Source organism: Rahnella sp. PAMC25617 (assembly GCF_050606005.1).
In the GTDB taxonomy this organism is placed as follows: Bacteria; Pseudomonadota; Gammaproteobacteria; order Enterobacterales; family Enterobacteriaceae; genus Rahnella; species Rahnella variigena.
Genome location: NZ_JBOCUM010000003.1, coordinates 230687 through 287674, shown reverse-complemented (window position 1 = coordinate 287674; position 56988 = coordinate 230687). Strand labels below are relative to the sequence as shown.

Here is a 56988-nt window from a genome sequence, read left to right as displayed (position 1 = left end):
TCAAATCCAGCGCTGCCATGGTTTCTTCCAGCGGCGTATCCGGATCTGGGCGGTGATGATAGAAAATATCCACGTACTCCAGCCCCATGCGTTTCAGGCTCTGGTTCAGACTGGCGACCAGATATTTTTTCGAACCCCAGTCACCATAAGGGCCGTCCCACATGGTGTAACCGGCTTTGGAAGAGATGATCAGCTCATCGCGATAAGGCAGTAAATCTTCCTGCAGGATGCGGCCAAAATGCTGTTCCGCAGATCCCGGAGGCGGGCCGTAGTTATTGGCGAGGTCGAAATGGGTGATCCCGTGGTCGAAAGCATGGCGGATCAGTTTCCGGCCATTCTCAAAATGGGCGTTATCGCCGAAGTTGTGCCACAGGCCGAGTGAAACGACAGGCAGTTTTAAACCGCTCTGGCCGCAGCGACGGTATTCCATATTTTCGTAACGGGTTGGACTGGCTTGATACACCATGTGAGTCCTTATAATAAATTCAGGAGTGAACAGAAGGTTAACAATGTCATAAAAAAACGATTTTAGTGTATGCGCTTTCACAAGCATTTCCAGCTATTCAGATCACATCCGGAACAATCCTTAAGCTCATGGTGGTTGATAACCGTGACTATTCTTCCTGCGTATTACCGTAACTGCTGAATAACGCGCCCTGCGTTAATGCAGTGCAGGGCTGTAACTCTGCGTTTCCATTATCTGTTTCGGATAATAAATATCCTATTTTCCGAAATAGAGTAATACTTCAGTTAGTGGGATTAACTGTTTACTCTATTTTTAACAGAGGATCGTCATGGAAAATGAATACACCGTAGGTGACTATCTTTTAGACCGCTTATCATTTAGCGGGATCTCCGAACTGTTTGGCGTGCCGGGTGATTACAACCTGAAATTTCTCGACAGCGTCATTAACCATCAGCAAATCACCTGGGTTGGCTGCACCAATGAATTAAATGCGGCATATGGCGCAGATGGTTATGCGCGTACCAAAGGGATTGCGGCATTGCTGACCACCTTTGGCGTCGGCGAGCTGAGTGCGCTGAACGGCATTGCCGGCAGTTACGCCGAATATGTGCCGGTGGTGCATATCGTCGGCGCACCGGCGCTGACGTCGCAACGTAAAGGCGAGTTGCTGCATCACACGCTGGGTGATGGCGAATTTAGCCACTTTATGCGGATGTCAGAACCGGTCAGCGTGGCGCAGGCTTCCCTGACGCCGGATAATGCGCTGACCGAAATCGACCGCGTCATCGAAGAAGTGATGTACACCTCGCGTCCGGGATATCTTTTGCTGCCAAGCGATGTCGCCGCGCTGCCGGTCAGCACCAGAGCGCATCCGCTGCCGGCAAGACAGCCACCTTTCTCGCCTTCATCTCTTGAAGCTTTTGTTGCCGCGGCGGAAAAGCATCTGCGGGGAGCCAAACGCGTTTCATTACTGGCGGATTTTCTGGCAGACCGTTTTAAAGTGAAAAAGGCGCTGGAACAATGGATGGAAGACGTGCCGCTCGCGCATTCCACATTGCTGATGGGTAAAGGTTTATTCAACGAACAGCAGGCGCACTTTGCCGGGACTTACTCGGGAGCCGCCAGCGCACCATCAACCAGAGAAGCGATTGAAGGTGCGGATGTGGTGATTACCGTCGGCGTGAAATTCACCGACACCATCACCGCTGGTTTTACCCAGCAACTTCCGTCCGGTAAATGCATCGACCTCCAGCCCTTTTTTGCCCGTGTAGGTGATCAGATCTTCCACCAGTTGCCGCTCGAAAAAACGGTCAGTGTGATGCACCGGCTTACCGCCGAACTGGGCTGCGGCTCAGCGTCCTACGCCGTTAAACGTAACACCCTGCCTTTGTCGCACGATAACAGCCTCGGGCAATATGCCTTCTGGCAACAGATTCAGGATTTACTGCAACCGGGCGACGTGCTGGTTGCCGAACAGGGCACCGCCTGTTTCGGTGCTGCGGCGCTGAATCTGCCACAAGATTGCCAGTTCGTTGTCCAGCCATTGTGGGGTTCCATTGGCTTTACGCTGCCTGCGGCGTTTGGTGTGCAGATTGCCGTACCGGATCGCCGCGTGGTGCTGCTGATCGGCGACGGTTCTGCGCAACTGACCCTTCAGGGATTAGGTGCCGCCATCCGTTACGGTCTGCCCCCGATTGTTTTTGTAATTAATAACGACGGCTACACCGTCGAGCGGGCGATCCACGGCGAAACCCAGCGTTATAACGACATCGCGCAGTGGAACTGGACCCAGTTCCCGGCGGCATTTGGCGGCAAAGAGGTGTTCAGCGCGCGGGCAGAGTCGCCGCAGGCGCTGAAAGACGCGATTGAAAAGGCTACCGCGCAGCGTCAGATGGCCTGGATAGAAGTGGTTCTGCCGAAAATGGATATCCCTGAACTGCTAAATTCTGTCACCAAATCGTTGGCAAAGCGTAACTCAGGGCAGTAAATCTGTTTCCGGTAACGGCGGGTCAATGAGCTGGTCGATGAACCAGGACCCCGCCGGACCGGGCTGATTGTTCTTACTCCACACTGCATCCACCGAGATCTGCTTCGGCCAGCCGCGCATCGGCAGGCTGACCAGTTTGTCATGTCCGAACTGCTTCACCAGCCAGTGCGGCAACGTCGCCCAGCCAAATCCCTGTTCCGCCATTTCCAGCAGCATCAGATAACTGGGCGCTGACCAGATTTGCCCCTGCGCCCGGGGCATTTCCCGGCGGCTGTAAGGTTGCAGACAGAGCTGGCGAAAGGTGTTTAATTGCTCCGGTTGCAGGTCAGTCATTTTCGCCAGCGGATGCTCGCGGCTGCAAAAAATCGACATATCCGTTTGCTCCGGCAGGCGCGCCACACCAATATCCGGCGGATAACTCGCCTGCACTTCAACCATGCCGATATGCGCGCGGCCTGACTGCAACAGGTCGATCACGTCCTGGTCTTCGGCTATCTGACACTCAAATTCAATATCCGGATACCGGCGCTCAAAGCGGCGCAGCAGCGCTTCGTGATGGGTCGGCTGATAAGTGTCGGACAGCACAAACGTCAGGCGGGTTTCCACCTGCGTTGATAAGCGTACCGCCAGTTCATCGAGCCGCTCGCTGGCGGCCAGAATGGCCTGAACGTGGCTCAGCACGCGCTGTCCGGCAGGAGTCAGCACCGGATGCCGGCTCTGGCGGTCAAATAATGTGACGCCTAAATCTACTTCCAGATTGGCAATTGCCGTGCTGACCGTGGACTGACTTTTGCGCAGCTTACGCGCTGCCGCTGAAAACGATCCGGCATCGGCGGCTTCGACAAAGGCTATCAGGGCTTCCGGGGAATAACGCATAAGATGATCCTTTGATTTCAATCCATCTATTTTATCGATACTTTCTATCTTTTACCTATCTCATTTAGTGATGATAATGACCGCCTGTGACAGCCGTCACGTAGCATTTAACGTAACAACAATCGGGAATCAGGCAGGTTTTTATGTCTAAGCAAACACGGAATATCTCTCAGAAAACATTCGGCGAACGCATCTTCCATGCGGTAGGTTTTGAAACCCTCGCCGTGCTGATTTCAGCGCCGGCCGCCGCCTGGGCGCTGAATAAACCGGTCTGGGAAATGGGCGCACTGGCAATCATGCTGTCAACGACAGCGATGGTCTGGAACATCGTCTATAACAGCCTGTTTGACAAATTCTGGCCGGTTTCCCGTGTGGTGCGGACATTTAAAATCCGCGTGGCGCACGCGCTGGGCTTCGAAGGCGGATTTATCATAATTGGTCTGCCGATTGCCGCGCTGTGGCTGGGTATCGGACTGCTGGACGCCTTTATGCTGGAAATCGGGTTCTTCCTGTTCTTCCTGCCGTATACCGTGGCGTACAACTGGGTTTACGACACGCTCCGTCAGCGCTGGATGAACCGTCGTCTGGCAGCAGAGGATTGCCCGGCTAAACAGTAATTCTCATTGCTGTAAAGCAGCACAAAAAAGCCCGCCGACATTTTCTTTGTCCGCGGGCTTTTTGTCGGTTATGGTTTTGGCATCCGGAAAATACAGGGCGTCAAGATGAAAACGTTAGGGCTGATTGGCGGTATGAGCTGGGAATCCACCGTGCCGTATTACCGCATGATCAATGAGCATGTGAAACAGCAACTGGGCGGCCTGCATTCGGCCAAACTGTTTCTCTACAGCGTCGATTTTTATGAAATCGAAAAGCTGCAAATGGCCGGTGACTGGCAGCAGGCGGGTGAAATTCTCGGTAACGCCGCGAATTCACTGGCGCGCGCTGGCGCGGACGTTATCGTCGTGTGCACCAACACCATGCATAAAGTCGCGGACGATATCGAACGCATCGGTGGCCTGCCGCTGCTGCATATCGCCGATGCGACGGCCGAAAAAATCAAAGTGCAGGGCCTGCGTAAAATCGGCCTGCTCGGCACGCGTTTCACCATGGAACAGGATTTCTATCGCGGACGTTTGCAGGAAAAGCATCAGATTGACGTGGTGACGCCGGACGAAGCCGACCGGGCGATTGTCCACCGCATCATTTACGAAGAGCTGTGTCTGGGCATGATTAAGGAGGATTCCCGCGAGGAATATCGCCGGATTATTAGTAAATTAGAACAGCAGGGCGTGGAAGGGATCATTCTTGGATGTACCGAAATCACCCTGCTGGTCGGTGCCGAAGACGCGAGCGTACCGGTGTTCGACACCACCGCCATTCATGCGCTGGCGGCGGCGGAATTTGCGTTAAAACAGGATTAATCTTCTTCTGTGATCTGCCGGTTCAGCCGCTGTTTTGCGACCTGCATCAGCGGCTTACCGGCCAGCATCAGCCAGGCTGGCAGCATGACAATGCACAGCAATGGCAACAGTTTCAGCCCCGGCACCACGGCGGCGGCCATAAACAGACTCAGCCAGCCGTCGCGTGTCACCACCAGCACCATCCCCATTACCGCACATGAAACCGTCACCGCTGCGGGCACATCCGGTGCGTACTGATGCAACATCAACCCGAGCGATACCCCGACAAACACCGCCGGGAAAATGCGCCCGCCACGAAAACCACAGGCGGCAGCGACCACTAATGCCGCGAGTTTGGTGAGCGTAATCGCCAGCAGAGGTCCCATCTCAAACAGCTGATTGGAATGTGCCAGCTCTTTCATTTCATCCAGACCTTTGAACAGCGTGATTTCTCCGCCGATCAGCGCCAGCAGACCCAGCACAAAACCGCCAAGGCCGAGGCGTAATATCGGATTCTGAATCGTATTGAACAGCCGGTGCATATGCGGGAACAGCCACACGGCGATCATCCCCAGAGCGATGGCGATCAGCACCACGACGGAGCCACTGAAAATGTCGATCAGGCTGGAAGAATCATAAGAAGGAATGCTGAGCGAGAAATCCGGCTGGAAGAACTGATCGGTGGTCAGCGCACCGGCACCGGCGGCAAGCAAAGGGGCAAACAGGCGATCCCATAACGGCACATCTTTATTGGTACCGAGGGTTTGCGAGAAAATCAGCGCCGCCGCGACCGGCGTGCCAAACAGTGCGCCGACAGTCCCGGCTGCCGCCAGAATGACCCAGTCAGTGGTCGGCACTTTAGGCATCAGACGTCCACCCAGCCACGCCACCAGTGCGATATTAATCACCGTGACCGGATGTTCCGGCCCGAGGCTGACGCCGCCGGCCAGTCCGACCATCAGCGCCAGCGCCAGACCCGGTAATGCGTTTACCGCCACCGGCGCGCCAATCAGCGATTCAGTGGCCGGATCCGGCCCCGCGTGGCCTGGCATATACTTAATAATCGCGCCAACACCGATGCCGGTCAGCGTCAGCATAAACAGTGTCCAGCTGGCCGATTCCGTATTCACTTGTAAAACGGCGGGAATGTGTTGCCACAGCAGGTTTTGCAATGCACCAGCAATCATCATGATAAAGACCAGAATCAGGCTGGAAAGCACCCCGATAATGACGGCGGGCAGGGCGAAAGCCAGCATAATTCTGGCGCGGGGATGAAACATGCAAGAATTTCCTTATTTATCGTTATCGCTTTGTTTGCCCTAATAGCTTAGATGAATCCTGACGAAGTCTGTTTGCGGGCGCTCAACATTATTTTGTGTGACATACCGCATAAATGTGCGCGGGTTCAAAACTGCGTTGCAGCGTATAGCAATTACCGCTATTTTGCCCACACGAAACTGTAAGCTTTGCCCCACGGGCGGGGTTTCGCCAGTCGCTTTAATTGATGAAGACAACTTACATCTGCGTGTCTGGCAGCGTACTCTTTAGCGCAGCATAACGAATTTACTTTTGCGGAGAATAACATGACCAAATACTCCCTGGTGGGCGATGTCGGGGGCACTAACTGCCGTCTGGCGCTTTGTGCGCTGGACAGCGGCGAGATTTCGCAGGCGAAGACCTTTTCCGGGCTGGAATATGACAGCCTCGAAGCCACAGTCCGTGAGTATCTTACTGAGCAAAAACAGGAAATTGAAGATGCCTGCATCGCCATTGCCTGCCCGATCACCGGCGACTGGGTGGCAATGACTAACCACACCTGGGCATTCTCCATTGCAGAAATGAAGAAAAGTTTAGGTCTGCAACATCTGGAAGTGATCAACGATTTCACCGCCGTCTCGATGGCGATCCCGATGTTGAAAGAAGAGGATTTATTGCAGTTCGGCGGTAAAAAAGCGCAGGACGGAAAACCGGCTGTGATCTATGGCGCCGGTACCGGTCTGGGTGTCGCGCATCTGATCCACGCTAACAAGCAGTGGCTTAGCCTGCCGGGCGAGGGCGGTCATGTTGATTTCGCACCGAACAGCGAAGAAGAAGACATTATTCTTGAGCAGTTGCGTACCGAAATGGGCCACGTATCTGCCGAGCGGATCCTTTCCGGTCCGGGGCTGGTGAATCTTTATCGCGCTATCGTAAAATCGGACGACCGCGTGCCGGAAAACTTCAAACCGAAAGACGTGACCGAACTGGCACTGTCTGATGAGAACGTCGACTGCCGCCGCGCGCTGTCGCTGTTCTGTGTGATCATGGGGCGTTTCGGTGGCAATCTGGCGCTGAGCATGGGGACATTTGGCGGTGTATACATCGCTGGCGGCATTGTTCCGCGCTTCCTCGAATTCTTCAAAGCGTCCGGTTTCCGCGCCGCATTTGAAGATAAAGGCCGCTTCAAAGATTACCTGATGGATATTCCGGTATTCCTGATCACCCACGATCAGCCAGGGTTGCTGGGTGCAGGTGCGTACTTACGTCAGTCAATTGGTATGACGATCTAAGTTTTGCTCCTCCCCATCGCAGGGGAGGAGCAAACTCCCATCATTATTGCTTTGCTGACTTTAATTCCCGCGGTAAGTCGAGAAGCCGTAAGGACTGACAAGCAGAGGAATGTGATAGTGAGGCACTGAGCCATCCGCTTTAAAAATAACGGGGATTTCCGGGAAAAATGAAGCGGTATGGTGCTTTTCAAACCATTCGCCAGTTTTGAACGTTACCCGATAATTCCCTTTCTCCATCACATTTTCATTGGGATACAGCGCCGGAATTCTTCCTTGTTCGTTGGTTACTCCGCTGCTCAACTGCACCCATTTGTTACCTTCCTGCTTCTCGAGCGATACGCTTACACCCTGTGATGGCAGCCCGTTTTGCAGGTTCAGAACGTGGACGCTAAGAGGGTTCGCTGCATACGCAGACGTCAGACACAGAGCATTGATAATACCGGCGAGTAATAATTTCTTTTTAAACATATGTTCGTCCTTTTGAACTCAATGTTATTTGTTAATAACGCAGAATATTTTGCAGAGCTATATTTAGGTTTTTCTCATCACAGACATGAGAAAGTACGAAATATCCTCTGTCTTGACGAAACAAAGTCTACTGATTACTGGCTAACCTGAGGATGACGGGTTGATGACATTTTTGTAATAATTCAGAGTCAGACGCCAAAAAATAACGCCCTCCGTCTCAGAACCCGTCAGGTCCCCATCAGAACCGCATTAACTGCCTGAATTCTTTCACCTTGCTGCGACTCACCGGTACTTCGAAATCTAAATCACTTAAGCGCAAAATATAAGTATTGTTGAACCAGGGTACGATCTCGCGGATTTTTGACAGGTTCACGCAATATGAGCGATGGCAGCGGAAAAAATGTTCCTCCGGCAAGCGGTTGCACAATTCGGTGATATTCATCGGCATGGTGAATTCTTCTTTGCGGGTATAGACCTGCGTCACCTTTTCCTGCGCGGCGGCGTAATAAATATCGTTGATATCCGTCACAATAATCCGCTCGTCTTTGATCAGATTAATACTGTGACTCACCCGCTGCGCGTTGCCGGTTACAGGCGGGATCCCTTCCTGTTTCTCTCCGGTCTCTTTACCAGCCAGTTCTTTATCACGGCGAAAATGCGACTCCAGCTTTTGCAGCATAGTGACAATGCGTGACTCATGATAAGGCTTGAGAATGTAATCAAACGCTTCGATTTCAAAGGCTTCTGCAGCGTGTTCTTTATAGGCGGTGATGAAAACGATATAAGGTTTATGGGCAAATTTACTGATATTTTGCGCCAGCAAAACGCCGTCGAGCGAAGGAATGCTGATATCGAGAAAAATCGCATCCACTTCATGCGATTGCAGATATTTAAGCACGTCCAGTCCGTCATCAAATATTGCTTCAACCTGAATGCTGCTGTGCGTATTGATCAGATAACTCAGCTCTTCCTGAGCCGGTACTTCATCTTCGACGATAATTGCTTTCACTGAATTATCTCCCTGGTGCGGTGGCCCGAAAGGCGGGCGGGTAAAATGAAAACGCCCTGCGGATCAGGCAATCTGGCTCTGTATGGCCGCCGTGACTTTCGCAGGAGCGTGAGTAATAACAAAAGAAATATCGGTGCCCGGCTCCAGTCGCCGGATGGTCAGACCCTGCCCGTATAACAACGAAACGCGGTGATGCACATTCAGCAGGCCGATTTTATTACCGGGCATTTCATTGCGCGCTACGCGGTCAATGGTTTCCTGATTAATGCCATGGCCGGTGTCTTTCACGGAAACTTTAATTCCCTCAGCCTGATGCTTAACTGAAATCACCACCACGCCTTTTCCGCTGCATTTCTGAATGCCGTGAACAATTGCGTTTTCTACCAGTGGCTGGATCAGCAGACTGGGGATTTTCACCGAAATATCGTCATCAATGTCATAAATCACCGTCAGTTTGCTGCCAAAACGCGCCTGTTCGATGGCGATGTAATCCTGTACCTGATGCAGCTCTTTGCGCAGGTCGATCAGCTCGTCATTCAGTTCCAGGTTGTAGCGCAGATAACGGGAAAGATTGATGATCAGCTGACGCGCCACGTCAGGGCGGGCGCGGATCGACGATGAAATCGCATTCAGCGCGTTAAACAGGAAATGCGGGTTTATCTTGCTCTGCAATGCGCGCATTTCCGCTTTATTGGCCATTTCGCGCAGTTGTTCAGTACGTGAGACTTCCATCTGCGTGGACATTATTTGCGACAGCCCGATAGCCATCACTTTCAGCGAATACGTAATACGGTGCGGGTCACAATAATAAATTTTCAGCGAGCCGGTCACTTCGCCTTTTTCCCACAGGGGAATAATAATCAGCGAGTGGATCTGCGGCGTGCGATCCATTTCATCATTGTTTCTGACCGTGATCTCGCCGCTTTCCAGTGTGGCTTTGGTCATCTCACTCAGCGATTCATGACCGATATTGTATTCATCCGCGCCTACGCCGACGTATGCCAGTATGTTTTTAGTATCCGTGATAGCCACCGCATCGGCATCGATATCCTCGCGGATAATGCGGCAGATGCTGGCCAGGGATTCGGCGTTGATATTTCGGCCTTCGATATTACGGCCGTCTATATTACGGAAATAGGGCAGCGTTTTATTGGCGATATCCAGCGCCAGCCGCGCCTGTCGTGCGGCAATGACTTCCTTTTCATCTTCGACGCTTTGCACCAGTAACACAATCAGGCCGATGGAACTGGCACCGAGGATCAGCGGTGCGGCGATATTCATGACGATATCCAGCCCGAGCGAAAATGGGCGTGCCATCAGCAGAATCAGCACCATGGTCAGTGTTTCGCACAGCATTCCGGCGATGATCCCGACTTTCCAGTGCAGCGCTTTTTTGACTTTTTTGTTGATGTAACCGGAAAGGAAACCGGCAGTAATACTGGTGATCAGGCACGGAATCGACGTCGGCCCGTGAATGTCGATGAGAAAACGGTGCGTGCCTGAAATCAGGCCGGTGATAATCCCGACCCAGGGGCCGAACAAGATCCCGCCGGACATAATGGCGATGGTGCGTACGTTAATCAGCGAGCCTTCGACGTTGATCCCGGAAAGCGTACCGAAAATCGCAAACAGCGAGAAAATGGCGGTCACCGCCGCCAGCTCCAGCGGCGTGTGGCTCTCGTTTTCTTTATGCAGCAGTTTACGGAACAGCGGGGTACGCGTGAGGAAAAACAGACAAATGAGCATCAGCGCCGCACGGTCAAAGACCGCCAGCAACATATCGAAAATGTGAGGCATAGCAGATTAACTCTTTGCGCGCCGTAAAGATAAGCGTGCCAAATGGATTCAGCCGTTATTATATGTAAAAGGTCAGACTTTCACCATCGGCAGACACAGGAGAGCCAACCGAGATGATTTCGTTATCCACGCCGCGGCTGATTATGCAGCCCATTCAGGCTGACGACTGGGCATTTTTCTTGCGGTTGTACCAGACGCCGGAGGTGATGCGTTTTATCGGCGATATCGAGATGCCCGCTCAGGTTCATACCCGTTTTGAACAGCGGCTGGGCAACTGGGATCGCTATTGCGATTTTTGGTTATGCTTGCTGATCCGCGAAAAAGAGACCGGCGCCGCCGTGGGGCTGACCGGATTCTTCCCGGACTGGCGGCCTTATAAACAGGGCGAAGTGGGATTTATTCTCGCGCCCGAGCATCAGCGTAAAGGCTACGCGGTGGAATCCCTGCGTGAAGTGCTGAACTTTGCTTTTGACCACTGCGGATTTCACCGCCTGCAGGCCAACGTACTGGAAGGCAATGACGGTTCTCGCCGCGTGCTGGAGAAATGCGGTTTTCAGATGGAAGGGCGTTTGCGCGACAGTTACCGGATTGGCGACGAGTGGAAGAACGACTGGCTGCTGGGGCTGCTGGCAACTGATCCGCGTCCGTAAAAAAAACGCTCAGTATCTCGACAGCTGTTTTTCTCTGCGTTATGTTCGTTGAAGGCCGCAACGCGGCCAGCGTCGCTCGGACGGTCCGGGCGCTTACGTATCCCAGAGGAAATTATGGCTGATTCCAGTTCACCACGTCGTTTTTCACGTATTGATCGTCTTCCCCCTTATGTTTTCAACATCACCGCTGAACTGAAAATGGCCGCACGCCATCGCGGCGAAGACATTATTGATTTCAGCATGGGTAACCCTGACGGCCCGACACCGCCGCACATTGTGGAAAAAATGGTGCAGGTTGCGCAGCGCGAAGATACCCACGGTTACTCAACGTCACGCGGTATTCCGCGTCTGCGTCGTGCGATTTCCCGCTGGTACGCCGATCGTTATCAGGTGGAGATCGACCCGGAAAGCGAAGCTATCGTCACCATCGGTTCGAAAGAAGGTCTGGCGCATCTGATGCTGGCGACCCTGGATCATGGCGATACCGTTCTGGTGCCAAACCCAAGTTATCCGATCCACATTTACGGCGCAGTGATCGCCGGTGCTCAGGTGCGATCCGTGCCGCTGGCAGAAGGTGTGGATTTCTTTGCTGAACTGGAAAAAGCCATTCGCGAAACCATTCCTCGTCCGAAAATGATGATCCTCGGCTTTCCGTCCAACCCGACGGCGCAATGCGTAGAGCTGGACTTCTTCGAACGCGTGGTCGCGCTGGCCAAACAATACAACGTGCTGGTTATTCACGATCTGGCTTACGCGGATATCGTGTACGACGGCTGGAAAGCGCCGTCTATCATGCAGGTGCCGGGCGCGAAAGATATTGCGGTAGAGTTCTTCACCCTGTCGAAGAGCTACAACATGGCGGGCTGGCGTATCGGCTTTATGGTCGGCAATCCTGAGCTGGTCAGCGCGCTGGCGCGTATCAAAAGTTATCACGATTACGGGACGTTCACGCCGTTACAGGTTGCTGCGATTGCCGCGCTGGAAGGCGATCAGCAATGTGTGAAAGACATCGCCGAGCAATACCGTCAGCGTCGTAATGTGCTGGTGCGCGGGCTGCATGAAGCGGGCTGGATGGTGGAAAACCCGAAAGCGTCGATGTATGTCTGGGCAAAAATCCCCCCGGCGTATGCGCATTTAGGTTCGCTGGAGTTCGCCAAACGCCTGCTGTCTGACGCGAAAGTCTGCGTGTCTCCGGGCATCGGTTTTGGTGATTACGGTGATACGCACGTCCGTTTCGCGCTGATCGAAAATCAGGATCGTATCCGTCAGGCCATTCGCGGTATCAAAGCGATGTTCCGTGCTGACGGTTTACTGGCCCCGAAAAAAACCAGCAGTGAACCGCCGGTTGGGCCGGATCCTTCTGTCGGCGCATAAGCCGCCTCAGCAAATCAGACCGGGCTTTGGCCCGGTTTTTTTATAGCAGTACTTTAACTTCTTTATCCTTATCGCCCGGCCTTATCCACAAAGTCTGCGTAATTCCTCTCTATACTCACTCTGTCACTTTTGATTTCGCCTTTAATATCCTCCGGCCAGGAAATTGCTCATGAAAAACCGTTATTCGCTGTCGCAAATAAGCCTGCACTGGGCAACCTTACTGATGATTATTCTGACGTATACCGCGATGCTGACCCGCGACTATTTTCCGGAAGATAACCAGCCGCTGGTGCGATTACTGCATTTTAATTTCGGGATTTGCGTCTGGCTGCTGATGTGGGTACGTGTGTTCCTGCGTACACGTTATTCCACGCCCGTCATCACGCCGCCTTTGCCACGCTGGCAGATTGCGGCATCGCACGCGGTACATGGCGTGTTGTATCTGTTATTTCTCTCGCTGCCAGTGCTGGGCGTGCTGACGCTGGAATTTGGCGCACGTGACTGGGTATTGTTTGGCTGGCAGGTGCCGCAGTTCGTGACGCCGGATCCCTCCGTGCGCAGCACGGTGAAACAGATTCATGTGTTTCTGGCGAACTGCGGTTATTACCTGATTGGCTTACATGCGCTGGCGGCGATTTATCATCATTACTTCCGTAAAGATGACACCCTGTTACGCATGACGCCTTAACGGCGGGTTCACCGGCAGAGATCCTGCCGGTGACGGGCGGATAAATCAGTTTTCATCCTGCTGGTAATGCACCACGCGACGCTTCCCTTCGATCTGGATATCCGCCCATTTGCGCGGCGCGGGTTTAACTTCACCGTTGCGCAGTGCCTGGATCAGCGTCTCTTTATCTTTTTCCTGATACAGATAAAGTTCACCGCTTTGCGCCCACTGTCCGGCCTGCTTCGCGTAAACCCGGCAGTTGACTGATGGCGCATCCAGCGTATTACAGAGCAGGATTTCTTTCTGTCTGTCACTGTTAAGATCCAGCGTGTTGACGATACACACGCCCTGAATGCTCAGACAATCGCGCAGTGTGTTGCGATATTGTTCCAGCGCAGGAAGACCTTTCCACCAGCCGTCATCCGGCTGCACTGCGCCTTTCGCCAGCGTGATCATCTTTTTCGCCTCCTCAACACGATAATTTTTAGCCAGTGCATCGGCCTCTTTATCATTGTATGAGCCCCAGCGTGAGGTCATTGCCAGGGTATTTTTCACCGTGGCAAGCAGGCGCGGATCAGCGGTAAATGCAGGATGTTGCAGTAGTTTCGCCAATGCCTCATTGCCACGACGGCCGGTTTCAAAGCGCAGTAATTTGAGATCAAAATCTTTCCCCTGCGTTTTACCACTGTCGAGCCGCTTAATCTGACTGTTCACACTGATACGGTAAGGATCGAGCAGCGGGCTGTTGACCGCGATAACCAGCAATACAACTAACAATGACAGCGGTTTATTGAACTGATTCAGACGTGACAGCCAGTCCGGGCGTTTATCGAAAACGGAAGAACTGTAGCAAAGCGACGCTGTCAGCGTGACCGCAATAATCACCACCGCCCACAGGCGCTGCGGCGTCCAGCCGTATTGCGAGACGCGAAGACCGGTAGAATACAGCGCCAGCGCGGCATACACCGGCAGCAGCAGGATGGCTGCATTGACCAGCCAGCGGACAGCCTGCGGATAAGGTTTCACGCCGCTGTCCGTTTCGCGCACGACGTTCACCAGCACCAGCAGACTCAGCGCCATAATGGTCAGCAGACTGGCGGCGGACCAGGTTTTCGACAACGCCGTCAGACCGGTGAACGGCAGGGCGAACAGGAAGATCAGCGCAACGAACGCCACCAGAGGCAGCAGGCCTTTGAGAATGAAACGGATAATATTGCGGGTGGTGTTCATCAGCGCCGGTTGTGTGCGGCAGGTGATGATGCTTATCCCCAGCAGCAGCCCGAAAACCAGATGCATAAACAGTGGCGTATCGAAAAACAGCGCGTGGAAGTATTCAATGCCAATGACCCGGAACAGGGCAGCGCACAACGCCAGTACACCGACGGTCAGCAGCATCAGCAGGAAAGTGAGCATCGCACACAGCATATTCTGGCTGTAGCAGGCGGCAAGATGGGCGTAACGGTAACGGTTCTGCGCCGGGAACGTCTGCACCTGTAACCAGGGCAGCACAAAAAAGACCATCGTCACCAGCGAAAGGTTAAACGGCACCATCACCGAATCTGCCGGTGTGCCGGTCACATTACTTTTCACCCACGTTGCCAGCCCTGCCAGCAACAAGGTCATCAACGCCATTGCACCCCAGAACCGGCGGTCATTCAGCTGTACCAGCGACAACGACATCAGCACCGGTAATGTGAATGCCATAGTCTGGCCGTAAATATTGTGGGAGAAAGCCGACCGCGTGACCGCCTGGCTGTCTGAGAAAAAGTAATACAGCAAAAGTCCCTGCAGCAGGCAGACAACCATGATAAGCCAGCGGGAGGGAACGGGCAGTGGGGGCAAACTGAGGCCGGCCCGATTGAACTGAGACATCCGTGACTCTCCGAAAGTGTAAGAGGAAGTAAGGGTAAAAACGTACGCCAGTGTAATGGGTTCCGTGTTCCGGTGCAGAAAACTCTTTTCCAGGGCAGGGTGCGCATTTTGTGAGCATCACCACATAACTGGCAAAATCAGCCGCAGTCACTAGGCTTAGGTATTGGATGGAGAATTTCGAGGTGAAAATGTCAGAACACGAACTGAAAGAAAAACGCATTGAAATCGTTAAGAATTTCTACGCCAAGCTGGATCAGGCAGATTCGACTTTGCTGGATCTCTTTGCTGAAGATGTGGTGCTGTTTTTTCCGAAATTTGGCACCGCGCAGGGGAAGTCATCCCTGGGAGAACTGGGTAAACGCTTCGCCCTGGAAATCGACAAGATCCAGCATATTCAGGATGCTTTCCGGTTTCTCACCGATGGCGACACCATTGTGCTGGAAGGGCAGATGCGTGGTGTGATGCAAAACGGCGACCGCTGGCCGACCTCGGAAGCCGGCAGTCATCATTTCTGTACGGTGTTTGCATTTGACGATTTACTGATCAAACGGCTGAGTATTTATCTCGACCCTGACTTCAATCTTGAGGATAAAAAGCGGGTGAATAATTACCGTCAGGCGGTGAAAAGCGAAGAGAATAAAACCTGATGTTTGCTTAAATGCTTAAAAAAGAAGGGAAGGGGTGTCAACCCACCCCTTACCTTCGCCAACTGCCCTGTCAGGATTCGGCAGGGACAACGCTGTTTTTGTAGCGTTGCAGTATCGGTGAATTCGCTTCCGACGCATTCTGCAATTGCCACAGGTTACGGTCGATACCGTCATTGACCAGATAAATAACCCCGGATTCAATGGCCGACATCAGGCACAACATCACCGGCTCGTTGGTGGTATAGCCCAGTTCGCCTTCCAGCAGACGCTGATAGTCGATAAAGCGGAACACCCCGGCCTGCACTTCATACGACAAAATCGTCTTGCTGGTATTCACAGACGACAAAACTTCCCCGGTATTGACGTCGACAGCACGCAGGTTCACGGCTATCTGGTCCAACTGGTACTGCGTACTGGCACCGATACCGAAGTAACGCGCCCCTATGCCGCCCGATTTCACATTGCTTTCATAGCCGATAATCGAGCCTTCAATCAAAATATTTGCCGCCACCAAAGAAGAAAGCGGACGCTGATTATTGATAGCGACACTGCCGTTTTCCTGAGCCGCACGGATAATTTTGCGTTCATTGAGCAGGTTTTGCAGTCCCTGACGTTCCAGCGGAATAAACCATTTAGAGTCTTTTAACGCCGAGACCAGCATGGCCGTGGCGCTTTGCGGCACCGCAGTCGAGAAGTTACTCGCCGGATACGGTTTGAACTGACCGGTTTCATCCTGAATATTATAAACGGAGACAAATACACGTCCCTTCGGGGCCGGGAGATGAGTCAGGTCGGTATAACTCGGTGCCCGTGGCAATAATGTCGGTCTGGCGGTTTCTTTCGGGGGCGCTGTGAGACACCCGCTCAACACAAAAACTGCGATGAGTAATAAATAGCTGCGCATGATGTTGTTCCTGTTTTTATTTGTCGCCGGAATCAGTTGGTAGTGGCAGACAGGCCCTGAACCTGAATGGTGGAAATCTTGCCTGTTTTACGGTCGGTGACATTCATCACCAGTTGCCCGTCGGTATTCTGGATATCCACAATAAAGTCCTGCGTCACCAGCCGCCCCGGTTTGCCCTGATTCACGTTGCCCATCAGACTGCCCAGCAGCTGCGACTGAATCGATGCGGTGAAGTTATCCAGCGCAGAGGTGCCGGTAGTGCCGAAATCGTACGAATCCGGATCCTTATAGGAGTTTTGCGCCTGGGCTTCATTGAGCAGGAACGCGCCATTATTCGGGTTGCCGCCGAAATTCGGGTTAATGAACTGGAAAACCATGTTGCCTCCCCAGGAAACCGGGGACGCCGTCAGTAATGCCAGCAACATGACTGAACGCGAAGCAGAGACTGAAATATTCACGATGCTCTCCTTAAAAGAGGCTGTGCATTAAAATTCGTCATGGGCAAGATCCCCGGTGCCAAGTAACGCTTTGTCCAGCTGGCGTCGTGATAACGCCTCCGTCACGCCAGCCAGTGCGGTGTCGACGTCCTTCTCAAAGTTGTGACGGTTAGGAAACAACAGAGTTTGATAAAGGGTGTCCTGACCTATCTTTATGGTGATCCAACTGCCCCAGCGGGCGCTGGATCTTTCTGAAATCGTGATGGTTTCCGGGTAGTTCTGTTCCCATTTGGCGGTGAAGCTGCGATAAAAATCGTGCCCCACCGACGTCACTGTCCGGTCGGTAATCAGCCCCGGGTCTTTGATATCCGCAGCCTGTACGTGCAGGCAGGTGGCGCAGAGCAGCGCCAGCCAGAGCCAGAAGGTCCTGATGCAAATAGTCATGATGTCAGCGCTTGAGATTGTCATTTGCCCAGGACGCCGCCTGAGTACGGTTTTTTACCGAAATTTTCCTAAATAAATTATAAAGATGCGTCTTGACGGTGTTCTCACTGATAAACAAAAGCTGTGCGATTTCCGTGTTGGACGCACCCACGCGTAACTTATTGAGGATCTCTTTTTCGCGATGAGTCAGGCCGGTATCTTCTGAATGCATGTGCCGGAAGGCACCGGACTGATTGATCAGATAGCTGGCGAAACCCTGAGAGAAGTAACATTCTCCGCGGATCACGCTGCGGATCCCTTCCACCAGATGTTCTTCGTCAGTAGAAAGATAAAAAACAGCGCTTATTCGCGGCCAGGTTTCTATTTCCCGAAAATGGTAATTATCGGGCGTATTTAATAATAATAACTTCACACTCTCGTGATAACGGTTAATGGCGGATTGCCAGATCTCAATAGTCCGCCGGTCAGCTTCCATCATGTCGAAAAGAATAAGCGTCTGATGAAGATACTGATCCTCAAGTGTTTTATGAATGCTGTGTAACCGGGTATTGACACAAAGTTGCTGTTTTAATTGCTGCAATAAAGCACTGGCTTGTAATGATGGTTTAGTCACTAATAAAAGAATATTATTATTGATTGCTGCTTCATTACTCATAATGAAACCCTGCCCTGATTTTTATAGCCACAGCCTGCCGCGTCTTTGTATAAACAGACCGGTAATAGACTGAGATATTATGTGCTAAATCTATAGCTTTATATTTGCTGTGCATATCTGAAAGTAGCAAATAAACGCAGCGTGAGGCGCACAATATTTTAAGTCGCTCTATGTGCGGTACAGACTCAATTTAGCTTTTGGATGACCTTACGCAAGGCTTATTTATGTTTCAAAATGTAACGTAAAATGTATAAAATTTTCTTAATGTATTGCCATTAGCATGAGTCGCGCATGTTAAATAAACCTTAAGTAATGGATTTACATTATCTTAACGTTCGGCCTTGTTATGACAGCACATTTAAATAAATGCCGGTCTGAATAATTCACGGGATACAGCAATCTGGCGCATGATTCCTCTTTAATAACTCAAATAACTGCTTCCTGTATAATCGATTTCACTTAGGTTAGGCCGTTTTAAGACCTGAATATGCCTGCGTAAACCGCCCGGCGGGCACCCTAAATACCGTAAAAGCCGGAATGATAAGGGGTGGAAATGTGGCGGCGATCTCTTTTAAGGCCATTTTTAAACCGCAAGGGGATTAGGAATAGTTGCATTTGTGTGATTATTTGCGCCGGAGTTTCCTGGCACTTTAGGATTAATGCCATGGGGTCGATTAGCGTCACTGACGTATTACTGAAACATTCTGGTCAATCCGCATGAGAAGTGACGTCTCATACTTTTTAATGAAGTTAAAAATTAAAATACGACGTGCGGGTGAGTTTCTTATTTCCGCCAAACATCATAATCAATTCGTCAACAGCAATAACCTGGTGAGCTAATGCACAGTCGCCGGAGATATACAGGTGACGAAATGAAAAAGACTTTACTGACCCTGGCGTTACTTTCAGTCTCCTGGGTCGTTCACGCTCAGCAGTTTGATATGGCTTATTCGGAAATGAGTAGTGACAGTCCGGAACACGTCTTCGCTGGCGCGAGGAATTCATCAGGGAATTCATCAACGATTTACCAGAACGGTAATAGTAATCTGGCTGCAAATAATCAGACGGGGTACGGCAATTCCAGCGTCATCCGTCAGTCAGGGTCAGAAAATACTGCGGTGGTAAATCAGCGAGGTAATGGAAATAACGCCGATATATCCCAAAGCGGCAGCGATAACTTTGCTTATATTTCGCAAAGCGGCGGCGGGGATGCATCCATTACGCAACAGAATTTTGGCAATACGGCTTACATTCTGCAAAAAGGCCGGAGTGTGACGGAAATTCGCCAGAATGGTACGAACCAGAGCAGCGGTGTCGTACAAAACTCGTCAGGAATGGCGATTAGAGTGACACAGCATTAATACAAAATCATACCCAAAATAGTTTGAGGTGCAGGAAGGCGGCAAGGTCGGGAATCACCGGGAGCTTAGATAACTAAGCGACGGGTGTGAGCGAGTGCAGCCAACGCATCTGCAACTCGAAATATGAAGGGTAAAACATGACATCCGATATTAAACCAATGGGGTAGCATCATGAAACTTTGGAAAATTGTGGCAGTCTCCGCTTTAGTCGTCAGTGGCAGTGCGTTTGCAACCGGTTCAAATCATGGCGGCGGCGGCGGTGGTTCTACACCTCCGACAACGACACCTCCTTCAACGGTTCCGACATTCACTGCGACTCAGTGGAATTCTGAAATTCAGATTTACCAACAGGGTACCTCAAACCTGGCGAATGCCACTCAGACTGGCGCTCAAAAATCGCTGACAGCGGTTAATCAGGATGGCTACAGAAACAGCTCCAGCACCAATCAGACCGGTGATGGCAGCCTGATCAGCGTAGTGCAAAAGGGTGATTACAACGGTGCCAACGTGGCGCAGAGCGCAAACGGCAGTAAAGTGCTTGTCTCCCAGAATGGTTCAGGCAACTACGCTCAGGCGTCACAAAGCGCCAATGGCTCTCTTACCAGCATTACTCAGGTCGGTACAGCTAACCTGGCGTATGCGTCACAAAACTGATAACGCTTCCTCCCCTGCGAAGGGGAGGATCACAGCAAAACAGGGCACTAGCCCTGTTTTTTTTCGAATGAACTCTGAGGATAAACGCCATGCATTTGCTCCTGATTGCCGCCGTGATGTCCAACCAGCTGTGGTTCGACACCCACAACGACGCGCAGACCTATGTCATTACCCCGATGGTCAGTCTCACTAAAGCCTGCGCCTGTCAGGTGGCGGTTTCTGTTTCACAGGAAGGCGTGTCCGGCAGCAGCACCAGCCGCCAGAGCAGCAATGTCAATCTGACCGCTAACCAGCCACAACCGCTGGGCCGTATGCGTTTCTCCGTTCAGCCGGGCAGTAAAACCCAAATTATGATCACGGTGACGGACGGCGGATCGCTGCGTCTGGAAAAACAGATCACCTTGCCGAACGACGCCTGATTTTAAAGACGATCACACTGCCAGATTGTCGTAGCCTTTGCGGCGGTAATTGAGCGCAGAGATGCCCCAGAACACCAGGAAAATCGCCACGGCGGCGTATCCGACGCTGCCCATATTGTCATTAAGGCGTTCTACAATGGTCCATAATCCGCCGTGTAAATCGAATTTGTCGGCCAGCAGTCCGAGTGCTTCCAGTCCGCCGATAAACAGGGCGATCACCACGCTGGTGGCGGTGATGGTCATGTTGTAATAGAGCTTGCGTACCGGTTTATCAAACGCCCAGCCGTAGGCACCGACCATCACAAAGTTATCCAGTGAATCGACCAGCGCCATGCCGCTGGCAAACAGCGCCGGAAACACCAGAATGCTCCATACCGACATGCCGGAAGACGCACCTGCGGCAGAAATACCCAGCAGGCCGATTTCAGTCGCGGTATCAAAACCCAGCCCGAACAAAAATCCCACCAGATACATCTGCCAGCTTTTATTCACCAGATTAAAGGCGAAGCTGAAGATCCGGCTCATCACACCGCCTTGTACCGCGTGCAGTTCTTCTTTGGCGGTAAAGCTTTTTCCCTGTTTCACTTTCTGAAAACGACGGTAAACGTCCCGCAGGATCAACGCATTCAGCAGCGCCATCAGCAGTAAAAACAGCGCCGAAACCAGCGTGCCGATAGTGCTGCCGTAATCATGCAGCCAGCCGATTTTATTGCCGAAGACCAGCGAGGTGGCGGCAATCGCCACGCAGGCCAGTACCACAATGCTGGAATGTCCAAGGGAGAAAAATGCCCCGACGGCGACCGGCCGCTGCCCCTGTTGCATCAGCTTGCGGGTCACGTTATCGATAGCCGCAATATGATCGGCATCGACCGCGTGACGCAGTCCGTAGCTGTAAGCCAGTAATGACGCGGCGATCAGCGCCGCGTTGTGACGAAACACCGCCAGTGCCCATCCCCAGGCGAGTAAATTCACGGCCACCAGTCCGGCCAGCAGCCAGAACGCGCGGCGGTTCGAAGAGAAAAATTGACGGTTAATCATGGAGATCCTTATTTTTAAAACCAGAAGAAATCTGAGCAGAAGTATGTTGCAGACGGGCACAGGCAATGAGGGCCTGGCCCAGCGCCAGACCGCCATCACCGGCGGGAATGTGTTGTGGCATCAGCACATTCAGGGGCGCTAAGTAGCGATGTAAAAGCTGGCGCAGTAAACGGTTATGCAGCACGCCGCCGCCGGTTGCGACGGTGCGAATGCCGGTTCTGACCGCGTGATAACGGGCGAGGGTGGCGAAGCCCTGGGCGAGTGCGTCATGAAAAGCAAAGGCCCGTGCGGCGGGCGATGCCTGCCAGTCCAGCCATTGGTGCCAGAACGTCGCCAGATCCAGCAACGTGCCGTTTTCGGTATGCCGCAGCGGCATTGTGACGGGGTGTGAAATGCCGTATGACTGATGCGCCAGTGCTTCCAGCCGGCTGGCGGCTTCACCTTCCCAGCTCAGCTTCGGCGGCGCACAGCCCAGCGCGGTGGCGACGGCATCAAATAGACGTCCGCAGGAAGACGCCAGCGGAGAATTGATCCCGGCAGCAATGGCTTTTGACAGCGGCTGCCACGGTTGTGAAAGCAGTGATTGCGCTTGCGGACGCGTCTGCCAGTCCGGCACGAACGCCTGCCAGTGCGCCAGTAAATTACGCCACGGCTCGCGTGCGGCAAGGTCGCCGCCGGGCAGGGCGACGGCAGGCAATCCGCCCAAATGGTCGCAATGCAGATAACCGGCCAGCAAACATTCGCCGCCCCGCAGACTGTTTTTTTCGCCATAACCGAGGCCGTCCAGCGCCAGACCAATCACCTTTGTGCCATCCAGCGGCCAGTGATGTTCCGCCAGACAGGCGGCGATATGCGCGTGATGATGAAAGACATCTACTGTCCGCACTGCGTGGCGCTCAGCCTGCTGGTGACTGACATAACCCGGATGCGCATCGCGGGCGACAGCCACCGGGGTGCAGTCATAAAGTTGCTGAAAATGTGCAATCGCCTGCTGCTGTTGCTCCGCGATATCACTGTGCGTCAGCGAGCCCAAATGCGCGCTGAGAATGGCCTGATGACCACGCACCAGACAAAACGTATTTTTCAGATCGCCGCCCAGTGCCAGCAGCGGTGGCTGCAGACCAAAACCCGGCGGCAACGGCAGCGCATCCGGCACGTAACCGCGCGCACGGCGCAACACCTCGGTTCCCTGCGCCGTCAGCCGCACCAGCGAATCATCGGCCCGCTGAACGATATCGCGGTTATGCAGCAACCACAGATCGGCAATACCTTTCAGTTGTTCAAGTGCCTCAGAATTCGTCAGCGCCGGAGCGCATCCGGCGGCATTACCGGAGGTCATCACCAGCGGTGTCTGATATTCCTGCATCAGCAAATGATGTAATGGCGTAAACGGCAACATCAGGCCGACTTCATTAAGCTCCGGCGCAATGGCAGCACACAGCGGTGACATCGCGCTTTTCGTCGCCAGCACAACCGGTGCTGCGGGGGATTCAAGCAGTTCACGCAGTGCAAACTGGGGACTGTCGTCGCTGCATCGCGCCAGCCAGCTGACATCCGGCAGCATCACTGCCAGCGGTTTTGACGGCCGGTGTTTCCGCTCACGCAGCCGCATCACAGCGTCCTGCTGCGTGGCATCGCAGGCCAGATGAAAGCCGCCCAGCCCTTTGATGGCGACGATGTTTCCCGCCCGTAATGCGGTAACGGCGTGTGCCAGCGCGGCCTGATCCAGCGCCTGTATTTTTCCATCCTGAAATGTGGCGCTCACCTGCGGGCCGCAGTGCGGACAGGCCACCGGCTGAGCGTGAAAACGCCGGTCGGCAGGATTGTCATATTCCTGCTGGCAAGCCGGACACAGTGCGAACTGCGCCATGCTGGTGGAAGGGCGATCGTAGGGCATCGAGCGGATCAGCGTAAATCGCGGACCGCAATGGGTGCAGTTGGTAAAGGCATAGCCGAAACGACGATCGCCCGCGCGCGTGATGTCTTTGAGGCATTCCGGGCAGGTCGCCGCATCGGGCGCCACCTGAGTGTCCATCTGGCTCTGGCGACTTGGCTTGATGGTGAAATCTTCCGGCGGTGATTGCCATTCAAAAGGATCGAAACTGATGCTGTCGATACGTGCCAGCGGCGGGCAGTCGCGTTGTAACTGGCCGATAAAAGTTTCGATGTTAACCGGCGCAAGCAGCCTGATTTCGACACCGGCGCTGTCATTGCACACTTCGCCGCAAAGCTGCAGACGATCGGCCAGTTGCCAGACAAAAGGCCGGAAACCGACGCCCTGGACTTTGCCGCAGACGCGAATGAGCAGACCGGAATCAGACATAAATACCTCATACCCTTCATACTTCGAGCCGCAGATGCGTTGGCTGCACTCGCAAACCCGAATCACTGACCAGTGTCAGCTCATCGGGATTCACTCGTTTGCCGCCTTTCTAAGACTCGAATTATTTTGGGTATCAATGGTGATTTTTACCCAAAATCCAAATTAAAAACTAAACCTCAACCACCGGGATCACATCCTCGACGGCACTGCGCAGGCGCGCTTTCATGTCGCTGTAGGTTTGCTGTGCGTAATTTTCTGCCCAGCGCTGATCGGCGATCTGTTCGATTTTAACCGCGCAGTATTTGGTTTCCGGCGTTTTGGAAATCGGATCGAGATTGTCCTGCGTCAGCTCATTACAGGCACCGATCCACCACTGATACGTCATGTACACGGCACCGGCGTTGATGCGCTCGTTGTAGTTGGCGCGTGAAATGACTTTGCCGCGGCGAGATGCCACCCAGACCAGTTGCTGGTCGCGGATACCCAGAGCCTGTGCATCCACCGGGTTCATCTGAACGAAGCCCGGCTCATCGGCCAGTGTTTGCAGTGCGGCACAGTTGCCGGTCATCGAGCGACATGAGTAGTGACCGACTTCGCGCACGGTACACAGCACCAGCGGATAATCGCCGTCCGGCACTTCGGCAGGCGCACGCCACGGGGCGGCAAACAGCTGGCCTTTGCCGGTTGGCGTATCGAAGTGATTATCGGCGTAAAGGAACTGTGTCCCCGGACTTTCCAGCGTGGTGCAAGGCCACTGAACGTGTCCGAGTTCGCCCATTTTTTCGTAGGTTGCACCGTAGAACAGCGGGCAAAGGCTGCGCATTTCGTCCCAAATTTCCTGGTTATCCTGATAATGCATCGGATAGCCCATCTCCGTTGCCAGCAGGCTGATGATGTCCCAGTCGCGTTTGACGTTATATTTCGGCTCGATAGCTTTCTCGAAACGCTGGAAACCGCGATCCGCGCAGGAGAACACGCCGCCGTGCTCACCCCAGGAGGTGGCCGGTAAAATCACATCCGCCTGTTCAGCGGTTTTGGTCATGAAGATGTCCTGCACCACCACGAATTCCAGTGCCTCGAACCCTTTACGTACCAGCCCTAAATCGGCTTCGGTCTGCAACGGATCTTCGCCCATGATGTAATAGGCTTTGACCTTACCTTCAATCGCCAGATGTGGGATTTCAGTAATGCGCAGGCCGACTTCGGCGTCCATCTGGTTGACGTCGATACCCCAGGCATCGGCGAATTTTGCACGAACTTTCGGATCCGTAACCGACTGATAGCCGGGGAATTCGTTAGGCAACACGCCCATGTCGCACGCGCCCTGCACGTTATTCTGGCCGCGCACCGGACCGACGCCGACGTTAGCGCGTCCGAGATTACCGGTCAGCAATGCCAGACCCGCCAGCCCTTTGACCACGTCCACGGCCTGACCAAACTGTGTGACACCCATGCCCCACATGATGGTGGCAGAAGGCGCAGCGGCATAGGTGCGCATAGCCTGACGGATTTGTTGCGCAGAAACGCCGGTCTGTTCTTCAACGGCTTCCGGCGAGTAATCCGCGACGTTTTTGCGGTACTCCTCGAAGCCTTCGGTGTACTTGGCGACATAGTCGTGGTCATACAGATTTTCTTCGATCAGCACATGAGCGAAAGCATTCACCAGTGCCATGTTGCAGCCGTTTTTGATTTGCAGATGCTGATCGGCAATACGCGCGGTTTCAATGCGGCGCGGATCGCAGACGATAATCTGTGCGCCTTTTTCTTTAGCTTTGATCACGCGGCGGGCGACGATCGGATGGGAATCGGCGCAGTTATAGCCGATCACTAGCAGACATTTTGAGTTCTCGATATCGCCGATGGAATTACTCATCGCGCCGTTACCGAGCGTGGCCTGTAAACCGGCGACTGACGGGCCGTGACACACGCGGGCGCAGCAGTCGACGTTGTTGGTGCCGATCACCGCACGGGCAAATTTCTGCATCACGTAGTTGGTTTCATTGCCGGTACCACGGGAAGAACCGGTAGTCATGATGGCGCGCGGGCCATGTTTTTGTTTGATTTCTTTCAGACGCTGCGCGGTGTAACGGATGGCTTCATCCCAGCTCACGGCTTCGAATTTGCCGCCTTTCTGACGGCGGATCATCGGCTGCGTCAGACGTGGTGTCAGCAGTTTGGTGTCATTGAGAAAATCCCAGCCGTAATAGCCTTTCAGGCACAGTTCACCCTGATTGGTCACGCCGTTCGCGGCTTCGGCGCGAATGATTTTTCCGTTATCCACCACCAGATTCAGTTTGCATCCGGCGCCGCAATACGGGCAGACAGTAGTAACTTTTTTCATTGAATGACTTCCTCTATCCGGGGTTAAAACAGCAAGGGTGAAGTGCTGTCGAGCGCAGCGCGGCGGCGTTTTTCTGCGTTCATTTCCTGTAACTGGTTGCGGTCGATGGCGAAGAGCGCATTGGTCGGGCAGATTTCCATGCAGGCCGGGCCTTCGCTGCGCAAATAGCACAGGTCGCATTTATGCGCTTCGGCTTTATCGGAGGTCGCGACCATCGCCGCGCCGTTCTGGCGGAAAATCGGTTTGGTGACCACTTCCATCGCGCCATACGGGCAGGCGACGACGCAGGTTTTGCAGCCGATGCAGCGTTCCTGCATCACCTGAACGTGGTCGCCGGTGCGGGCAATCGCGCCGTTCGGGCAGACATTGGCGCAGGGGGCGTCTTCGCACTGACGGCACATGACGGGAGTGCTGAGATTAACGCCTTTGATCACATGTAAACGTGGCGCGAAGGTCTCGGCATTGAGCAGCGAGATATCCTGCGAATCGCTGTGCGCCATCACGCAGGCAATTTCACAGGTACGGCAGCCGATGCATTTTTTGGGGTCGGCGATGATGAACCGGTTCATGATGATTTAATCCCTAAGTCATTGGTTTCAGGTACTGGCTATACATAAAGCGTGCCAGTTCCTGTTTTTAATTTTTAATCATTAAATTCAGTAAGTTAAATTTAACTGATGCGCCGCTGACGAAATTTTTCACTGACGTCATATTTGCGTCGTCACCGTATCGACAGTTATGTCGAAACTGTAAAAGGGGCGATCCCCAGACCCGTTTCCAGTCGCGGTAACAACTGATGCAGGCGGCTGACTGCCTGTTCTACGGCGGCGCTCATCGGGTAATAAAACGCGACAACGTCGGGCTGAATGCCGACAAACGTGATCTGCGGGATATCCTCACGCAGTTGCTGCATGAGAAAGGTCAGCGGCAGATTGTGGGTGGTCATCATGAACATGTCGGCGATATCTTCCTCGGCGATAATGCGCATTTCGCCGGGAGCCAGCCCCATATCGGTAGCGTCGGCAATCACCAGATGCTGCGGAGACAGTTCGCGTAAAAAGCCGATGTCGTTTTCGGGTGCGGCACCGCCGTCCACCACTGTCCAGCCGGGCAGCGGTTTTTCCGCGCACACTTCAGCCAGACGGGGGCCTGCGCCATCGTCGCCCATCATGCTGTTGCCCACGCACAACAGTGCGTAGCGGGGGAGATTCTCAGGGTAATCAGGCATCGTATCTCCTGACCATCAGGTACATGGCGGGGTCGTGTTCAATTTGCGAGAGCAGGGCGGTAAGCTGATCGCTCCAGCCACGCTGTTCAGCATTCATCTGCGGACGCGCATCGCGCAGCGCCAGTGCCAGCAAATGCGTGTGGCTGCTGTCGATATTGATCTCGCCAAAACGCTGGACACCGGCCAGTTTGCGGCGCGCTTCGCTGTTTTCCGCCAGACAGTTAATCCAGTGCAGATAACCGTCGAGCGGGCATTCGAGGCGCGATTGCAGACAGTCGATCACCCCGAGGTGATGGCCGATAGCCAGGCTGTAATAAATCACTTCCTGCGCTTTCTGCGAGCTGCGTTTCTGTGCGCTTTTCTCATCGACGAACTTGCTGCTCAGCGAATAGAAAACCACTTTGTTTTTGTCAGGCGTATGACCGGCATAAGGCTGATGGCGCGCGTAGCGCTGGTCGTTGACGGAAGTCATCACAGACGCACCTCGCCACGCAGCACCTGCTGATAAATGTGTTGCAGATTGCCGACGATTTCGCTCAGACGCAGGTCACCCTGTTCCGCCAGATAAGTCGCAACGCGCTGTTCCACCGGCTGTAAACCGGGGGCAGCGACGAGATCCATAAACTGATCGGCTATCTGGCGACCGTAGCGGTAACCTGCCATCCTGCGTGCTTCACGATCCAGCAGTACGCGCAGCGGCTGCGGCAAGTCCGGATGCAATAAAGCAGCCGGTTCTGCGGCGGCCACGTCGTGCTGCTGGCCTTTGATTTTTTGATCCAGCAAACCCAGCGCCATCGCGAACCCGTAAATGGTGGCTGCCGGGGTCGGCGGGCAGCCGGGAATGTAAACATCCACGGGCACGATTTTGTCGGTGCCGCCCCAGACGCAATAAAGGTCGTGGAAAATTCCGCCGCTGTTACCGCACGCGCCGTAGGAAATACAGATTTTCGGATCCGGCGCGGAATCCCAGGCGCGCAAAGCGGGCATACGCATGGCGCGGGTGACGGCACCGGTGAACAGTAAAATGTCCGCGTGGCGGGGCGACGGAACGACTTTGATGCCAAAGCGTTCGGCGTCGAACAGCGGCGAAATGGCGGCGAAAATCTCAATCTCACAGCCGTTACAGCCGCCACAGTCCACGCGATAAACGTAGGCCGAACGGCGGATGTTATTGAGTAATGTCGATTTCAGCGCGGCGATACTTTCATCAAGCGTAACCGGCACCGGCAGGCCATTCTCGTCACGCGGCGCAATCGGGTTATGGCTCATCAGCGGGCCTCCGTAGTCATATGGCGGCCAATATCAATGCGGTCGCTGGAAGAGAGACCGTGCATTTTTTTGCACGCCGGACAGGTTTCATACTGCACGCGGCGATCGCTGATCTGCCGGTCGCTCAGCGCGGCGCTTTCCTGTAACAGGCTGAGCGCAAAGTCGATTTCTTTTTGGACGGCGTAAGGTTTGCCGCATTCCCGGCAATGGCAGACAGGGAAATCTGCGGTTTCATACAGGTCTTCTTTGCGCCAGACCGCCAGTTCGAACTCCTGAGACAATTTGATCGCCGCCGTCGGGCAGACTTCCTCGCAGCGGGCGCAGAAAATACAGCGCCCTAAAAACAGCTGCCAGCGGATCGTTTCGCCGTCTTCTGCCGTGGTCATGGTCAGCGCATTCGACGGACAGGCATTAGCGCAGGCGCCGCAGGCGATGCACTGTTGCGCGGTGTATTGCGGCTTACCACGAAAATTGGGCGCTAAATCCAGCGGTTCGAACGGATATCCCACCGTTGCCGTGCCGGTTTTGAGCACTTTTTTAATCAGTTTCAGCATGATTTGAGCGGCTCCTTAAAGCGGCGAGTTTTTGCGTTCGATGCCGTAACGTTCGATCTCTTTGTAAGGCACGACGATGGACGTTTTCTTGCGTACATCGACCACCGTCATGCGGTCGGTGCAGGAATAGCAAGGGTCGAGACTGCCGATAATCAGCGGTGCGTCGGAGACAGTATTGCCGCGCAACATGTAGCGCAGCGTCGGCCAGTTGGCGTAGGTCGCCGCACGGCAGCGCCAGCGGAACAGCTTCTGATTGTCACCGGTCATGCTCCAGTGAATGTCGTCACCGCGTGGCGCTTCGGCAAAACCGAGCGCGAAACGGTGCGGAATATAATTAAAGCCTTCTACCGCCAGCGGGCCACCAGGCAGGCTTTGCAGGCCAAACTCGATCATATTCAGGGAGTTAAAGACTTCGTGAATGCGCACTTTCAGGCGGGAATAAACGTCGTTACCGGTTTCGCTGTACAGTTCGAACGGCAGTTTGGCGTAACCGGCGTAAGGGTGATCCTGTCGCATGTCGCGGCGGTGTCCGCTGCCGCGCACCATCGGGCCGACGTTGCTGAAATCGCGCGCCACCTGCGGATCCAGAATGCCAACGCCCATGCTGCGTTGTTCGGTGTTGGCGGTACTCAGCAGAATATCCACCAGCTCATTCAGGTCACGACGCATGCCGCCTGCCAGCGCAATCGTGGCAATCATGTCGTCTTTTAAGATGTCGCGACGGATGCCGCCGATCAGGTTCATGCCGTAGGTTTTACGCGCACCGGTCAGGATTTCCGCCATCTTCATCGACTGCTCACGGATGCGGAAAAACTGCATAAAACCGGAGTCAAATCCGACAAAGTGACAGGCCAGCCCGAGGTTCAGTAAATGGCTGTGCAGGCGTTCTACTTCCAGCAAAATGGAGCGGATCATCTGGGCGCGTTCCGGTACCACAATCCCCATCGCGTTTTCGACCGACGAGGTATACGCCACGCTGTGGGTAAACCCGCAAATGCCGCACACGCGGTCAGACAGGAACGTCACTTCGTTATAGCCCATGCGGGTTTCGGCCAGTTTTTCCATGCCGCGATGCACATAGAACAAACGGTAATCCGCGTCGATAATGTCTTCGCCATCGACAAACAGACGAAAGTGTCCGGGTTCGTCAGAAGTGACGTGCAGCGGGCCAATTGGCACAATTTTGCTGCCTTCTTTGGCCTCAGAAATAAACGGATAGGTTTCTTCATCTGTGGTCGGTGCAGGGCGCTGGCGGTAATCCATCGCGTCTTTGCGCAGCGGATATAAATCGTCAGGCCAGTCATCCGGCAACACCAGACGACGTTCGTCCGGCAGCCCTACCGGACGCAAACCATACATATCACGCACTTCACGCTCACCCCAGACCGCCGCCGGTACGCGCGGTGTCACGGACGGGAATTCCAGTGAAATCGGATCCACCTCGGCGCGCACGGTTATCCAGCACTTCACGCCTTTCTCCATCGACAGCACGTAATACAGCGCGTAGTTGCCGCACAGCGTGCGTTCGTCGTTACCGAACAGCACGGAAAGCCAGCCGCCCTGCTGGTAATACAGCCATTCGACCACTTCCGGCAGCCAGTTCAGCCTGATGGTGACGGTCGCCTGCGTGTCGGTCTGCCATTCGCTGCCCAGAATCGCCGACGGAAACTGTTTTGCCAGCGCAGCCAGATACTCTTTGCCGACCGGGTTTTGATTTAATGCGGTGTTGAACTCACTCATTGCAAAGCCTCTTCCCGCCGCAGCGGGACAAGAAAAATGTCAGGTCAGCCTGCGACCAGCCAGGAAACCAGCGCCAGAAACGCCAGACCGAATCCCGCCCACGTAGTGCGGGAGGTTTTAAGAAAGCGCAGACGGGCGACGCTGTTTTCGATGAGCGCGACGACAAACACCGCGATCAGCAGTTTCAGCAGACACAACACCACGGCGATCAGCAGCGTCAGCGGCGTAATGTGTTCTGCCAGTCCGAACGGGAAGAACAGGCCGAGAAACAGTTGCAACACCACCAGTTGTTTCAGGCTGATGCCGATTTTCACCACGCCTAACGCCGCGCCGGAATATTCGGTCAGCGGACCTTCCTGTAACTCCTGCTCAGCTTCGGCCATATCAAACGGCAGCTTGCCCATTTCGATATAGGTGGCGAACGCACAGGCCAGACCGGCCAGAATCAGGGTTAATGAAGAGGAAACCGGCCAGTGCTGTACCCGCGCCGCAATCGTGCCGAGTGATGTGGAACCGGCGACCAGCGCCGCCACCCACAGGCCGAGCAGCAAAATGGGCTCAACCAAAACGCCGAGTACCGCTTCACGGCTGGCGCCTATGCCGGTGAAAGTGCTGCCGGTGTCGAGTCCGGCGATGGCAAATACAAAGCGCACTACCGCAAACAGATAGATAACGGTGATCAGATCACCCGCCGCGCCCACCGGCGATGTCAGCGTCACCACAGGCAGCGCGGTGGCAATGACCAGTAAACCGCCGGTCAGCAGATACGGCATACTGCGAAACGCCATGCCTGCCGCCGCGGGGGCAACGCTCTGTCGCCGGAGTAATTTGGCGATATCACGGTATTCCTGTAATACGCCGGGCCCGCGCCGGTTGTGCATCCGCGCACGCATCACGCGGCTGAATCCGGCAAATAACGGCGCGACAGCCAGCAATGCCGCCGCCTGAATCAGCGCCAGCGGCCACAGCGAACCGGCCAGCAGGGAAGGAAAGTTCATAGTCAGTTCCTCAGGCAAAAGCCACGACCAGTAATACGGCCAGTTCGATGAACGCCAGACGACGGCAGAACGCCCCCAGCCAGCCACGGTGCAGGGCTGAAACCAGTGACGCCGGTGTCGCATGGCTGCGCAGACGGTAAAGCGGGGCAAACATCACGCGCAGCGGCTGGGCGAAACCGGTCGCCGTCACCACCATGTCGGCGGAGTGCGCGTAACCACAGGCCCAGGCATCGCCACGCGAACGGTTTGGCAGCCGCGCGCCACGCAGAACTGCGGCGATAAGCCACGGCACTAACGGCATTCCCAGCAGCAAAATGGCCACCATCGGGGCAGACACCGCGGACGCCGGCGAGAACGCCACGCCATGCTGAGCAGCCAGCAGAACCGGCGTGTTCAGTACGGAGGCGGCGACAGCAGAGAATTGCGGAATAATCCACGGGGAAGCCACGCCGGAAATCACGCACAACAACGCCAGTAATACGGTGCTGAACGTCATGGCGCGTGGTGCCGGTGTGGCGTCTGCGGCAGCCTGGCTGCGCGGTGTACCCAGGAACGTGACGCCAAAAACTTTGGCAATACACATCAGCGCCAGCGCGCCGGTCAGTGCCAGACCGACCGCCAGCAGCGGCCCCATCAGGCGGGCGATAAAGACGTGGCTGCTGCTCAGCTGGAACAGCGACTGGTACAGCAGCCATTCACTGGCGAAACCGTTTAACGGCGGCAGCGCGGCCATCGACATTAATGCGATCAGCATCGCTACCGCTGTCCACGGCATCAGACGGGCGATACCGCCGAGTTTTTCCATGTCCTTTATGCCGGTCTGCATTTCAATTTCACCGGCACCGAGGAACAGCGCTGTTTTAAACAGTCCGTGGTTGAACAGATGGAACAGACCCGCCAGCAGCGCAAGGGAAGCCAGCACCGGCTGGTTCAGCGCCACGCCGGTCATTGCCCCGCCAATACCGAGCAAAATAATCCCGACGTTTTCCAGCGTGTGATAGGCCAGCAGACGGCGGATATCGTGCTCCATCAGCGCATACAACCCGCCGATAAACGCGGTCAGGATTGCCAGAAGCAATACCATCAGGCCCCACCAGAGTGGCGGTGCGCCCAGCAGATCCAGACCGACTTTTACGATGCCGATAATGCCGATTTTCATCAGGGCAGAAGAGAACAGGGCGGCGGCGTGAGCAGGCGCGCTGGAATGCGACTGCGGCACCCAGGCGTGCAGCGGGATAATCCCGGCGTATAGCCCGAAACCGGCCAGCGCCAGCAGGAAGGCCGCCGATTTAATGCCCGGCGTGAACGCCGTGTGGCGCAGCACCTCAAAATTGACGCTGCCGCTGGCGTGATGCAGCAGCGCGAAGGCCAGGATCAGACACAGTGTGCCGAGGCGGCCGGATAAAAACTGATTCAGACCGGCACGGCGGCTTTTCACATCGTCAGCCTGAACAATCATGAAATAGGCGCACAGGGCAGCCAGTTCCATCATCAGGATCAGTTCCACGGCGCTGGCCGACATCGCCGCCGCTGTCAGTGCGGCCATCAGCAGATTGCACATCAGACCGGTGCGGGCGCGCTTAGGGGCTCTCACATTCGCCAGCCACGCACAGGCATACAGGCTGCACATCAGCGCGGTGACGGACATCGCCAGCAGGATTAAGGCATTCAGCGCAGTCAGTTCAGCGTGAAAAGGCACCACCGGCAGTACGGCCTGAACCGCCACACCGCCCTGCAAAATCTGTAACGCCGCCACGATAACGCACAGCGCTGCCGCCATGCCGCCTGCGCCAAAAATCAGGCTGCTGATTTTCGTCATGGACGCCAGAAGCCAGCCACCAAGGCCGCTCAGCACCCAAATCAGCAGCGCCAGCGCCAGTAACGACGCCGGTTCACCGGTAAATAGAGTCGTCATTATTTAGCCTCCGTATCAGGGGCGTTCAGTGAAGTCAGTCCGGCGGGGAAAACGTTCATGGCATTGAGGCGTTTTTGCTGGCTGGAATATTCAGACAGGCTGGCGGTAACCAGCGTGATGGCCTGGGTCGGACAGGTTTTGATGCATGCCGGACCTTCCGGGCTGAAGCTGCATAAATCGCATTTCACCGCCACGGCGCGAAGCCCTGGCACGCAGTCGAGAAACGTGCTGACAGCGCGTGGCGCACGCGGTGCGGGCAGCGCTTTTGAGGTATTGCAGTCACGCGGGGTATCAACAGGTGTGCTGGCGGAAAACGTTATCGCCCCGAACGGACAGGCGATGCCGCACAGTTTGCAGCTCACACACAGGCTCTCGTTAAGATGAATGGCGTCGTTTTCACGGGTGATGGCGTTCACCGGACAGACCTGCGCACACGGCGCGTCTTCGCACTGGTGACACATCACCGGCGCAGAATCCAGCCGGTTGCGCATCACCTGCAAGCGGGGCTCGGATTGCAGGCCGTGAAGCTGGTGCTCCTGCGAACAACTCGCCATACAGGTATTGCAGCCGATACAAAGTTTGGGGTCCGCGATCACATACTGATTCATGGCGGCCATATTGCGCATGAAGTCTCCTTGGTATTTCGTCAAAGGTGACGAAATCGGCACTTGAATTGACATTTCGACATTTATGTCGGCATTGGAACCGTTAAATACCGGTCAATATTGTGGGTGAAAAGATTATTCCCACCTGACCGTAAAATAATGTTTTAGGTTTTTTATCCGGCGTGGCCGAGTAATTTCTCAAGTTGCGGATGAACCGGCTGATTACTGTGCAGGGAATCAAACAGGCACTGATAAATAGCGGAGATTTTATTCAGATAATGTTCCAGCACGGCGTTCTTATCGTGGATATCCACCGTGCCGTCCACGCGGCCATCTTCACTCAATCTGGCCTGCGCGAAGGCTCTGAAATCCACTTCTTCCTGGCCTTGCGCCATGTTCAGGCTGTAAATGATCTCCTGACTGTAAAAGTCATCGCCCTGATGAATACTCACCACAAAATGATTGAACAGCACAAAGCGGATGTCCTGTTCTTCTCCACAGTTAAACTCATGATTTATCTTTTTATTTGATGTGGTAACGGCCTTTATCAGGCTGTTCTGATAGGTATGCCACTGTGATTTCATCTGGCTGTTTTTGCTGGCGATATAGTCGGCTTTAGTAGTCAGTTCGCTGAGAGTGCTCATGTTCATTATCCGTTGTTAATTGATATGTCGGGTGACGACGAAAATACGACGCATAACTCTCTGTTGGCATAAAGCGTGCCAGTTTCTGTTTTATTCTGATAAATGCTTTTTAATTAACGGGTTAGATGGGATTTGGCTTTGGTTCTGTGTCAGCGGATAAAATAAATGACATGTCGATGACACCTTATTTCGACAATTATGACGGGCGGTGATGGCTTATTTCTGCACATCATTTACTGAGAAGGTTTTTGCATAAAGGCAACGTGTCGAAATTTCTGGCATCAATATTGCAGCCAGTCTTAATTGTTCTCCCGAGGGAGGGGAAATAATGCACGAAATAACGTTATGCCAGAATGCCGTTGAAATAATGGAACAGTTCGGACGGCAAAATAATGCGCGGAAAATTACCGCGGTATGGATGGAAATCGGCGCGTTTTCCTGCGTCGAACCGGAGGCCGTGCAGTTTTGTTTTGAGCTGGCGTGTCGTGAAACGCTGGCGCAGGGATGCGAATTGCATCTGGACACACCGGCGGCAGAAAGCTGGTGCCGCACCTGTCAGCAGGATATCGCGCTGCTCAGCCCAAACGTGCTGATTTGCCCGCAATGTGGCGGACGCGATTTGCGGGTGATTGCCGGTGACGGCATGAAAATTAAACGTATCGAAATCGAATAACGGGCGTTTGTTTGCCCGGGGAGAAAGCTATGTGCAGTACCTGTGGTTGTGCCAGCGGCGAACTTCGTATTGAAGGCGTCAGTAGCGGGCACGCTCATCATTCTCATCACCCTTCGCACGACCATCATCACGATCATTCCCATGCCCATTCCCACGGCCTGCCATTTGCAGCGCGTCGTCTGGTGGATATCGAAATGGATGTGCTGGCGAAGAACAATCACATTGCCGCCCACAACCGCGAGCACTTTGCTGAGGCGGGGATTCTGGCGCTGAATCTGGTGTCCAGTCCCGGTTCCGGAAAAACCACCTTACTGACCAGCACCCTGACCCGGCTGGCCCCGTATTTCGACTGCGCGGTAATTGAAGGCGATCAGCAAACCACCAACGACGCCGACCGGATCCGCGCCACCGGCGTTCCGGCCATTCAGGTCAATACCGGCAAAGGCTGCCATCTGGATGCGCAAATGGTTCATGATGCGCTGCATCAGTTATCGCCAAACAACAACAGCCTGCTGTTTATCGAAAACGTCGGCAATCTGGTGTGTCCGGCCAGTTTTGATCTCGGCGAACTGCACAAAGTCGCGGTACTTTCCGTGACCGAAGGCGAAGACAAACCGCTGAAATATCCGCATATGTTTGCCGCTTCCCGCCTGATGATCCTCAACAAAATCGATTTACTGCCTTACGTCAGTTTTGACGTTGAGAGCTGTATCGCCAATGCATGTCAGGTGAATCCGCAGATTGAAGTGATTCAGCTTTCTGCCACCACGGGCGAAGGGATGGATCAGTGGCTGCACTGGCTGGAGCAGCAGCGATGTGCATAGGCATTCCGGGACAAATCGTCGCGTTGCATGAAAATCAGCCCGATCACGCCTGGGCGCAGGTATGCGGACTGCGACGTGAAGTTAATATCGCGCTGGTGTGTGAAGGCGACCGCGAAGCGCTGATCGGCTGCTGGGTATTAATCCACGTCGGTTTTGCCCTGAGCAGGCTCGATGAGCACGAAGCGCTGGACACGCTGGCCGCGCTGCATGCGATGGAAGAAGTGGAAGCCGACGTCGCCTTATTTTTGGGTGCAGGAGAATCAAGGTAATGCGTTTTGTTGATGAGTTTCGGGATCCGAAACTGGCGAAAACATTAATCCAGCGCCTGCATCAGCGGGCGGCTCATCTGCCTTACAGCGCAGAAAAACCGATGCAAATTATGGAAGTGTGCGGCGGTCATACCCATGCCATTTTCAAATTCGGACTGGATAAACTGTTGCCCCCGCAGCTGGAATTTATTCACGGACCGGGGTGTCCGGTGTGTGTGCTGCCGATGGGGCGGATTGATGCCTGCTGTGAAATCGCCGCGCATGACGGGGTGATTTTTTGCACCTTTGGCGATGCGTTGCGCGTACCGGGAAAACAGGGTTCGCTGTTGCAGGCGCGCGAACGCGGCGCGGACGTGCGGGTGGTGTATTCCCCGCTGGATGCGCTGAAGCTGGCGCGTGAAAATCCGCAGTCTCAGGTGGTGTTTTTCGCGCTCGGTTTTGAAACCACGCTGCCGGTGACCGCCGTCACGCTGCAACAGGCGCGGCGGGAAGGCCTGAACAATTTCACCGTCTTCTGCCAGCACATCAGCCTGATGCCTACGTTGCGCAGCCTGCTGCAACAGGATGATGTGCGCATCGATGCCTTTCTGGCACCCGGTCATGTCAGCATGGTGACCGGCACAGCACCGTATCATTTCATCAATGAAGAATTCGGTAAGCCGCTGGTGATCAGCGGTTTCGAGCCACTGGATATGCTGCAAAGCGTGCTGATGCTGGTGGAACAAGTTTGCGAGGCATCGTGTAAAACAGAAAACCAGTACCGGCGCGTCGTGCCACAAGAGGGTAATCTGCTGGCACAGGAAGCCATGCGCGAGGTGTTCCGGCTTTCCGGCAGCAGCGAATGGCGCGGGCTGGGGATTATCGAAGACTCCGGTATTTCCCTGAGCCGGGTTTACGCAACGTTTGATGCGGAAATTCGTTTCAGACCGCAGGCGCAGCCGGTGGCGGATGATCCGCGTTCCCGTTGCGGCGAGGTGCTGACCGGACGTTGCAAGCCGCATGAATGCCCGCTTTTTAGCACCGGTTGTACGCCGCACAACGCGTTTGGTGCGCTGATGGTGTCCTCCGAAGGCGCCTGCGCCGCGTGGTATCAGTACCGGCATCAGGAAACCGCAGCACAAGAAACAACAACAGAAGGTGTGGAACAGGATGAGTGAGCATAAAGACGTCGTCACCATGGCGCACGGCAGCGGCGGGCGGGCGATGCAGCAGATGATCGAACGCCTGTTCCTGAGTGCTTTTGATAACCCGTGGCTCAGCGAGCGCGAAGATGCGGCACGTTTGTCGATTGCCAGCCTGAGTGCGCAGGGCGACCGGCTGGCGTTTACCACCGACAGCTATGTCATCGATCCGGTGTTTTTCCCCGGCGGTAACATCGGCAAGCTGGCGGTGTGCGGAACGGCGAATGACCTGGCCGTCAGTGGTGCAACACCGGCATATCTTTCCTGCGGATTTATTCTCGAAGAAGGGTTGCCGCTGGAAGACTTGCGCAAGATTGTGAATGCGATGGCACAGACCGCACGCGAGGCCGGGATTGCCATTGTCACCGGCGATACCAAAGTGGTGCAGCGCGGCGCGGCGGACAAGATTTTTATTAATACGGCGGGGATCGGCGTGATCCCGGCGGATGTCCGCTGGGCTGCCAGCCATATTCAGGCCGGAGACAAAGTGATCGTCAGCGGCACGCTGGGCGATCACGGTGCCACTATCCTCAATCTTCGCGAACAATTGGGAATGACGCTGGAGGTGGAAAGCGACTGCGCCGTGCTGGCGCCGATGATCGCTCCGCTGCGCGCACTTTCGGGTGTCCGCGCCTTGCGCGATGCCACGCGGGGCGGGGTCAATGCGATCCTTCATGAATTCAGCGCCGCCAGCGGGTTCGGGATGTGCATCGACGAAACGGCTATCCCGGTGAAGCCCGCGGTACGCGGAATTTGCGAGCTGCTCGGGCTGGAGCCGCTCAATTTTGCCAACGAGGGAAAACTGGTGGTGGTGGTTTCGGCGCAGGAAGAAAACGCGGTGCTGAAACTATTGCGCAGCCACCCGCTGGGTGCCGATGCCGCGACGATAGGTGAAGTAACAGAAAATCCCCGGGTCTGTCTGCGCGGTGCGCTGGGGGTTTCACGCCAGCTAATGTTGCCCCATGCGGAGCCATTACCCCGCATTTGTTGATCTCGTCAGGGGAGAGCGCCGCTATGAAGGCGTAAACTTTCTTAATAGTTTCTTCAAAAATGCTTTGAATCCAAAGCCAGAGTTAACGCTATGCAGAGTGCAACAATGAGCATTACCAAACACAAAGGATTGCTGGAACTGACGCGCACATTGCTGCTGCAACAGACCATGACATCGCTGCTGGAAACTCTCACTCAGGTAGCGCAGGGCGCGGGTATTGCGGATACCGTGACGCTGGTGTTGTTCGACAACAACAGCGAACGCGTCAGTTTTTATGGTATCGATCCCCATCATCAGCCGGTCAGCTATGAAGATGAAACGTTGCTGGCGACCGGTCCGGTACATGCCCTGCTGAATAACCCGAAAACTCAGGTCTGGCGTAGCGATGCTTTGCATCTGCGTTATCCGCAATTAAGCGCACTGAATCTGTATCCGCCATTTAGCGGATATTGTCTGGTGCCTTTGCTGGCTTCATCCGGTTTACTGGGGGGCTGTGAGTTTACCCGCCAGAATGCAACGCCGTTCAGCGAAGAAGACAAAAACGGTCTGCACGAACTTTGTATGCTGGCTGCCATTGCGGTTGAACAAATCCAGCTGCGTGAAAATGCATTGTTTCAGCAATCTCAGCTGCGCCACGAGCGGGACGATTTCCGCATTCTGGTCGATATCACTAACGCAGTTCTCTCAAAGCTGGATCTTGATGAGCTGACCGGTGAAATTGCCAAAACTATTCATCATTTTTTCCACATCAATGCCATCAGTATTGTGCTGTGCGATGCGGACAAAGACAGCGAACAGGCCAGTGTTTACGCCACTCATTACGTACAAACTCACGTTGCAGAACGCGAGCAGTCGCGCATGATGCTGAACGGTTCCCTTGAGCAACAGGTGATGAAAAGCGGCGAAATGCTGCTGACCAATGTCCGGCCAGCAGAAGAATTCGGCAGCGATGAGAGCACGCTGTTTCAGCTGCTGTGGCGTGATCAGACCCAAACGCTGTGCATCCTGCCGTTACGTTTTGGTCACAAAACGCTGGGCGTGCTGAAACTGGCGCAGTGTCAGCCTGATAATTTCAATACGGCGAATTTGCATGTTTTACAGCAAATTGCCGAACGTATTGCGATTGCGGTAGATAACGCGCTGGCCTATCAGGAAATCAAAAGCCTGAAGGAAAAATTGCAGCACGAGAACCTGTATCTTACCGAGCAAATCAACAGCAATAACCCGGATTTCAGCGACATTGTCGGGCGCAGTCCTTCCATGTCTGCGGTGCTGAAGCAGGTCGAGATCGTGGCGAAAAGCGACTGCTCGGTACTGATCCTCGGCGAAACCGGCACCGGCAAAGAACTGATCGCCCGCGCTATTCATAATCTGGGCGATCGCCGTGATCAGCGCATGGTGAAAATGAACTGTGCGGCGATGCCGGCTGGCCTGATGGAAAGCGATCTGTTCGGCCATGAAAAAGGCTCTTTCACCGGCGCTACGGCGCAGCGTATGGGGCGTTTCGAACTGGCTGACAAAGGCACGTTATTCCTCGATGAAGTGGGTGAAATCCCGATTGAACTGCAACCCAAGTTGCTGCGTATTTTGCAGGAACAGGAGTTTGAGCGTGTCGGCGGCAATAAACTGATTTCAGTGGATGTGCGGATGATCGCGGCGACTAACCGTGACCTGCGCCAGATGGTGGCCGACAAAGAATTTCGCAGTGACCTGTATTACCGGCTGAACGTGTTCCCGATTGTCATTCCGCCGCTGCGAGAGCGTCCGGAAGATATTCCGCAGCTGGTGAAATTCCTGACCTATAAAATCGCCAAACGCATGAAGCGCACCATCGACAGTATTCCCGCCGAAACCCTGCGTCTGCTGAGCCGTATGCCGTGGCCGGGCAACGTGCGCGAGCTGGAAAATGTCATCGAGCGGGCGGTATTGCTGACGCGCGGAACGGTGCTGGATTTGCAACTGCCTGAGCTGAATTATCCGTTACCGATGGCTCCGTTGGTCACGCCTTCTGTGCGCGAAAGCACGCCCGCACCGCAGCTGAGTGAAGACGACGAGCGGGCGCGCATTTTGCAGGTGCTGAAAGAAACCAACGGCGTGGTGGCCGGACCCCGTGGCGCGGCTCAGCGGCTGGGATTAAAACGCACAACGTTGTTATCGCGAATGAAAAAACTGGGGATTGCCGCGCACTGATTTAATCCGTTTCCATTACCGCATCGGACAAGGAAATATGGCCGATGCGGTAATGCTGCCCGTTTCCTTCCGGCGGGTTTCTTCCCGCAGTAAAATGTATTTTCTTCCAGTTTGTCGTATCCCAGGCGGTCACCTCGATAAGTGTGTCACTGACCGTTTGCTGATCAGGTGGCGCAAGGTCACTGAAAGGTGCAATGTCAGTAATCTCTCTTTTGGCAAAAACAGCTGCCGCAACGTCTGCGCTGACGTGCGCTGCCAGCACCGGATAAACCCGGACCTGCGGCCAGCCGAAGGCTCTGGCGACACCTTGAAAACCGGCACCTGAAATAAAGCGATTCATACTTTGCACGTCATGCCACAGGTAAAACGGTGCATACAGATTTTCTGCGCTGCCGTATTGCGAGCAGTCGCGGCGGGCGTAAAGATAAGTTTTGAAGATAAGCCCGGCAAATCCATCCATCAGATGGCCGTTATCAGCAATGCGCTTTTCGATAATGCCCATGTCGTAATCGGCAGGCAGCGTAAAGGTGTATTGCATGGCAATCATAAGAACACTCCTTGTGGGAGTTTGAACATCTCACCATGACTGAACGACCAGTCTTCCGGTTGGGTAAAGCTCACCACCACCATCACATCCGCCGGAGAAATCCCCAGCGCAACGTGCAGTTTTTCAGCCAGATGACGGAACAGTTCCTGCTTCTGATAACTGTTACGCGGTTTGCCTGCGGTGATGTGAAACAGCAAAAAATCCTCTGAGCGGTGATGATTTTCCCCGGCAAGATAAGTCGGATTGATCACTCTCTGGCGGCGGCTGGCCGGTTCGAACAGCTGAAAACAGTCATCTTTAGGCACAGAAAAATGATCAACCAGTGTGTTCTGCAATATGGCTGAAATGGCGTCCTGCCAGGTATCTGCGTGGTGTTCGGGTAAGGAAATTCGGGTAAAAGGCAACGGTTGTTCCTCCGGTAACGGGGCGCGGTTTACTGATCGCTGAGCGCGGAGAAGCGCGTCAGGGCGGATGCCGCAGCGGGCCAGCCAGCATAAAACGCCAGATGGGTGATCACTTCCGCCAGTTCGGTTTGAGTGACGCCATTTTTCACCGCCAGACTCAGATGAAAGGGCAACTGCTCGCCGCGGTTCAGGGCAATCAGCGCGGCAACGGTGATCAGGCTGCGGTCGCGCGGTGACAGTTCTTCTCTTTTCCACAGGTCGCCGAACAGTACCTGTTCCGTCAGTTCGGCAAATTTAGGCGTCAGGCGTGACATCGCGTCCAGCGTCTGCGTTTGTGGGGAAGTTGTGCTCATATCAGGCTCCTTTTTGTGGGTGTGAGAAGGAGCATAAGGCGTTATGATTATCCTTAATATCGAAAATATCAGCAGTATTAATCCATGAAAACGGGATGATTAAACATGGCAAAACGACCGGTGACTTTTGATGCAGAGGCGTTGCGCAGTTTTGTGACCGGTATTGAGCTGGGCAGTTTTGTGCTGGCTGCCGACCGGCTGGGGCGCTCGACCTCTGCGGTCAGCGCACAGTTGAAAAAGCTGGAGCAGCAGGCAGGTACGGAGCTGGTACAGAAATCAGGGCGGCACCTGATCCTGACGGAACGCGGCGAAGTGATGCTGAGCTATGCGCGGCGGATCCTCAGCCTCAACGATGAAGTCAGCGCCATCATGCTCGCCAGCGCCCTGAGTGGCAGTCTGAATCTGGGCATGCAGGAAGATTTCGGCGAAGCGCTTTTACCGGCGCTCCTCGGCACATTTACCCGCGCACATCCGCAGGTGCAAGTCTCCGCCAGCATAACCCGCAACCAGCAATTGCTCGACGGGATCCGCCATAACGAGTTTGATCTGGCGGTGTGCTGGCAGGCCGATGAAGCGCCGCTCTTTCCATCCAGCCGGTCGCTGGGGCGTATACCGATGCGCTGGATAGGCCCTGAAAACTTCGACCTGAAACACTATCAGCAAACCGGCGAACCGCTGCCGTTACTGGTGTTCGAAGCGCCGTGTCTGATGCGAAATGCCGCCACAACGGCGCTGGATAAAGCGGGTATTCCGTGGCGTATCGCGTTTACCAGCCGCAGCCTGAGCGGGATCTGGGCGGCGATGTCGGCGGGATTAGGCATCACCGTGCGTACCGATTTCGGCAGGCCGCAGACGGTCAGAATGTTAAATGCGTTGCCCGAACCGGGCGAAGTGGGGATCAGCCTGCATCAGGGGCAGACGCCACCCGGTGAGGCGGCGGGGTATCTGATTCAGGCAATAAGCGATTTCTTCGCGGTGCGCCGGTAAAACTGTACGTGTATAAATCGTGGCGGTTACTTCTTTGCGGGTTGCTGGCGATAGTGCGCCAGACGCTCGCGGAAATACGCCCGCAGATGCTCCGGTTGTTCCATTTCAACTTCGTCTGCATTCACCGGCAGATTATTGCGCTCACGCACCGCGACCGTCCCGGCGGCCAGTCCGGCACTCACTTTGTCCATTTCTTCTTTACTCAGCCCTGCGAGATTATTGTTCATAGCGTCTCCTTTTAATTCCACGGAGTTTAGCATTCTCAGCCCGCAAAAGGGTCTGAGCTGGGCGTGATTGGCATTCAATTTCACAATCGGTTTACAAAATCGCCAAAAGCAGGCCATTATTTATCCTTCTTTTGCATGGAACGGAGCCTGAAAATGACGCGAATGACAGCCAAAGATTTCCCTCCTGAACTCCTCGAATATTTTGATTTCTACGTACACGGCAAAATGACCAAGCGTGAATTTCTCGATTTGTCAGCCAAATTTGTGGCGGGCGGGTTGTCGCTGGCAGCGCTGACCACGCTGATGACGCCCAATTACGCCTACGCCGAACAGGTGGAATTCACCGATCCGGATATTGTGGCGGAATATATTCAGTACCCGTCGCCGCAGGGGCACGGCAGCGTGCGGGCGTATCTGGTACGTCCGGCCAAATTAGCCGGTAAAGTGCCCGGCGTAGTGGTGGTGCATGAAAATCGCGGGCTGAATCCGTATATCGAAGACGTGGCGCGGCGGGTGGCGAAAGCCGGATTTGTCGCGCTGGCGCCGGACGGTCTGAGTTCCGTCGGCGGGTATCCGGGTAATGATGAAAAAGGGCGCGAGCTGCAACAAAAGGTCGATCCGGCCAAACTGATGAACGACTTTTTTGCTGCGGTTGAATTTCTGATGCATCACCAAACGGCCACCGGCAAAGTCGGGATCACCGGTTTTTGTTACGGTGGCGGCGTAGCCAATGCGGCGGCAGTGGCGTATCCGGAACTGGCGGCCGCTGTGCCGTTCTACGGGCGTCAGCCGAAAGCTGAAGATGTGCCGAAAATCAAAGCGCCATTATTGCTGCATTACGCCGAACTGGATAAACCGATTACCGAGGGCTGGCCTGCGTATGAGGCGGCGCTGAAGGCCAATAATAAAGTCTATGAGGCGCATATTTATCCCGGCGTGAACCACGGTTTCCACAATGATTCGACACCGCGCTATGACAAAGCCGCAGCGGATCTCGCCTGGGAAAGAACCATTGCCTGGTTCAAAAAGTACCTCGAACCGCAAACAGAAAGCGCATAAAACAAAAGGGCGGGATCGCAAAATCCCGCCCTTTTTGTATCTAAGCAATGCCGCCTTCTGCGAAGGCGGATTTTTACCTGCTGTCAGTCCGTTACGACTTCAGCACGCCATCAAAATCGGACGCATCGTGGCGTTCTTCCAGCTGTTCATCACCCCAGGTGCGGTTGACGATACGGCCACGTTTCACCGCCGGACGGCTGGCGATATCAGCGGCCCAGCGCTGGAAATGCTTGTAGGATTTGATGTCGAGGAATTCGGCGGATTCGTACAAGCCGCCCTGCGCCAGACTGCCGTACCAGGTGAAAATAGCGATATCGGCAATGGTGTATTCTTCACCGGCGATGAAACGGTGCTCTGCCAGCTGGCGATCCAGTACATCCAGCTGACGTTTGGCTTCCATCGTGAAGCGGTTAATGGCGTATTCGATTTTCACCGGCGCGTAATGATAGAAATGTCCGAAGCCGCCGCCCAGATAAGGCGCAGAGCCTTGCAGCCAGAACAACCAGTTCAGGGTTTCGGTGCGACCGGCGAGATCTTGCGGCAGGAACTTACCGAATTTTTCGGCCAGATACAGCAGGATATTGCCGGATTCAAACACGCGGATCGGCGGCGTAGCGGAGTTATCCAGCAGTGCCGGGATTTTCGAGTTCGGGTTAACGTCAACAAAGCCGCTGGAGAACTGATCGCCTTCGTTGATGCGGATAATAAACGCATCGTATTCCGCACCGCTGACACCCTGTTCCAGCAATTCCTCCAGCAGGATCGTCACTTTCTGGCCGTTTGGTGTGCCCAGCGAATAAAGCTGAAGCGGGTGTTTGCCGACCGGCAACGTTTTCTCATGTGTCGGGCCCGCTATCGGGCGGTTGATGTTCGAGAACTTGCTGACTTCGTCTTTATTCCAGGTCCAGACTTTTGGTGGCTGATACTGTTCTGACATGACATTCTCCGCATCTTTTTTTGAGGTTAAGACTCAAAAGTCTAGCAGGAGATACCCAACGATGACGCTGAGAATGTGCCCTCAGACAATGCGGCTAACTGGCCGCAGGATACAACCCTTTACGCTTCCATTTTACATCGGCCACTGTCTGGCCGGTGTGAATGTTGCCTTGCAGCAACAGATTGAATTTCGCACCTGTGGCCCGCATTAAACGGCTCTGCAGAATATAAACCGCCTCAGTCCCCAGTTCGCGGCAAGGCAGATGCACGGCTGTGAAACCTTGTGCCAGAGTATTTTTGGCATCGTGGGCAAAATCAATACTCATCACCGAAATGTCTTCCGGCACGCTGATGCCATGTTCCGTCAGCACTTCCACAGTAGCCAGTGCCATCGGATCGCCACCGCAAATAATGGCGGAAGGCAGCATCTCCCGTTTATGTTCCCGCAAGTATTTATCCATCGTTTGCCTGGCCTGTTCTTTGCCGTTGCCATGATTTATCAGCAGATGGCTGGCTTCATCGAACGCAATGTGATGTTCGAGGCAGGCACGTTTAAAGCCATCGAGGCGTTGCATCATGGTTTCACGACGCAGGTCGGTGAACAACAACACCGGGCGATGTCCTCTGAGAAACAGGTAATTGGCCGCGCTGTAGCCAATGGAATAATGATCTGCCGACACGCAATCGAGGCGCATTTCGCTGTCTTTGGCATTAATCATCACCACCGGCTTGTTGGATTCAGCGGCAAGGCGGTACAGCATCACGTCATCTATACCGATGATGACGATCCCGTCGACATCCGGCTGGTGCAGTGCCTGCATAAAAACCGCGATATCCGGCTCATTGACGGCCAGCGCACATTTGCGGACATGGATATCAAAGCGCGCTACTTCAGTGGTTATTTCCTGGATCACTTCATAATAATAACGGTCTTCGTGCGGAGAGAATGCCGCCGGGGGCGCACAGATCAGGAGGCAATTCATTAACAAACGGCTGGCCGGAATGTCACGTAAAATACCCATTGTTCTTGCATGGTTAAATACTTTTTCTTTTGCCTGCGGACTGACATTGGCTTTACCCGCCAGCACACGGGAAACAGTACTCGGAGAAAGCCCGGTTAACTCCGCAATTTGCCTGATTTTTAATTTTCCCGTCATTTTGTGATCAATGCCTCATATGCTGATGGACTTATTGCCACGCTTAACCGTTTGTAATTGATGGACTATTGAGGATGATAGCAAATTGCGAAAACTGCACTGCAATTCCTGTCACAAATAACGGTTGTTGGAAAAAAAAACCATTACTACTCTCCGGAATATAAATCTCAGCAACACAAAATAAGGTTTTTATTTGCGCTGAATATTTAAAAATTTCAACGCGATGCCCCTTTGTGTCCGGCTTAAGTCAGCCTGCTGCCCGCTTTAATAGAAGGAGAAAGATAATGCTCAAAATAGCAATTATTGGTACAGGTAATATTTCGCATAATCATATTCAGGGATATTTAGAGTTTGCTGATCGTTGCCAGATTGTTGCGCTGGTAGATATTTATCCTGAAAAGGCGGAAGAGAAAAAACGTCATTATGGCCTGACCAATGCGAAGGTGTATGCCAGCCATGAGGAAATCCTCGGCGATACTGAGATCGACGTTTTTGACGTGTGTACGCCACCGTATGTCCATGCCGAAATTTCTATCAACGCCCTGAATGCGGGCAAGCATGTGTTATGTGAAAAGCCGATGGCGGCATCGTTGCAGGAATGCGATGCCATGATCAGTGCAGCAAAAGAGAGTGGTAAAACGCTGTCAATTATTGCGCAGAATCGCTTTACCGACGCGTTCTGGCGTTTGAAGAAAGTGCTGGATTCCGGCGAAACCGGCAAAGTCTGTCATGCGCAGGTCGATTCATTCTGGTGGCGTGGTCATTCCTATTACGATTTGTGGTGGCGCGGCACCTGGGAAAAAGAGGCGGGCGGTTGCACGCTGAATCATGCAGTTCATCATATTGATGCTATCCAGTGGATGCTCGGTTTCCCGTCTGAAGTGGTGTCGATGATCACCAATGCTGCGCACGATAACGCCGAAGTGGAAGATCTCTCGGCAGCCATTTTCAAATATGACACCGGCGCGCTGACCCAGCTGACGGCCTCTGTAGTGCATCATGGTGAAGATCAGAAGATTGTCATTCAGGGCGAGAAAGCGCGAATTTCTGCCCCGTGGGATAAATACGCCAGTATTTCAGCGCCGAACGGCTTCCCGATAGATGAGCGCGATACCGATCGTGAAAATCAGCTCGAAGACATTTACCAGTCGATCCCCAAACTTACTTATACATTGCATATCGGCCAGATTGACAATTTCCTCACCGCCCTGGAAACCGGCACCGCGCCGCTGATCGACGGCGTGCAGGGCAAGCGTTCGCTGGAACTTATCGCCGCCATTTATAAATCCGCCATCACCCGCAGTATCGTGACCCTCCCGCTGGCTTCCACCGACCCGTTCTATCAGACCGGCGGACTGGTTTCGCTCGCCCCGCACTTTTATGAGAAATCTGCATCGGTAGAAAACTTCGCCAATGAAGACGCGATCCCGCTCGGCAAAAACATGGATAAAGGAGCCTGAACATGAGCAACAAAGACGGTATGAATTATGCGCCGGTAGGCAAACCGCAGCCGGTGGTAAAACCGGGTGAATTCGTGATTGCCGCCGCGGCGCTGGATCACGGGCACACCTACGGCATGTGTAACGGATTGATTGAAGCAGGAGCCAGCCTGAAATGGGTTTACGATCCTGACCCTGCAAAAGTAGAGAAGTTTGTTGCGCAGTATCCGCAGGTGAAAGTTGCCGGATCCCTGCAAATGATCCTCGATGATAAAGAAGTGCAACTGGTAGCGGGCGCGGGCATTCCGTCTGAACGCTGTGCATTGGGGCTGAAAGTGATGGCGGCCGGGAAAGATTATTTCACCGATAAAGCGCCACTGACCACGCTGGAACAACTGGCAGCGGCGAAGGCAAAAGTAGCCGAAACCGGACGTAAATATGCGGTGTATTACAGCGAGCGTCTGCACGTGGAAAGCGCGGTATTCGCCGGCCAGTTAGTGCAGGAAGGGGCGATCGGACGTGTGATCCAGACGCTCGGCACCGGTCCGCATCGCGAAGGCGAAGGACGACCAGACTGGTTTTATGAGAAAGAGCAGTTTGGCGGCATTCTCTGTGATATCGGCAGCCATCAGATTGAACAGTTTCTGTTTTACACCGGCAACAGCAATGCTCACGTCGTAGCGGCTCAGGCACTGAATTTCAATCATCCGCAATATCCGAACTTTGAAGATTTTGGCGACACCATGCTGGAAGGTGAAAACGGCGCGCGCGGTTATTTCCGCTGCGACTGGTTCACGCCGGAAGGGCTGAGCACATGGGGCGACGGGCGTCTGACGCTGCTTGGTACTGAAGGTTATATCGAGATCCGCAAATATGTCGATCTCACACGCGGCGAGCAGGACGTGGTGTATCTGGTGAACCGGGAAGGGGAGTTCCGTTATCCGGTTTCCGGCAACGTCGGCTTCCCGTTCTTCGGTCAGCTGATACTGGATTGCCTTAACCGCACCGAAAAAGCCATGACGCAGGAACATGCGTTTAAGGCCGCCGAACTGTGCGTGCGGGCGCAGATGCTGGCTAACGAAACCCACTGAATCGGGAGCGGATCATGAAAACTCTTGGGGCTGCGGTGATCGGTTGTGGTGCCATCCATACCTGCCATGTCACGGCGATTCAGCATGAGCCAGATTGTCAGTTAAGGGCCATTGCTGAGTGCAATATTGGCAAAGGCAGGGCGCTGGCGCTGGAATATGGCTGTGATTTTTATACTGATTATCACGAAATGTTATCTGATCCGCTGATTGACGTGGTGCATATCTGTCTGCCACATCATTTACATCTGGAAGCGATTCTCGCCGCGCTGGCGGCGGGAAAGCATGTTTTCACCGAGAAACCGGTGGCGCTGAATATCGGTGAAGTCAGCGCCATTAAACGGTCAGAGGCGCAGGCTGACGGAGTGCTTGGCGTGTGTTATCAGAACCGCCTGAACCCTTCCAGTCAGAAAATCAAAGCACTGCTGGACAGCGGGCAGCTGGGCAACATGTTGAGCATCAAAGCCGTTCTGACCTGGTCACGCGGCGGGGCGTATTACAGTGAAAGCCTGTGGCGCGGGCGTTTTGCCACCGAAGGCGGCAGCCTGCTGATCAATCAGGCGATCCACACGCTGGATTTAATGCAGTGGTTTAGCGGCGGCGTGCTGGCGCTGAAGGGCGTGGTGGAAAGAACGTTTCTCAGTGATCTGACTGAAAATGAAGATACCGCGATGGCCAGCCTGAAAATGGTTAACGGTGCGCGAGGATTGTTTTACGCAACCAATTGTCACAGCACTGACTCGCCGTTGCTGCTGGAAATTCATTGTGAAAAAGGACTGCTGCAGTTACATCACAACGCGCTGTGGCTGATTGAAGGAGAAAATAAAACGCTGCTGGTCAGCGACGACAGTCCGTCAGGAACCACCAAAAGCTACTGGGGCGACAGTCATCGTCAGGCAGTATCAAATTTCTATTATTCCATTCGTCATCCTGAAGAAAAAAATTATATCTCTGTTTCACAGGCCGAAGTGTCTCTGAATATGGTCGGGGCGATTTATCGCTCATCACAATCAGGAAAATGGATAACTCTGGCTGATTAAATAATTTTAATAATAACTTTACCTTCACAGGATAATAATAATGAAACCTACTGAGCGCAGAGTCGGTTACGGCACGGCTATAGGCTATGGCGTAACTGACTTATTTGGTGGCGGTGCATTCGCCGTTATCGGTACCTGGCTTTTATTCTTCTATACCATGTATTGCGGATTGACTGTTTTAGAAGCGGGATCTATTTTCGCTATCGCCCGAGTGATTGACGCAATATTAAGTCCGATCATGGGCTATATTACCGACCACTTTGGTAATACCTGGCTGGGTAAACGGTTTGGCCGCCGTCGCTTTTTCCTGCTGATCAGTTCGCCGCTGATGTTCCTGTATGCGCTGGTCTGGGTCAAGGACATGGGCTACTGGTATTATCTCGGAACGTATTTGTCGATTGAATTACTGTCGGCGATGGTGCTGGTGCCGTGGGAAACCCTGGCTGCAGAGATGACCAACCGTTTCGGTGAACGTACCCGCCTGGCCGGTGTGCGCATGATTTGCTCGCAGCTTGGCGGTTTTCTTGCCGTGTCTGTACCGGGCGTGATCATGATGTTTACCGGTAAAGATAATCCGATGACGTATACCTATACCGGGATGTTCTTCGCCACAGTATTTTGTATTGCGGTATTCACTACCTGGTTATGTACCTGGGAGGCGAAGGATGTGCGGGATCCGAATGAGCCTGAACCGGAAATGGAAACGGGCGGCAGCCTCTGGCATCATCTGAAAAGTCTGGTGCTGGATTTTATTTCGTCCTTTAATATTCGCATGTTCCGTCAGCATATTGTTATTTATATTGCGTCATTCACTGCAATGGACGTATTTGGTGCCGTATTTACCTATTATGTGGTTTATGGCTTGCATCAGGATGTTGGGGCGGTTTCGGGATATTTAAGCGTCGCAGCTTTTGTTTCTGTACCTTCAACAGTTGTTTATATGATGGTGATGGAAAGGCTGAATGTTTCGCCTTCCGCTGCGTTGCGGATAGCGTATGGCTGTATCTTCTTTGTACTGGCTGCGCTGTTTTATATTTATATTACCAACACAGCGGTGCCGCTAATTCTCTTTACTTCCATTTTCGTTGTTTTAGGCTTTGGTCGTTCAGGGCTCTATTATATCCCGTGGAATATTTACAGCTTTATTCCGGACGTCGATGAGATAGTCACCAAAAAACGTCGCGAGGGTATTTTTGCCGGTGTCATGGTATTTACCCGTAAAAGTACTGTCGCGATTGCCATTATGATTGTTGGTCTGGTGCTGGAAGAAAGCGGATTTGTGAAAGGGCAGGGCGCGCAACCGCTCAGCGCGTTAAACGCGATCATCGGACTGATGATCTTTGCCACCGGGGCATTGCTGGCAATCAGTTTCTACATGACCTTCAAATTCAAGCTGACGCGGGACACGCATAAAATTCTGATCAAAGAAACTGCTCGCCTGAAACTGGGCGGCGCCCAGGAAGATTGCGACGCGGTATCACGCAAGGTGATTAAAGACCTGACGGGTTACGAATACAATGAGGTGTGGGGCGGCAGCGCAACGCAAAAAAATACCAGGGAAAAATTAGCGATAGAATAATCAGTAAAATGCGGGCAGATAGTCTGCCCGCTTTCATTTCCGGTCAGCTCTCCTGCGCAGGCAAGGTCTGATTCCCGTCACCCAGCGCACGCTGCATAAACACCGTATCCAGCCAGCGGCCATGCTTGAAACCAACAGAATGCATGGTGCCTTTCACCTGAAAACCAGCAGCGAGGTGCAGATTAATCGACGCCATGTTTTCGCTGTCGCCAATATTCCCCACCAGCTGGCGAAAACCGTGCATTTCCGCCCAGTCAATCGCCCGGCGAAGTAGCGCTTTACCCGCGCCACGTTTCTGAAAACCGGCATCGATATAAATCGAATCCTCCAGCGTATAGCGGTAAGCAAAACGCTCGCGATAGCGGCCCAGATAGCAATACCCTTTCACTTCCCCCTCATGCAAAACCACCAGCCACAGCAAACCGGCTTCCTGAATTTTTTTCAGGCGCAGCGCCATTTCATGTTCATCAGGCGGCTGAGTTTCGAACGAGGCCGTCCCATGCAAAACATGCCAGGCATAAATTTTCTGCATGGCAGGGATATGTTGTTTATCTGCTTCAATAATTTCCATCTTTCCGGTCTCGTGGGTGATTTCGATATAGCCTACTCTTTCCGAAAAGGAGCTGGGAGGGCAAACTGTTTATCACAGATATAAGGAAAAGATCTGGATGCCGGAGATAAGCGGAGTCATCTATATGCTTTTTTCTTCTTAGTAGTGCTTTATTGGTTTTTTAAACCGCGTTAATCCTCCTGTTATAGTCAGTTCATTACGCATTAGCGGTTATTTTTTAAGGAAAAAAAGTGAAACTGACGTTCCCTCATTTACGTACTGGTGCTGTGGTTTTGCTGGCGGGATTACTGCTGGCGGGCTGTGATCAAAAAAGCGGTGATGCCAAACATATCAAAGTTGGCGTGATTAACGGCGCCGAGCAGGATGTGGCGGAAGTCGCTAAAAAAGTCGCCAAAGACAAATACGGTCTGGACGTAGAACTGGTTGGTTTCAGCGGCTCTCTACTGCCGAATGACGCAACCGAACACGGCGACCTGGATGCCAACGTATTCCAGCACCGCCCGTTCCTCGATCAGGATAACAAAGCTCACGGTTATCATCTGGTGGCGGTCGGCAACACCTTTGTGTTCCCGATGGCGGGTTACTCGAAAAAGATTAAAACCGTTGATCAGCTTAAAGACGGCGCCACCGTGGCGATCCCCAACGATCCGACCAACTTAGGCCGCGCGCTTCTGTTGCTGCAAAAAGAGAAACTGATCACCCTGAAAGACGGCAAAGGCCTGTTGCCGACGACGCTGGATATCACTGAAAACCCGCATCACCTGAACATTATGGAACTGGAAGGCGCGCAACTGCCACGCGTGCTCGATGACCCGAAAGTCGATGCTGCCATCATCAGCACCACCTATATCCAGCAAACCGGATTATCACCGGTGCATGACAGCGTATTTATCGAAGATAAAAATTCGCCGTACGTGAATCTTCTGGTTTCACGTCCCGACAATAAAGACGCGGAAAATGTGCAGGAGTTTCTGAAATCGTATCAGTCTCCCGAAGTGGCGAAAGCAGCCGAGAAAATCTTTAACGGCGGGGCGGTTCCGGGCTGGTGATGGAGTTTGCATTACAAAATCTGCTATTTACAGAAGCCCGCTTAATTGCGGGCTTTTAATTTAGTTAAGCCATTCTGCCACGCCACCATGTCGCGAGCACGTCCCTCGACGGTGAGCACTGAAACTGTAGGTTCCATCTCTGCACTGAGCCGATGCGCCATCAGGAGCATTGCCCGACTTTGTATGCGCCGGCCGGTGAATTTCCTGCCCATCTGAATTGGTATAATCTCCTTGCTCAATAAGCTCATTATCGGTTGAGGAAGGTTGCGTGTGCTGTTTGGCAATTGCCGGATTCAATAAAAGACTGACTGCAAATAGCAAAAAACCCAGTAAGCGCATGATCGCACTTTGTCCCTGTTATGGTTGTATTACCTGAATGATTGGCGAGGAGATTACTCCTTATACCCATACAGACAATACTGATATTTAATCAGTAGTTAATTGTCTTACTGAACGTCGTTATGTGAACTGTGAAATGGTGTCCCCTTCAGGAACCATTTATTTAATCATTTTAGTGAAAAATGGAAATTAAATATTAGCGTCTATCATCGGGAGTATAATTTGTAAAACCGCATGCTAAGCCAGGCGCATTTATCCAATATTTTTATCAGAATACTCCTTCAAATATTTCCTTGTTTAAAATAATTTAGCTCAAGAGAAATCACGAGTATGATGCCGGAATACCCATAATAAAAAAAAGGGATTGGCATGAAAATGACGTACAGCTTCGAGTTAACAGTAAGAGTGTGCTGGGAAATGGCGTCATGACCAAAGGCTACTATCTGGTCATACGGGATAAAACTACCTGCGGCTGTATTATTCCAATACATGAGCGGGCAATGAAGGCACTGGTAATCGAGGGCATTATCAAACTAACCTGGGTATTCCAATGCTCAACGCTCATACCGGGCATATGCTATTTCTAAGCGTTGTCTGCGTAGATTTTTTGGCACCGATAGAGAGGCATAACTTAGCCGTAAGGACCGCTACCTTTATCTGAATGACATTTTCACCAAGCGTAAAAGTTACTCATTTGATGAGCTTATTGGGATTGCGATTGATAGTGGGTCAGCGTGCCAGACATGAGCAATCTAAACGCGGGCAGGAGGGCATGATATTAGTAGATGAGTTTATGTGATCGGGATGAAATCCACGCCGGAGCGTGGATTTTACCTTAGGAAAACAGAATGACTTAGCTGTCTTGTTTTATCTGGGACTTAAGCTCGTCCATTTTCGCTATGAGCGGAGTCTTCTTGGCTTCTAGCACAGATATATACTCATGGCATGATTTAATATCCCCTGATACAATTTCCTTGCTCTTTTCTAATGAGTGAATGGCTTCTTGTTTAAAATTAATTCGCTGCTCAATCTCCTGTTTGGCAGAAAGACGGTTCTCAAGCTTAACCTGACCAATATCACTTTTATATTCATTCTTGAGTTGCGATATTTCCCTTTGCAGAGCCCTGATGTTTTTTGGCGCATCATCGAAGTTCTGCATCAGTTTCTGCCACTGTTTGCCCTTATGGTTGGGCACTTTAATGAGATCAGAATATTGACGGCGGCCTTCTTTTAAATCGTAACCGAAGTGCTTGATGGCATATTTATCGCTGCCCAGATGTTCACGCCAGCTGGTGGTGCCAAAGCCCGTATCGCGATTATCATAAATAGCGCCGCTCTCAGCTTTTCTCAGATCCTGCTCGGCACTGCTTACACCGTGTTTCCTTGCAAAATCGAGTAAAACCGCACGGCTATTTTCATGCGCGGCAATTTTATTATTTAATGTACTGATTTCGGCATTTTGTTTGGCCTCGAGTTTACTGATTTTTGCTTCAGTATCTTTTAAACGCTTGGCATCTTTGACCGCAAAGTCTTCCGAGGAGGTGTTCTTTAGCGCATCGGCCAGAGGTTTAATCTCATTATGCAGTTTTTTAATTTGCACATCAGCTTTGTTAATTTCTTCCTTAAGTTTGGCGATCTCATTTTTTTCCTGAGAAATATTTCTTGAAATGAGTTGGAGATCATCAGCAAGACCTTTAATCTCACCGTTTACTTTGGCATTGTGAGCATTTATTTCATTTTTGTGAATGTCCTGCACAACCGGGGCAAGCTTCTGTTGAATATTTTTAAGCTTCTCTTCTTTCTTATCATGCATTTTGGAATTCTGCGCTTCAAGCTTGTCAAATAAATTACTGAAAGTATTTTTCAGCGCGACAGGGTCTTTTGGACATGATTCCATTTTTGTCATTAGCAGCTGGCCGACCTCAACTTTATCGCATTTATTGAGAATTCTGTTCAGCGTATTGACATCGCCTTTATGAATGCGTTTGTCACTGTCATTAAGTAAGTTCTTATAGGCTGAAATAAAACTATTTTGGTCACGTACGCTTAGTGAATTAGACATGATTTAGTTCCGAGTGTCGATTTAATAGATAATGTAGCAATATGCTAAATCGTATATCTCCCTCCAAAGAATTTCTTCTAAAAAACGCTTTTTATATATTTCGCTTGTGGGGGGAATTGAGGCGGTTTTTGATATCAGTTTTTAAATCACTAACGTAAATTAGTTAATTCCCGTTGCGCGGTCGTGGCAACGAGGCTTCTTGTGAATAACGCTAGTAAGAAACTTATAAAGGAATGAGTAAATGCAATTAACCAAATTGGTTTGGGCCTTTGGTATGGGGGCTGCTGTACTGGCAGGCCAGTCACAGGCAAGCGATCAGGGACACGGCACGGTTAAGTTTACCGGCAGTATTATTGATGCCCCTTGTTCAATTACCCCTGAAACCATTGAGCAGACCGTCGATTTGGGCGAAATCTCCAATAAATCTCTGCTCAACGGCGGAAAGTCCAACCCGCGTCCGTTTGATATCAAACTGGAAAGCTGCGACCTCTCGGGACTTACGGATAAAACCGTCACCATTACCTTTACCGGACCGGAATCCAGCGCTCAGCCCGGCTATTTGGCAATTGTCGGAAGCAGCGCCAGCGGGGCGGCTATCGGCATTACCAACGATGAGGGCACCAATATTCCTCTTGGCACCGCCAGTTCCGCGACAAAAACACAGCAGGGTGATAACACGCTGACCTACTCCGCCTACCTCAAAGGAAATGGCGGGAGCACAACGGTCGTGCC

57 protein-coding genes and 2 pseudogenes (2 of these 59 only partly in view) are annotated in these 56988 nt (G+C 53.2%); 25 read left to right on the top strand and 34 right to left on the bottom strand.

Annotation, left to right across the window (positions count from 1 at the left end; genetic code table 11):
• Positions 1–466, bottom strand: partial view of an L-glyceraldehyde 3-phosphate reductase gene (gene mgrA / locus ACM615_RS03500; protein WP_112290737.1) — the 5' end (the start) only. 524 nt of this gene lie to the left of the window's left edge; the window shows 466 of its 990 coding nt (coding positions 1–466); its start codon is at positions 464–466; the stop codon falls past the left edge of the window.
• A 328-nt stretch (positions 467–794) separates the two neighbouring features.
• Between mgrA and ACM615_RS03495 the strand changes: the two genes are divergently transcribed.
• The gene (locus tag ACM615_RS03495) at positions 795–2453 is read left to right on the top strand and encodes an alpha-keto acid decarboxylase family protein (RefSeq protein WP_431011451.1); all 1659 of its coding nucleotides are present in this window, start codon (positions 795–797) and stop codon (positions 2451–2453) included.
• On the opposite strand, the gene ACM615_RS03490 is transcribed toward ACM615_RS03495, so the two are convergent.
• The gene (locus tag ACM615_RS03490) at positions 2442–3329 is read right to left on the bottom strand and encodes a LysR family transcriptional regulator (RefSeq protein ID WP_112290740.1); all 888 of its coding nucleotides are present in this window, start codon (positions 3327–3329) and stop codon (positions 2442–2444) included. The genes ACM615_RS03495 and ACM615_RS03490 overlap by 12 nt on opposite strands.
• A 143-nt stretch (positions 3330–3472) precedes the next feature.
• Between ACM615_RS03490 and ACM615_RS03485 the strand changes: the two genes are divergently transcribed.
• On the top strand, positions 3473–3946 hold the full coding sequence (locus tag ACM615_RS03485) for a multidrug/biocide efflux PACE transporter (RefSeq protein WP_112290742.1): 474 nt from the start codon (positions 3473–3475) through the stop codon (positions 3944–3946).
• A gap of 105 nt (positions 3947–4051) precedes the next feature.
• Positions 4052–4750: an aspartate/glutamate racemase family protein gene (locus ACM615_RS03480; protein WP_431011450.1), complete on the top strand. Its 699-nt coding sequence runs from the start codon at positions 4052–4054 to the stop codon at positions 4748–4750.
• Here ACM615_RS03480 and ACM615_RS03475 read toward each other — a convergent pair.
• The gene (locus tag ACM615_RS03475; protein ID WP_113876965.1) at positions 4747–6009 is read right to left on the bottom strand and encodes an ion channel protein; all 1263 of its coding nucleotides are present in this window, start codon (positions 6007–6009) and stop codon (positions 4747–4749) included. The two genes, ACM615_RS03480 and ACM615_RS03475, sit on opposite strands and share 4 nt — an antisense overlap.
• A 303-nt stretch (positions 6010–6312) precedes the next feature.
• Here ACM615_RS03475 and glk point away from each other — a divergent pair, with 303 nt between their 5' ends.
• Positions 6313–7278 (top strand): glucokinase, encoded by a 966-nt coding sequence (gene glk, locus ACM615_RS03470; protein ID WP_431011449.1) that lies wholly within the window; start codon positions 6313–6315, stop codon positions 7276–7278.
• Positions 7279–7338: 60 nt separating this feature from the next.
• Here glk and uraH read toward each other — a convergent pair whose 3' ends face one another.
• The 4 genes and pseudogenes from uraH to ACM615_RS03450 form a co-directional block, all read right to left on the bottom strand.
• Complete coding sequence (gene uraH / locus ACM615_RS03465; RefSeq protein ID WP_112290748.1) at positions 7339–7746, bottom strand: hydroxyisourate hydrolase; 408 nt, start codon at positions 7744–7746, stop codon at positions 7339–7341.
• Positions 7747–7984: 238 nt separating this feature from the next.
• Positions 7985–8311 (bottom strand): annotated as a pseudogene (locus ACM615_RS03460) (LytTR family DNA-binding domain-containing protein); the annotation flags it as partial.
• An 86-nt stretch (positions 8312–8397) separates the two neighbouring features.
• A pseudogene (locus ACM615_RS03455) lies at positions 8398–8755 on the bottom strand (response regulator); the annotation flags it as partial.
• A 63-nt stretch (positions 8756–8818) separates the two neighbouring features.
• Positions 8819–10552 (bottom strand): sensor histidine kinase, encoded by a 1734-nt coding sequence (locus ACM615_RS03450; RefSeq protein ID WP_113876966.1) that lies wholly within the window; start codon positions 10550–10552, stop codon positions 8819–8821.
• Positions 10553–10665: 113 nt separating this feature from the next.
• Here ACM615_RS03450 and ACM615_RS03445 point away from each other — a divergent pair, with 113 nt between their 5' ends.
• From ACM615_RS03445 to ACM615_RS03435, 3 genes are all read left to right on the top strand, one after another.
• Positions 10666–11202, top strand: coding sequence for a GNAT family N-acetyltransferase (locus ACM615_RS03445; RefSeq protein ID WP_113876967.1), 537 nt, complete (start codon positions 10666–10668; stop codon positions 11200–11202).
• A 114-nt stretch (positions 11203–11316) separates the two neighbouring features.
• Positions 11317–12576: an alanine transaminase gene (alaC, locus tag ACM615_RS03440; protein WP_112290753.1), complete on the top strand. Its 1260-nt coding sequence runs from the start codon at positions 11317–11319 to the stop codon at positions 12574–12576.
• Between the two features lie 169 nt (positions 12577–12745).
• Positions 12746–13264: a cytochrome b gene (locus ACM615_RS03435; RefSeq protein ID WP_431011448.1), complete on the top strand. Its 519-nt coding sequence runs from the start codon at positions 12746–12748 to the stop codon at positions 13262–13264.
• Between the two features lie 45 nt (positions 13265–13309).
• On the opposite strand, the gene ACM615_RS03430 is transcribed toward ACM615_RS03435, so the two are convergent.
• Positions 13310–14947: a DUF4153 domain-containing protein gene (locus ACM615_RS03430; protein WP_431011447.1), complete on the bottom strand. Its 1638-nt coding sequence runs from the start codon at positions 14945–14947 to the stop codon at positions 13310–13312.
• Between the two features lie 356 nt (positions 14948–15303).
• Between ACM615_RS03430 and ACM615_RS03425 the strand changes: the two genes are divergently transcribed.
• Positions 15304–15762, top strand: coding sequence for a nuclear transport factor 2 family protein (locus tag ACM615_RS03425; RefSeq protein ID WP_431011446.1), 459 nt, complete (start codon positions 15304–15306; stop codon positions 15760–15762).
• Between the two features lie 70 nt (positions 15763–15832).
• Here ACM615_RS03425 and csgG read toward each other — a convergent pair whose 3' ends face one another.
• Genes csgG through csgD form a run of 4 tightly spaced genes read right to left on the bottom strand, consistent with a single transcriptional unit; the run spans position 15833 to position 18202 of the window.
• The gene (csgG, locus tag ACM615_RS03420; RefSeq protein WP_431011445.1) at positions 15833–16666 is read right to left on the bottom strand and encodes a curli production assembly/transport protein CsgG; all 834 of its coding nucleotides are present in this window, start codon (positions 16664–16666) and stop codon (positions 15833–15835) included.
• A 32-nt stretch (positions 16667–16698) separates the two neighbouring features.
• Positions 16699–17091 (bottom strand): curli production assembly/transport protein CsgF, encoded by a 393-nt coding sequence (csgF, locus tag ACM615_RS03415; RefSeq protein ID WP_112290770.1) that lies wholly within the window; start codon positions 17089–17091, stop codon positions 16699–16701.
• Positions 17092–17151: 60 nt separating this feature from the next.
• Entirely contained in the window at positions 17152–17571 is a 420-nt protein-coding gene (csgE, locus tag ACM615_RS03410; RefSeq protein WP_431011444.1) for a curli production assembly/transport protein CsgE, read from the bottom strand.
• Positions 17552–18202 (bottom strand): biofilm master transcriptional regulator CsgD, encoded by a 651-nt coding sequence (gene csgD, locus ACM615_RS03405; protein ID WP_159282005.1) that lies wholly within the window; start codon positions 18200–18202, stop codon positions 17552–17554. Before csgD ends, csgE begins: the two co-directional genes overlap by 20 nt.
• Positions 18203–19074: 872 nt before the next feature.
• On the opposite strand from csgD, the gene ACM615_RS03400 reads away from it, so the two are divergent.
• From ACM615_RS03400 to csgC, 3 genes are all read left to right on the top strand, one after another.
• Positions 19075–19563, top strand: coding sequence for a curlin (locus ACM615_RS03400; RefSeq protein ID WP_132967065.1), 489 nt, complete (start codon positions 19075–19077; stop codon positions 19561–19563).
• Positions 19564–19734: 171 nt separating this feature from the next.
• A complete protein-coding gene (gene csgA, locus ACM615_RS03395) occupies positions 19735–20217 on the top strand; it encodes a curli major subunit CsgA (RefSeq protein WP_129639093.1) in 483 nt (160 codons plus the stop codon).
• Between the two features lie 89 nt (positions 20218–20306).
• Entirely contained in the window at positions 20307–20636 is a 330-nt protein-coding gene (csgC, locus tag ACM615_RS03390; protein WP_113876975.1) for a curli assembly chaperone CsgC, read from the top strand.
• A gap of 12 nt (positions 20637–20648) precedes the next feature.
• Here csgC and ACM615_RS03385 read toward each other — a convergent pair whose 3' ends face one another.
• The 13 genes from ACM615_RS03385 to hycA all read right to left on the bottom strand — a co-directional run bounded on the left by ACM615_RS03385 (position 20649) and on the right by hycA (position 35291).
• On the bottom strand, positions 20649–21674 hold the full coding sequence (locus tag ACM615_RS03385; RefSeq protein WP_112290765.1) for a HoxN/HupN/NixA family nickel/cobalt transporter: 1026 nt from the start codon (positions 21672–21674) through the stop codon (positions 20649–20651).
• On the bottom strand, positions 21667–23997 hold the full coding sequence (gene hypF / locus ACM615_RS03380) for a carbamoyltransferase HypF (RefSeq protein WP_431011443.1): 2331 nt from the start codon (positions 23995–23997) through the stop codon (positions 21667–21669). Before hypF ends, ACM615_RS03385 begins: the two co-directional genes overlap by 8 nt.
• Positions 23998–24166: 169 nt before the next feature.
• Positions 24167–26338, bottom strand: coding sequence for a formate dehydrogenase subunit alpha (fdhF, locus tag ACM615_RS03375; RefSeq protein WP_112290051.1), 2172 nt, complete (start codon positions 26336–26338; stop codon positions 24167–24169).
• Between the two features lie 23 nt (positions 26339–26361).
• Positions 26362–26907, bottom strand: a complete 546-nt coding sequence (gene hydN, locus ACM615_RS03370) for an electron transport protein HydN (RefSeq protein WP_112290053.1) — start codon at positions 26905–26907, stop codon at positions 26362–26364.
• Positions 26908–27074: 167 nt separating this feature from the next.
• Positions 27075–27566, bottom strand: a complete 492-nt coding sequence (gene hycI, locus ACM615_RS03365; protein WP_129639090.1) for a hydrogenase maturation peptidase HycI — start codon at positions 27564–27566, stop codon at positions 27075–27077.
• Positions 27559–28038 (bottom strand): formate hydrogenlyase maturation HycH family protein, encoded by a 480-nt coding sequence (locus ACM615_RS03360; protein ID WP_129639456.1) that lies wholly within the window; start codon positions 28036–28038, stop codon positions 27559–27561. The genes hycI and ACM615_RS03360 overlap by 8 nt, the downstream gene beginning before the upstream one ends.
• Positions 28038–28835, bottom strand: a complete 798-nt coding sequence (locus ACM615_RS03355) for an NADH-quinone oxidoreductase subunit B family protein (RefSeq protein WP_112290058.1) — start codon at positions 28833–28835, stop codon at positions 28038–28040. The genes ACM615_RS03360 and ACM615_RS03355 overlap by 1 nt, the downstream gene beginning before the upstream one ends.
• A complete protein-coding gene (locus tag ACM615_RS03350; protein WP_113876982.1) occupies positions 28835–29389 on the bottom strand; it encodes a formate hydrogenlyase complex iron-sulfur subunit in 555 nt (184 codons plus the stop codon). The genes ACM615_RS03355 and ACM615_RS03350 overlap by 1 nt, the downstream gene beginning before the upstream one ends.
• Positions 29390–29404: 15 nt before the next feature.
• Positions 29405–31129 carry an NADH-quinone oxidoreductase subunit C gene (locus ACM615_RS03345; protein ID WP_113876983.1) on the bottom strand — a complete coding sequence of 575 codons (1725 nt, stop codon included), beginning with the start codon at positions 31127–31129 and terminating at the stop codon, positions 29405–29407.
• A gap of 44 nt (positions 31130–31173) precedes the next feature.
• Positions 31174–32127 carry a respiratory chain complex I subunit 1 family protein gene (locus ACM615_RS03340; protein WP_431011442.1) on the bottom strand — a complete coding sequence of 318 codons (954 nt, stop codon included), beginning with the start codon at positions 32125–32127 and terminating at the stop codon, positions 31174–31176.
• 10 nt (positions 32128–32137) lie between these two features.
• The gene (locus tag ACM615_RS03335; RefSeq protein WP_431011441.1) at positions 32138–34042 is read right to left on the bottom strand and encodes a proton-conducting transporter membrane subunit; all 1905 of its coding nucleotides are present in this window, start codon (positions 34040–34042) and stop codon (positions 32138–32140) included.
• Complete coding sequence (locus ACM615_RS03330; RefSeq protein WP_431011521.1) at positions 34042–34650, bottom strand: 4Fe-4S dicluster domain-containing protein; 609 nt, start codon at positions 34648–34650, stop codon at positions 34042–34044. Before ACM615_RS03330 ends, ACM615_RS03335 begins: the two co-directional genes overlap by 1 nt.
• Before the next feature lie 170 nt (positions 34651–34820).
• Complete coding sequence (hycA, locus tag ACM615_RS03325; protein ID WP_113876986.1) at positions 34821–35291, bottom strand: formate hydrogenlyase regulator HycA; 471 nt, start codon at positions 35289–35291, stop codon at positions 34821–34823.
• Between the two features lie 328 nt (positions 35292–35619).
• On the opposite strand from hycA, the gene hypA reads away from it, so the two are divergent.
• From hypA to flhA, 6 genes are all read left to right on the top strand, one after another.
• A complete protein-coding gene (gene hypA / locus ACM615_RS03320) occupies positions 35620–35964 on the top strand; it encodes a hydrogenase maturation nickel metallochaperone HypA (protein ID WP_112290067.1) in 345 nt (114 codons plus the stop codon).
• Between the two features lie 29 nt (positions 35965–35993).
• Positions 35994–36788 (top strand): hydrogenase nickel incorporation protein HypB, encoded by a 795-nt coding sequence (gene hypB / locus ACM615_RS03315; RefSeq protein WP_431011440.1) that lies wholly within the window; start codon positions 35994–35996, stop codon positions 36786–36788.
• Positions 36779–37057, top strand: a complete 279-nt coding sequence (gene hypC / locus ACM615_RS03310) for a HypC/HybG/HupF family hydrogenase formation chaperone (RefSeq protein ID WP_113876988.1) — start codon at positions 36779–36781, stop codon at positions 37055–37057. Before hypB ends, hypC begins: the two co-directional genes overlap by 10 nt.
• Positions 37057–38214, top strand: a complete 1158-nt coding sequence (gene hypD / locus ACM615_RS03305) for a hydrogenase formation protein HypD (RefSeq protein WP_431011439.1) — start codon at positions 37057–37059, stop codon at positions 38212–38214. The genes hypC and hypD overlap by 1 nt, the downstream gene beginning before the upstream one ends.
• Positions 38207–39229 (top strand): hydrogenase expression/formation protein HypE, encoded by a 1023-nt coding sequence (hypE, locus tag ACM615_RS03300; RefSeq protein WP_431011438.1) that lies wholly within the window; start codon positions 38207–38209, stop codon positions 39227–39229. The genes hypD and hypE overlap by 8 nt, the downstream gene beginning before the upstream one ends.
• A gap of 105 nt (positions 39230–39334) precedes the next feature.
• Positions 39335–41419, top strand: coding sequence for a formate hydrogenlyase transcriptional activator FlhA (flhA, locus tag ACM615_RS03295; protein WP_431011437.1), 2085 nt, complete (start codon positions 39335–39337; stop codon positions 41417–41419).
• A 1-nt stretch (position 41420) separates the two neighbouring features.
• On the opposite strand, the gene ACM615_RS03290 is transcribed toward flhA, so the two are convergent.
• From ACM615_RS03290 to ACM615_RS03280, 3 genes are read right to left on the bottom strand one after another with little or no spacing between them, the layout of a single operon-like run.
• Entirely contained in the window at positions 41421–41966 is a 546-nt protein-coding gene (locus tag ACM615_RS03290) for a DUF4865 family protein (RefSeq protein WP_132967050.1), read from the bottom strand.
• Complete coding sequence (locus ACM615_RS03285) at positions 41963–42370, bottom strand: tautomerase family protein (protein WP_132967048.1); 408 nt, start codon at positions 42368–42370, stop codon at positions 41963–41965. The genes ACM615_RS03290 and ACM615_RS03285 overlap by 4 nt, the downstream gene beginning before the upstream one ends.
• Before the next feature lie 29 nt (positions 42371–42399).
• Positions 42400–42723 carry a carboxymuconolactone decarboxylase family protein gene (locus ACM615_RS03280; protein ID WP_113876994.1) on the bottom strand — a complete coding sequence of 108 codons (324 nt, stop codon included), beginning with the start codon at positions 42721–42723 and terminating at the stop codon, positions 42400–42402.
• 105 nt (positions 42724–42828) lie between these two features.
• Between ACM615_RS03280 and ACM615_RS03275 the strand changes: the two genes are divergently transcribed.
• Complete coding sequence (locus ACM615_RS03275; RefSeq protein ID WP_431011436.1) at positions 42829–43710, top strand: LysR substrate-binding domain-containing protein; 882 nt, start codon at positions 42829–42831, stop codon at positions 43708–43710.
• Between the two features lie 26 nt (positions 43711–43736).
• Here the strand turns inward: ACM615_RS03275 and ACM615_RS03270 are convergent, their stop codons facing one another.
• Entirely contained in the window at positions 43737–43937 is a 201-nt protein-coding gene (locus ACM615_RS03270) for a DNA polymerase III subunit theta (protein WP_112290086.1), read from the bottom strand.
• A 153-nt stretch (positions 43938–44090) separates the two neighbouring features.
• On the opposite strand from ACM615_RS03270, the gene yghX reads away from it, so the two are divergent.
• Positions 44091–44996, top strand: coding sequence for a YghX family hydrolase (gene yghX / locus ACM615_RS03265; RefSeq protein WP_431011435.1), 906 nt, complete (start codon positions 44091–44093; stop codon positions 44994–44996).
• Between the two features lie 91 nt (positions 44997–45087).
• On the opposite strand, the gene yghU is transcribed toward yghX, so the two are convergent.
• Positions 45088–45933: a glutathione-dependent disulfide-bond oxidoreductase gene (gene yghU, locus ACM615_RS03260; protein ID WP_132965646.1), complete on the bottom strand. Its 846-nt coding sequence runs from the start codon at positions 45931–45933 to the stop codon at positions 45088–45090.
• 94 nt (positions 45934–46027) lie between these two features.
• A complete protein-coding gene (locus ACM615_RS03255) occupies positions 46028–47089 on the bottom strand; it encodes a LacI family DNA-binding transcriptional regulator (protein ID WP_113876998.1) in 1062 nt (353 codons plus the stop codon).
• A 284-nt stretch (positions 47090–47373) separates the two neighbouring features.
• Between ACM615_RS03255 and ACM615_RS03250 the strand changes: the two genes are divergently transcribed.
• From ACM615_RS03250 to ACM615_RS03235, 4 genes are read left to right on the top strand one after another with little or no spacing between them, the layout of a single operon-like run.
• Positions 47374–48549 (top strand): Gfo/Idh/MocA family protein, encoded by a 1176-nt coding sequence (locus ACM615_RS03250; RefSeq protein ID WP_113876999.1) that lies wholly within the window; start codon positions 47374–47376, stop codon positions 48547–48549.
• A gap of 2 nt (positions 48550–48551) precedes the next feature.
• On the top strand, positions 48552–49619 hold the full coding sequence (locus ACM615_RS03245; protein ID WP_431011434.1) for a Gfo/Idh/MocA family protein: 1068 nt from the start codon (positions 48552–48554) through the stop codon (positions 49617–49619).
• 14 nt (positions 49620–49633) lie between these two features.
• On the top strand, positions 49634–50656 hold the full coding sequence (locus tag ACM615_RS03240; protein WP_132965641.1) for a Gfo/Idh/MocA family protein: 1023 nt from the start codon (positions 49634–49636) through the stop codon (positions 50654–50656).
• 40 nt (positions 50657–50696) lie between these two features.
• Positions 50697–52235 carry an MFS transporter gene (locus tag ACM615_RS03235; protein WP_132965639.1) on the top strand — a complete coding sequence of 513 codons (1539 nt, stop codon included), beginning with the start codon at positions 50697–50699 and terminating at the stop codon, positions 52233–52235.
• A 43-nt stretch (positions 52236–52278) separates the two neighbouring features.
• Here ACM615_RS03235 and ACM615_RS03230 read toward each other — a convergent pair whose 3' ends face one another.
• A complete protein-coding gene (locus ACM615_RS03230; protein WP_431011433.1) occupies positions 52279–52806 on the bottom strand; it encodes a GNAT family N-acetyltransferase in 528 nt (175 codons plus the stop codon).
• Positions 52807–53036: 230 nt separating this feature from the next.
• On the opposite strand from ACM615_RS03230, the gene nlpA reads away from it, so the two are divergent.
• The gene (gene nlpA, locus ACM615_RS03225) at positions 53037–53855 is read left to right on the top strand and encodes a lipoprotein NlpA (RefSeq protein ID WP_431011432.1); all 819 of its coding nucleotides are present in this window, start codon (positions 53037–53039) and stop codon (positions 53853–53855) included.
• A 60-nt stretch (positions 53856–53915) separates the two neighbouring features.
• Here the strand turns inward: nlpA and ACM615_RS03220 are convergent, their stop codons facing one another.
• The gene (locus ACM615_RS03220; protein ID WP_112287185.1) at positions 53916–54194 is read right to left on the bottom strand and encodes a DUF3761 domain-containing protein; all 279 of its coding nucleotides are present in this window, start codon (positions 54192–54194) and stop codon (positions 53916–53918) included.
• An 853-nt stretch (positions 54195–55047) separates the two neighbouring features.
• Positions 55048–56256, bottom strand: coding sequence for a hypothetical protein (locus tag ACM615_RS03215; protein ID WP_431011431.1), 1209 nt, complete (start codon positions 56254–56256; stop codon positions 55048–55050).
• Between the two features lie 241 nt (positions 56257–56497).
• On the opposite strand from ACM615_RS03215, the gene ACM615_RS03210 reads away from it, so the two are divergent.
• Positions 56498–56988: the 5' portion of a fimbrial protein gene (locus ACM615_RS03210; RefSeq protein ID WP_112287182.1), read on the top strand. Its footprint extends 46 nt past the window's final position; 491 of the gene's 537 nt are visible here — the first part of the coding sequence; it begins with the start codon at positions 56498–56500; its stop codon lies beyond the right edge, outside the window.

Bases quoted from the DNA above. Each gene is read 5' to 3' on its own strand.
- ACM615_RS03495 (WP_431011451.1), top strand. From the start codon at position 795: ATGGAAAATGAATACACCGTAGGTGACTATCTTTTAGACCGCTTATCA.
- ACM615_RS03490 (WP_112290740.1), bottom strand. From the start codon at position 3,329: ATGCGTTATTCCCCGGAAGCCCTGATAGCCTTTGTCGAAGCCGCCGAT.
- ACM615_RS03485 (WP_112290742.1), top strand. From the start codon at position 3,473: ATGTCTAAGCAAACACGGAATATCTCTCAGAAAACATTCGGCGAACGC.
- ACM615_RS03480 (WP_431011450.1), top strand. From the start codon at position 4,052: ATGAAAACGTTAGGGCTGATTGGCGGTATGAGCTGGGAATCCACCGTG.
- ACM615_RS03475 (WP_113876965.1), bottom strand. From the start codon at position 6,009: ATGTTTCATCCCCGCGCCAGAATTATGCTGGCTTTCGCCCTGCCCGCC.
- glk (WP_431011449.1), top strand. From the start codon at position 6,313: ATGACCAAATACTCCCTGGTGGGCGATGTCGGGGGCACTAACTGCCGT.
- uraH (WP_112290748.1), bottom strand. From the start codon at position 7,746: ATGTTTAAAAAGAAATTATTACTCGCCGGTATTATCAATGCTCTGTGT.
- ACM615_RS03450 (WP_113876966.1), bottom strand. From the start codon at position 10,552: ATGCCTCACATTTTCGATATGTTGCTGGCGGTCTTTGACCGTGCGGCG.
- ACM615_RS03445 (WP_113876967.1), top strand. From the start codon at position 10,666: ATGATTTCGTTATCCACGCCGCGGCTGATTATGCAGCCCATTCAGGCT.
- alaC (WP_112290753.1), top strand. From the start codon at position 11,317: ATGGCTGATTCCAGTTCACCACGTCGTTTTTCACGTATTGATCGTCTT.
- ACM615_RS03435 (WP_431011448.1), top strand. From the start codon at position 12,746: ATGAAAAACCGTTATTCGCTGTCGCAAATAAGCCTGCACTGGGCAACC.
- ACM615_RS03430 (WP_431011447.1), bottom strand. From the start codon at position 14,947: ATGGCATTCACATTACCGGTGCTGATGTCGTTGTCGCTGGTACAGCTG.
- ACM615_RS03425 (WP_431011446.1), top strand. From the start codon at position 15,304: ATGTCAGAACACGAACTGAAAGAAAAACGCATTGAAATCGTTAAGAAT.
- csgG (WP_431011445.1), bottom strand. From the start codon at position 16,666: ATGCGCAGCTATTTATTACTCATCGCAGTTTTTGTGTTGAGCGGGTGT.
- csgF (WP_112290770.1), bottom strand. From the start codon at position 17,091: ATGTTGCTGGCATTACTGACGGCGTCCCCGGTTTCCTGGGGAGGCAAC.
- csgE (WP_431011444.1), bottom strand. From the start codon at position 17,571: ATGACAATCTCAAGCGCTGACATCATGACTATTTGCATCAGGACCTTC.
- csgD (WP_159282005.1), bottom strand. From the start codon at position 18,202: ATGAGTAATGAAGCAGCAATCAATAATAATATTCTTTTATTAGTGACT.
- ACM615_RS03400 (WP_132967065.1), top strand. From the start codon at position 19,075: ATGAAAAAGACTTTACTGACCCTGGCGTTACTTTCAGTCTCCTGGGTC.
- csgA (WP_129639093.1), top strand. From the start codon at position 19,735: ATGAAACTTTGGAAAATTGTGGCAGTCTCCGCTTTAGTCGTCAGTGGC.
- csgC (WP_113876975.1), top strand. From the start codon at position 20,307: ATGCATTTGCTCCTGATTGCCGCCGTGATGTCCAACCAGCTGTGGTTC.
- ACM615_RS03385 (WP_112290765.1), bottom strand. From the start codon at position 21,674: ATGATTAACCGTCAATTTTTCTCTTCGAACCGCCGCGCGTTCTGGCTG.
- hypF (WP_431011443.1), bottom strand. From the start codon at position 23,997: ATGTCTGATTCCGGTCTGCTCATTCGCGTCTGCGGCAAAGTCCAGGGC.
- fdhF (WP_112290051.1), bottom strand. From the start codon at position 26,338: ATGAAAAAAGTTACTACTGTCTGCCCGTATTGCGGCGCCGGATGCAAA.
- hydN (WP_112290053.1), bottom strand. From the start codon at position 26,907: ATGAACCGGTTCATCATCGCCGACCCCAAAAAATGCATCGGCTGCCGT.
- hycI (WP_129639090.1), bottom strand. From the start codon at position 27,566: ATGCCTGATTACCCTGAGAATCTCCCCCGCTACGCACTGTTGTGCGTG.
- ACM615_RS03360 (WP_129639456.1), bottom strand. From the start codon at position 28,038: ATGACTTCCGTCAACGACCAGCGCTACGCGCGCCATCAGCCTTATGCC.
- ACM615_RS03355 (WP_112290058.1), bottom strand. From the start codon at position 28,835: ATGAGCCATAACCCGATTGCGCCGCGTGACGAGAATGGCCTGCCGGTG.
- ACM615_RS03350 (WP_113876982.1), bottom strand. From the start codon at position 29,389: ATGCTGAAACTGATTAAAAAAGTGCTCAAAACCGGCACGGCAACGGTG.
- ACM615_RS03345 (WP_113876983.1), bottom strand. From the start codon at position 31,129: ATGAGTGAGTTCAACACCGCATTAAATCAAAACCCGGTCGGCAAAGAG.
- ACM615_RS03340 (WP_431011442.1), bottom strand. From the start codon at position 32,127: ATGAACTTTCCTTCCCTGCTGGCCGGTTCGCTGTGGCCGCTGGCGCTG.
- ACM615_RS03335 (WP_431011441.1), bottom strand. From the start codon at position 34,042: ATGACGACTCTATTTACCGGTGAACCGGCGTCGTTACTGGCGCTGGCG.
- ACM615_RS03330 (WP_431011521.1), bottom strand. From the start codon at position 34,650: ATGAATCAGTATGTGATCGCGGACCCCAAACTTTGTATCGGCTGCAAT.
- hycA (WP_113876986.1), bottom strand. From the start codon at position 35,291: ATGAGCACTCTCAGCGAACTGACTACTAAAGCCGACTATATCGCCAGC.
- hypA (WP_112290067.1), top strand. From the start codon at position 35,620: ATGCACGAAATAACGTTATGCCAGAATGCCGTTGAAATAATGGAACAG.
- hypB (WP_431011440.1), top strand. From the start codon at position 35,994: ATGTGCAGTACCTGTGGTTGTGCCAGCGGCGAACTTCGTATTGAAGGC.
- hypC (WP_113876988.1), top strand. From the start codon at position 36,779: ATGTGCATAGGCATTCCGGGACAAATCGTCGCGTTGCATGAAAATCAG.
- hypD (WP_431011439.1), top strand. From the start codon at position 37,057: ATGCGTTTTGTTGATGAGTTTCGGGATCCGAAACTGGCGAAAACATTA.
- hypE (WP_431011438.1), top strand. From the start codon at position 38,207: ATGAGTGAGCATAAAGACGTCGTCACCATGGCGCACGGCAGCGGCGGG.
- flhA (WP_431011437.1), top strand. From the start codon at position 39,335: ATGAGCATTACCAAACACAAAGGATTGCTGGAACTGACGCGCACATTG.
- ACM615_RS03290 (WP_132967050.1), bottom strand. From the start codon at position 41,966: ATGATTGCCATGCAATACACCTTTACGCTGCCTGCCGATTACGACATG.
- ACM615_RS03280 (WP_113876994.1), bottom strand. From the start codon at position 42,723: ATGAGCACAACTTCCCCACAAACGCAGACGCTGGACGCGATGTCACGC.
- ACM615_RS03275 (WP_431011436.1), top strand. From the start codon at position 42,829: ATGGCAAAACGACCGGTGACTTTTGATGCAGAGGCGTTGCGCAGTTTT.
- ACM615_RS03270 (WP_112290086.1), bottom strand. From the start codon at position 43,937: ATGAACAATAATCTCGCAGGGCTGAGTAAAGAAGAAATGGACAAAGTG.
- yghX (WP_431011435.1), top strand. From the start codon at position 44,091: ATGACGCGAATGACAGCCAAAGATTTCCCTCCTGAACTCCTCGAATAT.
- yghU (WP_132965646.1), bottom strand. From the start codon at position 45,933: ATGTCAGAACAGTATCAGCCACCAAAAGTCTGGACCTGGAATAAAGAC.
- ACM615_RS03255 (WP_113876998.1), bottom strand. From the start codon at position 47,089: ATGACGGGAAAATTAAAAATCAGGCAAATTGCGGAGTTAACCGGGCTT.
- ACM615_RS03250 (WP_113876999.1), top strand. From the start codon at position 47,374: ATGCTCAAAATAGCAATTATTGGTACAGGTAATATTTCGCATAATCAT.
- ACM615_RS03245 (WP_431011434.1), top strand. From the start codon at position 48,552: ATGAGCAACAAAGACGGTATGAATTATGCGCCGGTAGGCAAACCGCAG.
- ACM615_RS03240 (WP_132965641.1), top strand. From the start codon at position 49,634: ATGAAAACTCTTGGGGCTGCGGTGATCGGTTGTGGTGCCATCCATACC.
- ACM615_RS03235 (WP_132965639.1), top strand. From the start codon at position 50,697: ATGAAACCTACTGAGCGCAGAGTCGGTTACGGCACGGCTATAGGCTAT.
- ACM615_RS03230 (WP_431011433.1), bottom strand. From the start codon at position 52,806: ATGGAAATTATTGAAGCAGATAAACAACATATCCCTGCCATGCAGAAA.
- ACM615_RS03220 (WP_112287185.1), bottom strand. From the start codon at position 54,194: ATGCGCTTACTGGGTTTTTTGCTATTTGCAGTCAGTCTTTTATTGAAT.
- ACM615_RS03215 (WP_431011431.1), bottom strand. From the start codon at position 56,256: ATGTCTAATTCACTAAGCGTACGTGACCAAAATAGTTTTATTTCAGCC.